Below are 42,960 nucleotides of genomic sequence, written 5' to 3' on the forward strand. Positions count from 1 at the left end.
GATTTCCTCAAGGCTGCCCTGCTGGATGATGAATTGCTCGTGACGGTCGAAGTCAAAGAGCGGCGCGCAGCCAGTATCCTGTTCGGTCAGGTCGTCCGGCGTCGCGACGGGACCCGCCTCATCGAGGCCGAAGTGCGCGTCGCCTGCGTCGATGTCGAGCGCATGGTGCCGGTACGGATACCGGACGACGCCATTCCCGGCCTGACCCCCTAGATTCCCATTCCCTGCGGAGAACTCCCCAAGCCATGAACGGTGGACTGAACATTTTCACGCTGGTCGCGGACGCGAGCTGGCCGGTCAAGTTCGTCATGCTGGTGCTGCTGGCGTTCTCCTTCATGTCCTGGGTGATCATCATCCGCAAGTACACGCAGATGAAGGCGGCCACCGAGAACGCCGAGGAGTTCGAGGAGCGTTTCTGGTCCGGCGGCGACCTGGCCGGCCTGTTCCGCGAGGTCAGCGGGCGCGGTGCCGACAACGGCGGCATGGAGACCATCTTCGAGTCCGGCTTCCGCGAGTTCGCCCGCCAGCGCCAGCGCAAGACCCACGACATGCGCGTGGTGATGGAAGGCACCGAGCGCGCGATGCGCGTGGCCGGCACCCGCGAGATCGGCCTGCTCGAGCGCAACCTGGAGTTCCTCGCCAACGTCGGCTCGATCGCTCCCTACGTCGGCCTGTTCGGCACGGTGTGGGGCATCATGGGCGCGTTCCAGGGCCTGGGCGAGATGAAGGACGTCACCATCGCCGCGGTGGCGCCGCACATTTCCGAGGCGCTGATCGCCACCGCGATGGGCCTGTTTGCGGCGATCCCGGCGGTGTGGGCGTACAACCGCTACGCCAACCGGGTCGAGCGCATCGCCTCGCGCTACGAGGTGTTCCAGGAGGAGTTCTCCTCGGTCCTGCAGCGCCAGATCCAGTCCGACGACGTCCGCTGAGGGACGCCCGCCATGCGCCCGACCCACCGCAAGCGGCACAAGCTCAAGTCCGAGATCAACGTCGTGCCTTACATCGACGTGATGCTGGTGCTGCTGATCATCTTCATGGTCACCACGCCGATGCTCAATGCGAACGTCGACGTGAACCTGCCGCAGGCCAACGCCCGCTCGCTGAAGGACAAGAAGGACCCGGTCATCATCTCCGTCGGGGCCGACGGCAAGCTGTTCCTCACCCTTGGCGATGCGAAGAAGGAGCCGATCGACGAGCAGGGCTTGAAGACCAAGGTCGGGGCCTTCGTCAAGGCGAACCCGGAGGTCAGCGTGCTGGTGGCCGGCGACCGCGACGGCAAGTACGACGGCGTTTACCAGGTGCTGGCCGATCTGCAGCAGGCCGGCGTGGCCAAGGTCGGCCTGATGAGCCAGCCGCAGCAAGGGACGAGCGCGTCCGATGGACGAAAGTAAGCGCACGCCCCTGGCCGTGGTGCTGGCGGCCCTGCTGCACCTCGGCATCCTGGCGTTCCTCTACCTGGCGATCCTGCCGTGCTCGACCTACGAGAGGTGGTTCGAGTTGCTGCACCTGCCCGCCGGGTGGAACCCGATCGCCTGCGCCAAGCCGCTGGAGCTGCCGGGCCAGCCGATCGAGGCGGTGTTGATCGGCCCCACCGGGGCGCCGCCGCCGAAACCGACCAAGGCACGCCCGGTCCCCGATTCGGTCCCGCCGCCCCCGGCCGTGCCGCCACCGACCCCGACGGTGCAGGCGCCGCAGGTCAAGACGCTGCCGCCGCCGCCGGAGCATCCGGACGTGGTCGACCAGGAAAAGGTCGTGGCCGAGGCGCTGCAGAAGGCAGAGGACGCCAAGAAGGAGCAGGAAGAGCGCCAGCGCCAGCGCCAGGCCGAACTGGACGCCCAGGCGGCCAGGAAGAAGCAAGAGGAAAAGAAGAAGATCGATGAGCTGTTCGCCAAGCTGGACAAGGCCTCGGCCGCCACGCGCCAGGCCGACAACCGCAAACGCCAGGCGGAACAGCAGCTCAAGGATCTGCAGAACACCAGGGACGACGGCCTGCCGGACGTGCCGGCGGCCGCCCAGCGGCAGACCGGCACCAACGGCAAGGACGACAGCCTGCTGGCCAAGTATCAAGCAGCGATTCAGAACGCGGTCACGCAGAACTGGCTGCGCCCGGATAACATGCCGAGCGCTCCGTGTGTCGTTCATATCACCCAGCTGCCCGGCGGCGACGTCATGAGCGCCAAGGTCGACAGCAGCTGCCCGTACGACGACGCCGGACGCCGATCGGTGGAAAACGCGGTACTTCGCGCGCAACCCCTGCCCTACAAGGGTTTCGAGAGCGTGTTCCAGCGTGATCTCACCTTCACCTTCAGGCCGCAATGATGAGGCTCATGCGTAAACACAATCTGCTGTTCGCCCTCGCTGCGCTGGTTCTTGCGACCCTGGTCGGTCCCCGGGCTTCCGCCCAGTCCCTCAACGTCGACATCGTCGGTGGCGTCAAGACCGCTACCCCGATCGCCGTGGTGCCGTTCGCCCAGGACGGTGGCACGCCGCTGCCGACCGACATCGCCGACGTGATGCGCAACGATTTCAACCGTTCGGGCAAGTTCCGGGCGCTGGCCAAGAGCGAGATCGTCGAATTCCCGTCCAAGGGTTCGGACATCCATTTCGCCACCTGGCGGCTGCTCAAGCAGGACTACATCACCGTCGGCCATATCAGCGACGCCGGCAGCGGCCTGGTCCGGGTCGACTACGAGCTGTGGGACGTGAACAAGCAGCAGAGCCTGCTCTCGCAGTCGATGACGGCACCGGTCGGCGACCTGCGTGGCGTCGCCCACCAGATCGCCGACCAGATCTACGAGAAGATCACCGGGGTGCGCGGTGCATTCTGGACCCGCATCGCCTACATCACCGCGGTCGGCCTCGGCAACCACACCACCTACTCGCTGATCGTGGCCGATTCGGACGGCTACAACCCGCAGGTGGTCGCCCGTTCGCGCGAATCCCTGCTGTCCCCCACCTGGTCGCCGGACGGCAAGAAGATCGCCTACGTCTCGTTCGAGAGCGGCAACTCCAACATCTATGTTCAGGACATCACCACCGGCGCCCGGCAGCTGGTCGAGGCGCACCGCAAGGGCATCAACGGTGCGCCGGCCTGGTCGCCGGACGGCACCAAGCTGGCGGTGTCGCTCTCCTATGTCGGCAACCCCGAGATCTTCGTGCTGGATCTGGCCACCCACAAGGAAACCCGGCTGACCAACAACCTGGCGATCGATACCGAGCCGAAGTGGTCGCCGGACGGTCAGTCCATCTATTTCACCTCCGACCGCTCCGGCCGCCCCCAGATCTACAAGATGGCGGCGACCGGCGGTGCACCCGAGCGCGTGACGTTCCAGGGGCAGTACAACGCCGAGGCGAACATCAGCTACGACGGCAAGCAGATCGCCATGGTGCAGGGCAACGGGAACGTGTATCGTATTGCTGTCATGGACAATAGTCTGGGCGGGCAAGTGCGCTTCCTGTCGCCGGGTCCCATCGACGAATCGCCCAGCTTTGCCCCCAATGCAAGCATGCTGCTTTATGCCGCGACCGAAGGTCCCCGTGGCGTGCTCTACGCCGTGTCGGCTGACGGCATGGTTCGGCAGCGACTGGTGCTGGCCGACGGCGATGTCCGTGAACCCGCCTGGGGCCCGTTCCGGCAGCGCTGAGATTCTCCAGGCGCGGCAGCTCATCGCCGCGCCGGCCGCCCAAGGAGTGGGCCCGCGAGGACGTCTGCGGGCGTCCTCTCGGTTTTTGGGTCGCCGGGTGTCTGACGGCAACCCGTGGTCGAGGAGGCGAGGCAACCCGCCATTTCGACTTCTGCTTTTAGTCAAAAGAACAGCCGGACCACCGGCGCATGCTGTCCCGAAACCGTAATCGTCATTGTCTGTCGGAAAACAACCCGTTTCTAAGGAACGTCACCATGAATAAGACCGTTCGCGTTGCCCTGGTCGCCCTGCTGTGCGTGGGTGCGGCCGCCTGCTCCAAGAAGCAGGAAGTGAAGCAGCCCGCTCCGCAGCCGGAGCCGGCCCCCGTGACCCAGCCGGCGCCGAGCGACGGCAAGTACACGCCGGCCGATCTCGACACCGACGCCTGCCTGCGTCAGCGCGTCGTGTACTTCGATTTCGACAAGAGCGAGATCAAGCCGGAGTTCCAGCAGATCATGGCGTGCCACGCCAAGTACCTGCAGGATCGTCCGGAAGCGCACGTGCGTCTCGAGGGCAACACCGACGAGCGCGGCACCCGCGAGTACAACCTGGGCCTGGGCGAGCGCCGCGGCAATGCCGTGTCCGACGCGCTGCAGGCGGCCGGTGGTTCGGCCAGCCAGATCGAGGTGATCTCGTACGGCAAGGAAAAGCCGGTGTGCCGTGAGCACAACGAGGACTGCTGGAGCAAGAATCGTCGCGTCGAGATCGTCTACACGGCGAAGTGATGAAGACGCGTCTGGCTCATCGTCTCGTAGCCAGCGTGGGCATGGCGGGCGCGTTTGCGTCCGCCATGCTGTTGGCTGGTCCCGCGTCCGCACAGGATTCCCGCCTCAGCCTCGCCGAGCGTGTCGCGCGGCTCGAGCAGCAGGCACAGAATCAGGACAAGGGTGGCATCGGGCTGGTCAACCAGGTCCAGGCGCTGCAATCGCAGTTGCAACAGCAGCAGGGTCAGATCGAGGAGCTGCAGCATCAGTTGCAGATGCTCGACGACAAGAGCAAGGCACAGTACGTCGATCTGGATTCCCGCCTCGGGCGCCTCGAGGGCGGAGCCGCCGCGGGGTCCAGGGCCGCTCCGGCCGCTGCTGGTTCTGCAGCGGGCGCAGCCGCGGGTGGGCCGGCTCAGGCCGCAGGCGGTGCGGCGGGCGCGTCCGGTACGGCAGCAGGTACCACCACGCCGGCACCGGCACCGGCCACGGCAGACGAGCAGTCGGCCTACGACACGGCTTTCAACGCGCTGCGCGGTGGCGACTATGCCGCGGCTTCGCGAGGGTTCCGCGATTTCATCCAGCAGCACCCGGACAGCGCCCTGGCGCCGAATGCCTGGTACTGGCTGGGCGAGTCCTATTACGTGACCACCAACTATTCGGTGGCGCTGGAAGCGTTCAAGCGTCTGCTGACGCAGTTTCCGCAGAGTGAAAAGGCGCCGGATGCGCTGCTCAAGGTCGGGTACACGCAGTACGAGCTCAAGCAGGTCGACGCCGCCAAGGCGACCCTGCAGGACGTTCTGAAGAAGTATCCCGGCAGCAAGGCGGCCAGCCTGGCGCAGGAGCGCCTGAACCGGATCCAGTTGCAGTCCGCGCAGTCGGCGAACTGAGGCCGGCCCGGTGAGCGAGAGCGATACGGGCGTGGCTGCGGTCCGCCCGGCAGGGCAGTCGAGCGACCGGCTGCGCATCACCGAGATCTTCCATTCGATCCAGGGCGAGGCCGATGCGATCGGCTGGCGCACGGTGTTCGTTCGCCTGACCGGATGTCCGCTGCGCTGCGTATGGTGCGACACCGAGTATTCGTTCCACGGCGGCGACTGGCACACGGTCGACGACATACTGGCCGAGGTGGCCAGCCACGGCGCGCGCCATGTCTGCGTGACCGGTGGAGAGCCGCTGGCGCAGAAGCGCTGCATCCCCCTGTTGGCACGCCTATGCGATGCCGGCTTCGAGGTGTCCCTTGAAACCTCCGGGGCACTGGATGTGTCGGCGGTCGATCCGCGCGTGCGCAAGGTAATGGACCTGAAGGCACCCGACTCCGGCGAGAGCGCCCGCAATCTATGGGCGAACCTGGCGCACCTGCTGCCGCACGACCAGGTGAAGATCGTCATCGCCAGCCGCGCCGACTACGAGTGGGCGCGCGGCGTGGTCGCCGAGCACGGCATCGACCGGCGCTGCATGGTGCTGTTCTCGCCTGTGCATGGTTCCGTGCAGCCGCGCGAGCTGGCCGAGTGGATCATCGCCGACCGCTTGCCCGTGCGTTTCCAGTTGCAGTTGCACAAGCTGCTGTGGAACGACGCGCCGGGCCACTGAGTCCGGACGGCATCGAAGCATCCGTGCGCCGGCCTGTGCTGCCGGTGGCGCGTCCCGACCGGTGACCGGTCGTCTGCAGGAAGGCAACACATGTCTGACAACACGCTTCCCCGGGCCGTCGTGCTCGTCTCTGGCGGCATGGATTCGGCTGTCACCATCGCCATTGCGCGCGAGCAGGGTTACCAGGTGCACGCGCTCAGCGTGGCCTACGGCCAGCGGCACGGTTCCGAACTCGAGGCGTCTGCGCGGGTCGCGCGGATGCTCGGCGCGGTCGAACACAAGACCGTGCACGTCGACCTGCGCAGCATCGGCGGTTCGGCGCTGACCGCCGATATCGACGTGCCACTGGACCAGGAGAGCACCGGCATCCCGGTGACCTACGTGCCGGCGCGCAACACCATCATGCTGTCGATCGCACTGGGCTGGGCCGAAGTGCTCGGCAGCCGGGACATCTGGTGTGGCGTGAATGCCGTGGACTATTCCGGTTATCCCGACTGCCGCCCGGCCTTCATCGAGGCCTTCGAAAAGCTTGCCAACGTGGCGACCAAGGCTGGCGTCGAGGGGCAGGGGCTGCGCGTCCATGCGCCACTGATGAGCATGAGCAAGGCCGACATCGCACGGGAGGGAGAGCGGCTTGGTGTGGACTTCGCCGAAACGGTGAGCTGCTACCAGGCCGATGCCCAGGGGCGTGCGTGCGGCCACTGCGACGCCTGCCGCCTGCGTGCCCAGGGATTCCGCGATGCCGGCCTGCCGGATCCGACACGTTACGTCTGAGCCGATTTGCTTGTGTGCCTGGTCAGCACTGCTTAAAATGAAGGGCTTGCGTGCCTGCACGCGAGTCCGCTTCACGGGCCGTTAGCTCAGTTGGTAGAGCAGTAGACTTTTAATCTATTGGTCCCGAGTTCGAGTCTCGGACGGCCCACCATCGATGAAACGCCCGGCCAGCACGGCCGGGCGTTTTTTTGTGCGGTCGTCATGGAACAATGGCCGCCCCGGCCATCACACCATTCCTCCCATGAGCCCATCGCCGCGCCCCCTCGATCTGGTGGTCTTCGACTGCGACGGCGTGCTGGTCGACAGCGAGGGCATCACCGGCCGGGTATTTGCAGGCATGCTGCGTGAGCTTGGCGCCGACGTCGACGAACACGAACTGGCCAGGCTCTGCATCGGCCGCAGCACCGCGGATTCCCTTGGCATGGCTGCCCGCCTTCTTGGACGCCCGCTGCCGTCGGACTTCGCGGAGCGGTACGGCGAGCGCAGTCGGGCGGCCCTGGCGAAGGAGGTCACGTTGATGCCCGGCGTGGCTGCGATGCTCGATGCGCTCGATCTTCCGTGCGCCATCGCCTCCAATGGGCTGAGGATGAAGATGGCGATCACCCTGCGGGTGACCGGCCTGCTTGAACGCTTCGAGGGCCGCTGGTTCGGCATCGATGATGTCGAACGTGGCAAGCCGTTCCCGGACCTCTATCTGCTGGCTGCGGGAACCCTCCGCGCGAGGCCCGCCCGCTGCGTCGTGGTGGAGGACTCGCCCACCGGTATCGCCGCCGGACGCGCGGCCGGGATGACCGTGCTCGGCTACGCGGGTGGCTTGCCATCGGAGCGACTCCTGGAAGCCGGCGCGCACTACGTGTTCGATGACATGGCCCATCTTCCGGCGTTGCTCGATGCGCTGCGCCGGGCCACCCCCGTTGCAATCGTTCCAGCCGGCTGAGGAGTCGACGTGACGCCGTTTCCCCCATTTACTCCGCAGCCAGGCCGGGTCGTGCTTCGTCCGCTGACCGATGCGGATGTCGACGCCCTGTTGTCCATCTTCGGCGACCCGGAGGTGGTGCGTTACTGGAGCGGGTCGCCCTGGTCGGGACCCGAGGATGCGCACCGGATGCTCGCCGCCGATCGCGCGGCATTCGATGCCGGCGGTGCGATCCGTGTCGGCGTGTCCCTGCGCGACGAGGACCGGGTGATCGGCACGGTTTCCCTGTTCAACCGCAGCGAGTCGAACCGGCGCGCGGAAATCGGCTACGCATTGGCGCGGTCCGCGTGGGGCCAGGGACTGATGCACGAGGCACTCGTGCAATGGCTGGACTGGGCTTTCGGCCCGCTCGGCCTGCATCGGCTGGAGGCCGACGTCGATCCGGAAAACGTGGCATCGAGGCGGAGCCTGGAGCGGCTGGGATTCCGTCAGGAGGGTTTGCTGCGCGAGCGCTGGATCGTTGGTGGCGAGGTGGCCGACACCGCCTTCTATGGCCTGCTGGCGCGGGAATGGCAGGCGCGGACGCAGCGCTGAGCTCAAGCTCGCCGCCGGTGCGGCTGCATCGCGATGCGCGCCAGGTAGACCACGATCACCACATTGCCGACGAGCACGCCCAGCTTGATCCAGCTGGCCTCCCGGAAGAGCTCGTACAGCTCCACCGGAATCAGCGAGCCGGTAGCGATCACGGTGAACCACTCGGCCCAGTGCTTGCGCAGCCACAGGCCGATGCCCTCGGTCATGAACAGTGCGGCGTAGGCCAGGGCGATCACGCCGATCGCCACGAATCGACCGGGGCCCAGTTGCGTGATGGCATCGATCAGGTGCTGGCGCAGGCCTGCCGTGTCGCCCATCGACAGGTGTTCCAGCCAGTCCAGCAGTTCGTCGATGGCGCGCTGCCGATGCAGCTGGAAGGCGCCGGCACCGGCCAGCACCAGCGCCAGCGCCTGCACGATCTTGTAGGTCGCGATCAGCCGCAGGCCGAAGCGATGCTTCGACTCGGGCGTGTCGTCGTCGGTGCGGTGGGGGTCGGTAAGCCGGGACATGGGGAGGCCGGGATGCGGCCGTCCATTGTCGCGGGCCGGCTCGTTGCGTGCTACCCGTCGAAAGTCGGGGGCGCGGGAAGAAAAAAAGGCCGCGCCGTTCCCGACGCAGCCCATGGGAGCAACCTGTCAGCAGGCGATCAGCAGCAGCGTCCGCCGGTGCCCTTGTAGCGGGCGGCTTGCCGCTCGCGGAAGAACTCCTCGTAGCTGGGGATCTTCCGTTCCGGGTGATGGCGCTTGAGGTGCTGTACGTAGACGTCGTAGTCCGGGACCCCACAGCACAGCCGTGCGGTCTGCACGGCCCATTTCCACACCGCCCGGCCGGCGGTGCGGAACGCATGGCGCGGAATGGCATGCGTGGCGATCATGACTGCGCCACGCTGCTCAGGGCGACATAGGGCTCCTCGTGCGCCGTCGGCCGATCCATCTGCATCGCCCGGGCGATGGCGCGCAGCGCGAACAGCGCCATGGCCACCACCAGCGCCATGAACAGGCCGGTCAACACCATGTCGACATGGTTGTTGCTGACGATGCGATGCATCGCCTCCATGTCCTTGGCCGGGGCGATCAGCCTGCCGTCGGCGATGCCCTGGGCGTACTTGTTGGCCGCGGCGGTGAAGCTGATCGGTCCCACCAGCTTCTCGTAGCCGGCGGTCAGCGTGCACACGATCAGCCAGATCGCCGGGATGCCCGGCGCCCACATGTAGCGCTGGCGCTTGAGCTTCACCACCACCACCGTGCACAGCATCAGGGCGATCGCCGCCAGCATCTGGTTGGCGATGCCGAACAGGGGCCACAACGTGTTGATGCCTCCCAGCGGATCGACCGCGCCCTGGTACAGGAAGTAGCCCCACAGCGCCACGCAGATCGCGGTGGCCAGCAGGTTGCCGGTCCACGACTCGGTCTGCTGCAGCGGCTTGTGGATCAGGCCGGCGATCTCCTGGATCATGAAGCGGCCGACGCGCGTACCGGCATCCACCGTGGTGAGGATGAACAGGGCCTCGAACAGGATCGCGTAGTGGTACCAGAAGCCCATCATGCCCTCGCCGGGGATGATGCCGTGCAGCAGCTGGGCCATGCCCACCGCAAGCGTCGGTGCGCCGCCGGCGCGGCTGAGGATCGAGTTCTCGCCGATGTCCTTCGCGGTCTGGGCGAGCTGGTCGGGTGTGACCACGAAGCCCCACTGGCTGATCGTGGTGGCCGCGTGCTCCACGGTGGTGCCGATCAGCGCGCTGGGCGAGTTCATCGCGAAGTACACGCCGGGGTGCAGCGAGGCGGCGGCCACCAGCGCCATGATCGCCACGAAGGCCTCCATCAGCATGCCGCCGTAGCCGACCAGCTGCGCCTGGCCCTCGTTGGCCAGCAGCTTCGGCGTGGTGCCGGAGGAGATGATCGAATGCCAGCCGGAGACCGCGCCGCAGGCGATGGTGATGAACAGGAACGGGAACAGGTTGCCGGCGAACACCGGACCGGTGCCGTCGATGTACTTGGTCACCGCCGGCAGCTGCAGCATCGGCGCGGCGAGGAAGATCGCCAGCGCCAGCAGGGCGATGGTGCCGATCTTCAGGAAGGTCGACAGGTAGTCACGCGGCGCCAGCAGCAGCCACACCGGCAGCACCGAGGCGAAGAAGCCGTAGCAGATCAGCATCCACGCCAGATGCCTGGCGTCGAAGTCGAACATCGGCCCCCACACCGGCGAGTCGTACACCGCCTTGCCCAGCCAGATCGAACCCAGCAGCAGCACCACGCCGATCAGCGACACCTCCAGGATGCGGCCCGGGCGGAACCAGCGCAGGTAGCCGCCCATCAGCAGCGCGATCGGAATCGTGCAGGCGACGGTGAAGGTGCCCCACGGGCTGTGCGTGAGCGCCTTGACCACCACCAGTGCCAGCACCGCCAGCACGATCATCATCAGTACCAGCACGCCGAACATCGCCACGATGCCGGGCAATGGCCCCAGTTCGTCGCGCAGCATGTTGCCGAGCGAGCGGCCGTCGCGTCGGATCGACAGGCCGAGGATCATGAAGTCCTGCACGGCACCGGCGAATACCACGCCGAACAGGATCCACAGCGTGCCGGGCAGGTAACCCATCTGCGCGGCCAATACCGGGCCCACCAGCGGGCCGGCACCGGCGATCGCGGCGAAGTGATGGCCGAAAACCACCCACTTGTCGGTGGGGACGTAGTCCAGTCCATCGTTGCGCAGCACCGCGGGTGTTGCGCGGCTGGGATCGAGCTGCAGCACCCTGTTGTTGATGAAAGTGCCGTAGAAGCGGTAGCCGATCACGAATACCGCGATGGCAGCGGCGACCAGCCAGATCGCGTTGATCGGCTCGCCCCGGCGAAGCGCGACGACGCCCAGGCAGAAGGCGCCCACGATGGCGATCGCTGCCCAGAGGATTTTTCCTGCGGGACTGGATGGAGATGACGCAGTGGCATTCATTCGGGGGTCCTCCGCTGGAGATACCCAAGGGTCCGCCGCCGGGCAGGGGTGGTCAATGCCCCGGAGCGTCCCGCTCCATTAGCCATTGGTCGAATGGTTGTCATGGCTGGCATGTGTGCCGGGACACCGGATTACACTGCGCGCATCGACGTCAAGCGGGAGCAACCCATGCGTGAAGTTTTCCGTCGCCACGCGCGCTGCGTGGCCCTCGCTGCATGCGTCCTGGCGCCCGGTCTCGCCGCGGCCGCAGGCCACAACCAGTTCAAGGATCTGCTCGACAAGGCGAAGCAGGCGGCCAGGGAGCAGGTGAATGGCAACGCGCAGGGCAGCCATCTGCCCGGCAGCGATATCGCGGCGGGACTCAAGGAGGCCCTGGCCAGGGGCACCACCAAGGCGATCAATTCGCTGGGTCGCGAAGGCGGGTTCTCGGACAACGCCAAGGTGCGCATCCCCTTGCCGGGCAAGCTGGAACAGGCGGGCAAGCTCGCCCGCGAGCTTGGCCAGGGGGCCAAGGTGGACGCTTTCGAACTCAGCCTCAATCGTGCGGCGGAGAAGGCCGTGCCGCAGGTGGCGGACATCTTCGGCAACGCGATCCGCAAGATGACCCTGCAGGACGCCCGCGGCATCCTCAGCGGCGGCGACCATGCGGCTACGGATTTTTTCCGTCGCGTGGCCGGTGACGATCTGGCCGCGCGGATCCGGCCGATCGTGGCCGAGGCGACCGACAAGGTCGGCGTGACCAGGAAGTACAAGGCGTTCATGTCCGGCAGCAGCGGCGGAGCCCTGGGCAACGCCCTCGGCTCGCTCGGTGCGCTGGGTGGCGGCAGCCACGACGGCAAGGCGGGCAGCTCGCTCGATCTCGATGACTACGTCACCCGCAAGACCATGGATGGCCTGTTCACGGAGATCGGCGACGAGGAACAGTCGATCCGGCAGAACCCGGCGGCGCGCACGACCGACCTGTTGCGCAAGGTATTCGGCGGCAGCTGAGCCGCCGGCGCAGCGCCCTTGAACCGGCGCCGTGCGGCCTCATCCCAACCGGATCCCCCTGACGAAGGAGAAACGGATGATCCGCGAGATCCTCAGGATGGGCGACGAGCGGTTGCTGCGCGTGGCGCCGCCCGTCCCCGACGCGATGATCGGCAGCGACGAGTTGGGTGCGCTGATCGCCGACATGTTCGAGACCATGCACGAGGCCGGTGGCGTCGGGCTGGCCGCGCCACAGATCGGCGTCGACCTGCAACTGGTGATCTTCGGCTTCGATCGCGCGGAACGGTATCCCGACGCGCCCGCGGTGCCACGCACGATCCTGCTCAACCCGATGATCACGCCGCTCTCGCAGGACATGGAAGAGGGCTGGGAGGGGTGTCTCTCGGTGCCCGGCATGCGCGGCGTGGTCAGCCGCTACAGCCTGATCCGGTACCAGGGCCTCGACCCGCAGGGGGCGCCGATCGACCGACGTGCCGAGGGTTTCCACGCACGCGTCGTGCAGCACGAGTGCGACCACCTGATCGGTCGCCTGTATCCCTCGCGTATTACCGACTTCAGCCGCTTCGGCTTCACCGACGTGCTGTTCCCCGGGCAGGACATGGGAGACGACTGAGATGCGCGCGATCTGGCAGGACACGGTGCTCGCCGAGAGCGACGACACCATCGTGGTCGAGGGCAACCACTATTTCCCGGCAACGGCGTTGCGGCGCGAGTATTTCCGCGACAGCGACCGGCACTCGGTGTGCCCGTGGAAGGGCACCGCCAGCTATTACGACGTGGCAGTGGGCGACCACCTGAATCCGGCGGCGGCCTGGTACTACCCGGAGCCGAAGGACGCCGCCCGCGCCGTCGCCGGGCGCGTCGCCTTCTGGAAGGGCGTGCAGGTCGTCGACTGAGCCGTCGCATCCGGGCACGGTGCGCCGTCGTATCGAGGCACGGGTATGCTGCCCGCTTCGTCCGCCGGGGATCTCCATGCACTCTCCTGACCGAACCGCGCCCCTGCGCGGCTTCCGCTACTACGACCTGCTGGTCGGCGGCATGGTCGCCGTACTGCTGTGTTCCAACCTGATCGGCCCGGCCAAGGTCTGTACGCTCACTTTGCCGGTGGTCGGCGCGCTGACCTTCGGTGCAGGCAACCTGTTTTTCCCGATCGGCTACATCTTCGGCGACGTGCTGACCGAGGTGTACGGCTACGCGCGCGCGCGGCGGGCGATCTGGGCCGGCTTCGGCGCGATGCTGTTCGCCACCTTCATGACCCAGGTGATCCTGCGCATGCCGGCCAGCCCGGCCGAGCCGTTCAACGCGCAGCTGCAGCCGGCGCTGGAGGTGGTGTTCGGCGGGACCTGGCGGATCGCGGCCGCCTCGTTGCTGGCCTACTGGATCGGCGATTTCGCCAACTCCTTCGTGATGGCCAAGATGAAGCTGGTCACGCGCGGACGCTGGCTGTGGACGCGCACCATCGGCTCGACCCTGGTCGGGCAGGGGGTGGACAGCCTCACGTTCTATCCGATCGCCTTCATCGGCATCTGGGAAGGCCAGACCATCGCCAAGGTGATCGTCTTCAACTGGCTGATGAAGGTCACGGTCGAAGTGGTGTTCACCCCGCTGACCTACGCCGTGGTGGGGTTCCTCAAGCGCCATGAAGGCGTGGACACTTTCGATGAAGACACGCACTTCAACCCCTTCAGCCTGAAGGACGAGGGCGAGCTGCGGCGTTACGGATGAGTGCGGCCGCGACGCGTCATCACGGCATCGATCGCCTTCGTGGCCTGGCGATCGTGCTGGTGGTGCTGCATCACATCGGGCTGCGCATCCCGTTGCGCGAGACCGTGCTGGCCGACTGGCTGCCCCGGCGTGTGCTCGATGCGCTCAACTACAACGGCTACGAAGCGGTATTCGTGTTCTTCGTGGTCAGCGGCTTCCTGATCGCCGGCAACGCGCTGGACCGCTGGGGCGACCTGGCGCGGATCGATCTGCGCGCGTTCTATGCGCGCCGCGCCTCGCGGATCCTCCCGCTGCTGTTCCTGCTGGTCGCGGTGCTGGCCCTGCTGCACGGATTGGGTGTTCCGGACTACGTGATCCATCGTCCGGGACAGTCCCTGGCCGGCGCGGTGGCTTCGGCACTGGGGCTGTACCTGAATTGGTACGAGGGGCACACCGGCTACCTCCCGGGCAACTGGGATGTGCTGTGGTCGTTGTCGATCGAGGAGGTGTTCTACCTCGGCTTCCCACTGGTCTGCCTGCTGACGCGCCGGCCGCGCGCGCTGGTTCCGTTGTTGCTGCTGCTCGCGGCATCGCTGCCATGGTCGCTGGCGGCGATCGATGGCAATGAGATCTGGAAGGAGAAGGCCTACCTGCCCGGCATGGCCGCGATCGCGATGGGCGTGCTCGGGGCGTTGTGGGTTCACGGTCGGCCGCCGCGGGCCTGGGTGGCGCGGCTCATGCGCTGGTCGGGAGCGGGGGTGCTCGCCCTCATCATGCTGGCGATGCCGTGGCTGTGGCGATGGCTGCACGACGGCGTGATGCTCTTGCTGGTTGCCGCGACGGGGGCGCTGCTGGTGGGAATGCGTGCCTCGCCGCATCCGTCGCACCCGGTCAGGGGCTGGCGCTGGCTGGAGCGCTGGGGCCGGCTGAGCTACGAGATCTATCTTTCGCACATGTTCGTGGTGTTCGCGACGGTGCGCCTGTGGCGGTTCGCCGGAGCGGATCCGCGCAGCGGGGTGATCTGGTATCTGCCGGCTTTGGCGGGCAGTCTGGCGCTCGGCTGGGGTGTGGCCAGGTTCTTTACCCAGCCGTGCGAACGCTGGTGGCGCAGGCGCCAGCTTTAGCGACGCCAGGAAAACGCTCAAGTTTCCCCGTGGGCGGTCGATATGCCCGGCATGAAGACGTGCAGGACCCGTCCGGATGCGCTTTCGTACGGGGCTATCCGTCATTTCCCGGTGCCGGATACCCGCTCCGGTGGTATGGCCCGTTCCCTGCATACCGGGTGCAACGCCAACGGTCGCGACGCGATCTTGACGCCCGCGGAGAGAACGTTGCGACCATGAATCATTTCGGCAAGCCACCATCGGGTCCTTCGGCCAACACGGTCGACTGGAGCGATCCCAAGCTCCAGTCGTTGCTGAGCAAGACCGAAGGATGGAGCCTGGACAACCGCGGCGTGTCCGACCCGATTCCCTGCGAGCTCCACGTGGGCTGGGGGGCGGGTACCGGGCGGCCGGGCAGTCTGGTTCATGAGCAGCCGGGCGTACTTGTCGTGGTGAGTCAGGCGATCATTCCCAAAGGCGAGCAGGTGCGGGTGGACCGGTTCCAGCACGGGGGGCTGCGGTCGACCTGGGGCGCGGTGGTCGACAGCCGCGAGGGCCGTCGCGAAGAGGATCGTTCCCGGGGGCTCCAGGTCTACTGGGTGCACACCCGCTGAAGCACGCCCCTGACCGTGACCGCCGCGGCAGCGTGTCCCTGCTGCCTGTGGCCTGTGGCCGGGTCAGGAACGGGCATGGCTCGATAGGCGCTTCACACTGGCCCCATGCGTGCGCCGATGGCACGGCCTTTTCGATCAGGCCGGCAACGGGAATTTGATCTGCATCGCACTTTCGCTACGTAATAAATTGCGTTTGATGCGAAATAAACGCGCTCTTTTATCAGGGTCGCAAAATATTGCGGTCGCACGATTTTGCAAGCCTCTGCGGCGGAACGCTTTTTATCCCGCCGAGGCTGTGGGTGGTCATGTAGATCACTGATATAAGGGAAAAAGTTCCCGTTGTGCGGGGGGTGTCATTCGATTAGTTTCCGCAGGCCTGGTTTTCCTGGGGAGGAAAACCAGGCCTGCGTCGCGAGGTTTTTTTGTCGCGCCGGAGTTTGTTTGCGTACCCGTGATGCGCTGCGTGCGCCAACACGTCTCAGTTCGCTTTCAACTCAATCAATGCGGGGAGAATTTATGTCCAGACTCAACAGTCGGTGGTTCGCTGTCGCGGCCGCCTCGGCGCTTCTTGGCCTCTCGGCCGGCGCGATCGCCGGCCCATCCCAGGACGACGGGATGAACCCCTATTCGCCAGCCTACGGTCACTCGTACCGCCATGGCGTGGTGGCCACCCGGGAAGCACACAGCCAGATGCGCGCCTGGGCGGCGCTGCATGCAGCCCGAACCGCGCGTACCAAGTCATCGGGCAAGGCGCTGAGCTACGGCGGAGGCGTCGACGGCATTGGCGTCACCAGCGGCACTCCGAAGGTCTACCTGGTCGTTTACGGCAGCCAGTGGGGCACCGCCGGGACCGATGCCAACGGCAACATGACCCTGTCGGGCGACTCCGTCGGCGCGGTGCCGTACCTCGAGAGCCTGTTCAAGGGACTGGGCACCGGCGGCGAATCGTGGTCGGGCACGATGACGCAGTACTGCGACGGTTCGCTGGTCTCCACGGGGGCGACCTCCTGTCCGTCGGGCGCTCCGCACATCGGCTATCCGACCGGCGGCGCCTTTGCCGGCATCTGGTACGACAACTCGGTGGCTTCGCCGTCGAGCGCCACCGGTGCCCAGTTGGCGCAGGAGGCGATCAAGGCAGCGCAGCATTTCGGCAACACCACGGCGGCGTCGAACCGTTACGTGCAGTACGTCATCCTGTCGCCGACCGGTACCCATCCGGATGGCTTCAACACCTCCAACGGCCAGTTCTGTGCGTGGCACGACTGGAATGGCGACTGGAGCGTGAGCTCGCCGGTGGGCGACGTGGCGTTCACCAACATGCCGTACGTGTACGACATGGGCACCAGCTGTGGCCAGAACTTCGTCAACAGCGGCGCCAGCGGCAAGCTGGACGGCTTCTCGATCGTGGAAGGCCACGAGTACGCCGAGACGGTGACCGACCAGAACCCGGCCGGTGGCTGGACCAATCGGAACCGCCGCAGCAGCAGCTACGGACAGGAGAACGGTGACGAGTGCGCCTGGATCTCGTCCGGCCAGGGCAAGTCGGCCGATGTGGTGATGGCCAATGGCACCTATGCCATGCAGAGCACCTGGTCGAACGACACCAACGAGTGCGACATCGCGCATCCGGTCGTGCAGTAAGACCTCCGGTACAGCTGCAAACAAAAGGGCCGCGGCGCAAGCCGCGGCCCTTTCCCTTTTGGCTGCCTGGCGGGATCGCCGCGATGGCGGAAGCGGTCGACGCCGTGTCCGGGCGATCAGTGGCGCAGCGCGTTGATGGTCTCGCGAAGCTCCTGCGCCGCCGCGCGCGCCGCCGAGGCAAAATCCTCACCGCTGCCGGCATACAGGATGCCGCGCGAGGAGTTGATCATCAGGCCGGTGCGATCGGCGGTAAGGCCGTGTTTCAGCACGGCAGCCACGTCGCCGCCCTGGGCTCCGATGCCCGGCACCAGCAGCGGCATGTCGCCGACGCGGGCGCGAACCTGGCCCAGTTCCTCCGGCCAGGTGGCGCCGCAGACCAGGGCGCAGTTGCCGTGGCCGTTCCAGTCGCGGGCGACGGTCTCGGCCACGCGCAGGTAGAGCGGCTGGCCGCCGCAGTCCAGTGCCTGGAAATCCGCGCCGCCCGGGTTGGAGGTGCGGCAAAGCAGGATCACGCCCTTGTCGGCGCGCTCCAGGAACGGCGCGATCGAGTCGCGCCCCATGTACGGATTGAGCGTCACTGCGTCGGCGCCGAAGCGCTCGAACGCCTCGGTGACGTAATGCTGCGCGGTGGAGCCGATGTCGCCGCGCTTGGCGTCGAGGATCACCGGCACGCCGGGGTGCTTCGCATGGATGTGCGCGATCAGCCGCTCCAGCGTGTCCTCGGCGCGCAGCGCAGCGAAGTGGGCGATCTGCGGCTTGAAGGCGCAGGCGAGGTCGGCGGTGGCGTCGACGATCGCGGTGCAGAACTCGAACACCGCGTCGGGCCGGTCCTGCAGGTGCGCCGGCAGCTTGCCGAGCTCGGGATCGAGGCCGACGCAGACCAGCGAGTCGTGGCGCTGCCAGGCGTCGGCGAGGGTCTGCATGAAGCTCATGATGGTTCCTCGGGCAGGGGGCGCGCCGTCAGTACGGCGTGCCGTCCTTGTGCAGGTAGGTCCAGCGCCCGTCGAGGGTGGTGCCCTTGAGATCGACGTCTGGGTAATCGACGGTCTCACCGGCGCAGCGCGCGCCGATCTCCAGGTAGAGCACTTCGGCGTCGCTGCGGTTCACCAGCGCGTGGCCGTCGCCGGTGCCGGCCTTGAAGCCGGCGCACATGCCCGGGCGCAGCGGTGTCTCGCCGGCATCGGTGAGCAGGGTCGGCGTGCCCTCGAGGATGTAGACGAACTCGTCCTCGAGCCGGTGCGCGTGGCGCAGCGCCGAGCGCGCACCGGGACCGAGACGGGCCAGATTGACGCCGAAACCGGTCAGGCCGAACACGTCGCCCAGCCGGCGGCGCGAGCGGTCACCCATCTGCGCGCCGAACGGCGCCGGATAGCCGGAGCCGGTGCGCTCGGGCGCGTCACCGGCATCGATCGCGACGGGGGTCTTGGCGTCGCTCATCGCGGTCAGGCCAGCTTCTTGTACTTCACGCGCTTGGGGCCGGCATCGTCGCCCAGGCGGCGCTTCTTGTCGGCCTCGTACTCGTTGTAGTTGCCGGGGAAGAACTCCACGTGCGAGTCGCCCTCGAAGGCGATGATGTGGGTGGCGATGCGATCCAGGAACCAGCGGTCATGCGAGATGACCACTGCGCAGCCGGGGAACTCCAGCAGTGCGTCTTCCAGCGCACGCAGGGTTTCCACGTCGAGGTCGTTGGACGGCTCGTCGAGCAGCAGCACGTTGCCGCCCTGCAGCAGGGTCTTGGCCATGTGCAGGCGGCCGCGCTCACCACCGGACAGGTTGCCGACGATCTTCTGCTGGTCGGTGCCCTTGAAGTTGAAGCGGCCGATGTAGGCGCGCGACTGGATCTCGAAGTTGCCGATGGTGAGGATGTCCGAACCGCCGGAGACTTCCTGCCACACGTTGTTCTTCGGGTCGAGCGCATCGCGCGACTGGTCGACGTAGGCCAGCTTCACCGTGTGGCCGAGCTTCACCTCGCCGGAGTCCGGCTGCTCCTTGCCCATGATCATCTTCATCAGCGTGGACTTGCCCGCGCCGTTCGGACCGATCACGCCGACGATGGCGCCGGCCGGGATGCGGAAGGAGAGATCCTCGATCAGCACGCGGTCGCCGAACGACTTGGTGACGTTCTTGAACTCGATCACCTCGTTGCCCAGGCGCTCGCCCGGCGGAATGAAGATCTCGTTGGTCTCGTTGCGGCGCTGGTACTCGACCGAGTTCAGCTCCTCGAAGCGGTTCAGGCGCGCCTTGCCCTTGGACTGGCGGCCCTTGGCGGCCGAACGCACCCACTCCAGCTCCTTGGCGATCGCCTTCTGGCGCGACTTCTCCTGCTGGGCTTCCTGCTTCAGGCGCGCGTCCTTCTGCTCCAGCCACTCGGTGTAGTTGCCCTTCCACGGGATGCCGCGGCCGCGGTCCAGCTCGAGGATCCACTCGGCGGCGTTGTCGAGGAAGTAGCGGTCATGGGTCACCGCCACCACGGTGCCGGGGTAGTCGTGCAGGAAGGTTTCCAGCCAGTCCACCGACTCGGCGTCCAGGTGGTTGGTCGGCTCGTCCAGCAGCAGCATGTCCGGCTTGGACAGCAGCAGGCGGCACAGCGCCACGCGGCGCTTCTCGCCGCCGGACAGCGGACCGATCTTGGCTTCCCACGGCGGCAGGCGCAGCGCATCGGCGGCCACTTCGAGCTGGCGCTCGAGCGCGTGGGCGTCGTTGGCGGCCAGGAGGTTCTCCAGCTTTTCCTGTTCCTTGGCCAGCGCGTCGAAGTCGGCGCCTTCCTCGGCGTAGGCGGCGTACACTTCTTCCAGCCGCTTCTGCGCGTCGAGCACCTCGGACACGCCTTCCTCGACCGCCTCGCGGACGGTCTTGTCCGGATCGAGCTCCGGCTCCTGTGCCAGGTAGCCGACCTTGATGCCCGGCTGCGGACGGGCTTCGCCCTGGAAGTCCTTGTCCACGCCGGCCATGATCCGGAGCACCGTCGACTTGCCCGCGCCGTTCAGGCCCAGCAGGCCGATCTTGGCGCCGGGGAAGAAGCTGAGCGAGATGTCCTTGATGATCTGGCGCTTCGGGGGAACGATCTTGCTCACCCCGTTCATGGTGTAGATGTACTGCATGCTGGCTCCCGAAAGGCGGTCCGCAAGCCGCGTTCGCGCGCGGCCCGGCAAGTGAGGAACAAAGGGGAAAAGGCCTCCGATTATCGCCGATCGGCCTTTGCACTGCCATGGCAAGGCCCACGAAGCCGCCCCGCGGCCCGTCACGCTGCGGGTTTTCCGCAGGGTGGACGACGATGGTCCCGAAGATGGAGGCGCCCGCGCGCCGGGCAAGGTCGCTGCGCGGCTGGCGGTGGCTCGACGTACAGCTGGCGCGGCGGGCGGCCCGTTCGGGCCGGGTGGCCGTGTTCGCCCACGAATTCCTGTGCTTCGGGCTGAAACAGGCCTCGGCCTGCCTGTTCGGCGGGCTGATGGTGGGCCTGCTGGTGGCCAGCTGGCGCTGGTATCCGGATCATGCGGCGCTGTCGCGCTACGACTTCCTGACCCTGTCGGCCGTGGCGATCCAGCTCGGCCTGCTGGCCAGCGGGCTGGAGAGCCGGGAGGAGGCCCGGGTGATCGTGCTGTTCCACGCGGTCGGCACGGCGATGGAGCTGTTCAAGACCGCGGTGGGCTCGTGGAGCTACCCGGGGCCGTCGCTGCTGCATATCGGCGGCGTGCCGCTTTTCACCGGCTTCATGTACGCCTCGGTAGGCAGCTACATCGCCCGGGCCTGGCGGCTGTTCGACTTCCGCTTTACCCGGCACCCGCCGTTCGGCGCCACCGTGGCGCTGGCGGTGGCGATCTACGTGAACTTTTTCAGTCACCACTTCCTGCCCGACCTCCGCTGGCTGCTGTTTGCCGCGCTGGCGGGGCTGTTCGGGCCGACCTGGGTGCATTTCCGCATCCGCCGCCGGCACCGGCGGATGCCGCTGCTGCTGGGCTTCGTGCTGGTGGCGCTGTTCATCTGGCTGGCCGAGAACGTGGGTACCTACACCCACGCCTGGCTGTATCCGGCGCAGCGGGCCGGCTGGCATCCGGTGCCGCTGGCCAAGCTGGGGTCCTGGCTGCTGCTGATGGTGATCAGCTACGTGATGGTCTCCGCGGTCCACCGCCGCGGGGCGGGCCGGTAGCTGCAAACCGGTGCCGGCGCTACACTTTCGGGTCTTGTCCACCCCTCCAACCCGCCGAGGCCCCCGCATGTTCCCGAAGGATTGCACGATCGCCGGTTACGACCCCGAACTGGCCCAGGCCATTGCCGACGAAGGCCGCCGCCAGGAGGATCACGTCGAGCTGATCGCCTCGGAGAACTACGCCAGCCCGCGCGTGATGGAGGCCCAGGGCTCCAAGCTCACCAACAAGTACGCCGAGGGCTACCCGGGCAAGCGCTACTACGGCGGCTGCGAATACGTGGACGTGGCCGAGCGCCTGGCGATCGACCGGGTGAAGCAGCTGTTCGGCGCCGACTATGCCAACGTGCAGCCGCACTCCGGCTCGCAGGCCAACCAGGCGGTGTACTTCGCCCTGCTGCAGCCGGGCGACAAGATCCTCGGCATGAGCCTGGCGCACGGCGGCCACCTGACCCACGGCGCCAAGGTCAACCTGTCCGGCAAGATCCTCGACGCCGTGCAGTACGGCGTGGACGCCAACGGCATCGTCGACATGGACGAGGTCGAGCGCCTCGCCGTCGAGCACCAGCCGAAGATGATCGTGGCCGGCTTCAGCGCCTACTCGCAGGTGCTCGACTGGGCGCGCTTCCGCGCCATCGCCGACAAGGTGGGTGCGTACCTGTTCGTGGACATGGCGCACATCGCCGGCCTGGTCGCCGCGGGCGTGTACCCCAGCCCGTTGCCGTACGCCCATGTGGTCACCTCCACCACCCACAAGACCCTGCGCGGTCCGCGCGGCGGCATCATCGTGGCCAGCAACCAGGGCATGGGCGAGGCGGCCGAGGAGATCACCAAGAAGCTGCAGTCGATCGTCTTCCCCGGCATCCAGGGTGGCCCGCTGATGCACGTGATCGCGGCCAAGGCGGTGGCCTTCAAGGAAGCGCTGGAGCCGGAGTTCAAGGCGTACCAGCAGCAGGTGGTGAAGAACGCGCAGGCGATGGCCAAGACCATCATCGCGCGCGGCTACAAGATCGTCTCCGGCGGCACCGAGAACCACCTGATGCTGATCGACATGATCGGCAAGGGCGTCACCGGCAAGGACGCGGAAGCGGCGCTGGGCAAGGCGCACATCACGGTCAACAAGAACGCCGTGCCGAACGACCCGCAGAAGCCCTTCGTCACCTCCGGCCTGCGCGTGGGTACGCCCGCTGTCACCACCCGCGGCTACCTAGAGGCGGATTGCGTGGACCTGGCGAACTGGATCTGCGACGTGCTCGATGCGCCGAACGACGAGGCGGTGATCGCCGCCGTGCGCGCCAAGGTCGAGGCGCAGTGCAAGAAGTTCCCAGTCTACGGTTGAGCAAGAAGCGAGTGAAGAGGAGTGAGAAGTGAGAGAAAGACCGGCTTGAGGATTTCCTCTCACTCCTCACTTCTCAACTCTCACTCCTGATCCCCTATGCATTGTCCTTTCTGCCAGCACGAAGACACCCGCGTGATCGACTCGCGGCTCACTGACGACGGTGCCACCGTGCGGCGCCGTCGCGAGTGCCCGCAGTGCGGCGAGCGCTTCAACACCTTCGAGACCGCCGAGCTGAAACTGCCGGCGATCGTGAAGAGCGGCGAGCGGCGCGAGGCATTCGACGAGCGCAAGCTGCGCACCAGCTTCGAGCGCGCGCTGCAGAAGCGGCCGGTGGCCAGCCACGACGTGGACAACTCGGTGCGCGAGATCATCAACGACCTGCGCCGCAGCGGTGAACGTGAAGTGCCCTCGCGCCACATCGGCGAGCTGGTGATGCGCGAGCTGGGCAAGCTCGACCAGGTCGCCTACGTCCGCTTCGCCTCGGTCTACCGCCGTTTCGAGGATGTGCAGGCGTTCCGCGAGGAGATCGAGAAGCTCGAGCGCGACCTGCCGGAGCTGGAAAAGCTGCAGCTGTCGCTGCTCGGCGACGGGGCGATCAAGCGCGGCAAGAAGAGCTGATCGGCGGCCGCCGGGCGAGGAGAGAGATGTTCGTCGCGATCTACCGTTGGCGTATCGACCCGGCCGGCGAGCACGACTTCGTCGCCAACTGGCATCGCATCACCCGGCGCGCTCTTGTCGCGGGCTCTGGTGGGTCGAGCCTGTTCAGGGACGCCGAGGGTTGCTGGGTCGCGATTGCTCGGTGGGAGTCGCGCCAGGCGCGCGATCGCTTCCTTCAATCACTGGCCAGCGACGCGGCCGACGCCGCGCAGAACGAGCGGGCACGGGCGGCGGTGCTGCAGCGCTTTCCGGACCAGGAGCTCGATGGCGTCCTGGACTGCTGGGCGCCGTTGCCGGCGAGTCGCGCCGCGGAAGACTGCTGATGGCATTCACCGCGACCGACCACCGACACATGGCGCATGCGCTCGCGCTCGCCGAGCGCGGGCTGTTCACCACCCAGCCGAATCCGCGCGTCGGCTGCGTGATCGCCCGCGGCGACGCCGTGGTGGGCGAGGGCTGGCACCAGCGGGCCGGCGGCCCGCACGCCGAGGTGTTCGCCCTGCGCGACGCCGGCGAACGGGCGCGCGGCGCCACCGCCTACGTCACGCTGGAGCCATGTGGCCTGCACGGCCGCACACCGCCGTGCGCGGATGCGCTGATCGCCGCCGGCGTCAATCGCGTGGTGGTCGCCGCCGAGGACACTTCGCAGGCCGAAGGCGCGGGTCTGGCCCGGCTGCGCGCGGCGGGCATCGCGGTGGAGTCCGGCCTGATGCGCGAACCGGCGCGCGCGCTTAACCCCGGGTTCTTCAGCCGTATCGAGCGCGGCCGGCCGTATGTGCGGGTGAAGCTGGCGATGAGCCTGGACGGACGCACCGGGCTGGCCAACGGCGCCTCGCAGTGGATCACCGGCGAGGCGGCGCGCGCCGACGGCCAGCGCTGGCGCGCGCGCAGCTCGGCGATCCTGGCCGGCAGCGGTACCGTGCTGGCCGACAATCCACGCCTGACCGTGCGCCTGCCCGCAGGCGAGGACTTCACCCCGCCGCTGCGCGTGCTGCTGGATCGCGACCTGCGCATCCCCGCGCGCTTCCACGTGATGGACGGCAGCGCGCCGACGCTGCTGCTGCATGACCGGGTGATCCCGTCGCCGGTGCCGGTACCCGAAGGCATCGAGCATGCCGGGGTGGCGGTCGACGGCAACGGGCGGCTGGCGCTGGACGAGATCCTCGCCCTGCTCGCAGGGCGCGGTGTCAACGAACTGCACGTCGAGGCCGGTCCGCGCCTCGGGGGCGCGCTGTTCGCCGCCGGTCTGGCCGACGAACTGCTGCTCTACGTCGCGCCGACCTTCCTCGGCGACCAGGGGCGCCCGCTGATGGAGTTGCCGCCGCTGACCGAGATGAGCGAGCGCTGGCAACTGCATGTCATCGACCAGCGCAGCATCGGCCCGGACTGGCGCCTGCGCCTGCGGAGCGCGGCATGAGCTCTCCGCCGCTGGACGCCGTGCGCTGGGGCGTCATCGGCTGCGGCAGCGTCACCGAGGTGAAGAGCGGTCCGGCCCTGCAGCGCGCTGCCCATTCCTCTCTCGTGGCGGTGATGCGCCGCGACGGCGCCAAGGCGCGCGACTACGCGCAGCGCCATGGCGTGCCGAGGTGGTACGACGACGCGCAGGCGCTGGTCGACGACCCGGCTGTCAACGCGGTCTACGTCGCCACGCCGCCGTCCACCCACAAGGCCCATGCGCTGATGGCGATCGCCGCCGGCAAGCCGGTCTACGTGGAAAAACCGATGGCGCTGGATGCGGCCGAATGCCAGGCGATCATCGATGCCGGCCGGGCGGCGGGGGTGCCGGTATTCGTGGCGTATTACCGCCGCGCGTTGCCGCGCTTCCGGCGGGTGCGCGAGCTGCTGGATGCCGGGGCGATCGGCACGCCGCGCTCGGTGCACGTGTCGCTGCACCAGCCGCTGCATCCGCGCTACACCGATCCGGCCGGTTCGCACTGGCACGTGCAGCCGATGATCTCCGGCGGCGGCCTGTTCATGGACCTGGGCTGCCACACGCTCAACCTGCTGGACTGGCTGTTCGGCCCCATCGCTACCGCGAAGGGGCTGGCCACCAACCAGCTCGGCGCCTATGCCGCCGAGGACAGCGTGGCGATGGGCTACGCCTTCGCCAGCGGCCTGGTCGGCACCGGCCTGTGGCAGTTCGGCAGCTTCCGCTACGAGGACCGCATCGAGATCACCGGCGACCGGGGGCGGCTCGCCTTCGCCACCTTCGGCGACGGCCCGATCGTGCACGAGACCGCGCAGGGCAGCGAAAGCTTCCACGAGGCCAACCCGCCGCACATCCAGCAACCGCTGATCGAGACCATCGTGGCCGAACTGCGCGGCGAGGCGGGTGCCTGCCCGTCCACTCCGGAGGCGGCCCTGCGCACCGCGTGGGCGATGGACCAGGTGCTGGCCGACTGGCGCACGGCGACCGGGCAGGCGATCGGCATATAGGGGCGCCGGCGGGTTGATCCGAGGACGCTGGCGCGTGCGGCGGTGGCGACGCGCTGTTCACCCGGATGGACGCTGCCGGGCGGGGCTGTGCGGGGCTTGGTGCTAGAATCCGCCGGCCGGTTCGCCGGCAAGACAATTCAGCGACGTCTTCAGGGCGGGGCGAAACTCCCCACCGGCGGTAGGTGCCTTCGGGCACGAGCCCGCGAGCGCTCGCGACGCCCGTCGCGAGGTCAGCAGATCCGGTCCAAGTCCGGAGCCGACGGTCACAGTCCGGATGAAAGAAGACGGCCAGTGCGGCGCCTCCCGTGGGCGCTGCGCCTGCCTCATGCCTTGGGGCGTTCTCGCTTGTGCCTTGAGGAGAACGTTTCATGTTTACCGGAATCATCCAGAGCGTGGGCCGCATCGTGCGGCTGGAGCCCCGTGGCGGTGACGTGCGGCTGCACGTGGATACTGCCGACCTCGACCTCGCCGACGTGCAGCTGGGCGACTCGATCGCCGTCTCCGGCGTGTGCCTCACCGCGGTGACGCTGGACGCGCGCGGCTTCAGCGCGGACGTGTCCAACGAGACGCTGTCGCGGACCACGCTCGGCCGGCACAAGGCCGGCGACCCGGTGAACCTGGAGAAGGCGCTGCGGCTGGCCGACCGGCTCGGTGGCCACCTGGTCTCCGGCCATGTCGACGGCGTCGGCAAGGTCGTGGCGATCACGCCGGACGGCCGCTCGCAGCGCTGGAGCTTCGAGGTGCCGCCGGCGCTGGCGCGCTACATCGCTGCCAAGGGCTCGGTGTGCATCGACGGCACCAGCCTCACCGTGAACGAGGTCGACGGCACCCGCTTCGGCGTGAACCTGATCCCGCACACGGTCGAGCACACCGCCTTCCACGCGCGCCGCGTCGGCGACGCAGTGAACATCGAGGTGGACGTGATCGCGCGCTACGTCGAGCGGCTGATCGGTGGCGGACAGGCGTCCGGCATCGACGTCGATTTCCTCAAGCAACACGGTTTCGCCTGAGGGCGAGGAGTGAGGAACGAGCAGTGAGAAATGAGAGAGGGCAAAGCCGGAGCGCACCCATGCTTTCTCTCACTTCTCACTCCTCTTCACTCACTTCTCGCTCGCCGCTCCTCGCTCATTTCCCCTTCCCAAGGTTCACCCCCATGAGCTTCAACACCATCCCCGAAATCCTCGACGACATCCGCGCCGGCCGCATGGTCGTGATCCTCGACGACGAGGACCGCGAGAACGAGGGCGACATCGTCATGGCCGCGCAGATGGTGCGGCCGGAGGACGTGAACTTCATGGTGCGCGAGGCGCGCGGCCTGCTTTGCCTGACGCTGACCGAGCAGCGCACGCGCCAGCTCGGCCTCAAGCCGATGGTCAGCGACAACACCTCGCCGTACCACACCAACTTCACCGTCTCGATCGAGGCGGCCGAGGGCGTCACCACCGGCATCTCGGCGCACGATCGCGCCCGCACCATCCAGGTGGCGGTGAAGTCCGACGCGAAGCCGCAGGACCTGTCCCAGCCGGGCCACGTGTTCCCGCTCACCGCGCAGCCGGGTGGCGTGCTGACCCGCGCCGGGCATACCGAAGCCGGCTGCGACCTCGCCGCGCTGGCCGGGCTGGAGCCGGCCTCGGTGCTGATCGAGATCCTGCACGAGGACGGCTCGATGGCGCGCCGCCCCGAGCTGGAAGTGTTCGCGAAGAAGCACGGCCTGAAGATCGGCACCATCGCCGACCTGATCCGCTACCGGCTGGAGACCGAGAAGACCGTCGAGCGCGTGCACGAAGAGGAGGTGCAGACCGAGTTCGGTCCGTTCCGCCTCGTCGCCTACCGCGACGCGATCCGCCGCGGCCTGCACTTCGCGCTGGTGCGCGGTACGGTGGACGACGGCGCCCCGGTGCTCAGCCGCGTGCACGTGCGCAACACCCTGTCCGACGTGCTGCACCTGACCCGCGACGACCTCGGCCTGACCGTCACCGCGGCGCTGCGCCGGATCGCCGACGAGGATCGCGGCGTGCTGCTGGTGCTGTCCGGCGAGGACACCGCGGAGGCCCTGCTGGCGCGGCTCAAGGGGCAGCCGGCGACGATCAGTGCGGAGGATGCGCAGCACAACCAATGGCGTCAGCTCGGTTTGGGCGCGCAGATCATGGCGGACCTGGGCGTACACCGGCTGCGGGTGATCGGCACGCCGCGCAAGCTGGTCGGCCTGGGCGGGTTCGGGCTGGAGGTGGTCGAGTACGTGTGAGCGAGAAGTGAGTGGAGAGGAGTGAGGAGTGAGAGAAGGCATTCAGTGCCGACCGGCAACCCATCGCCCGGTAGACCGCTGCCGGCCCTCTCCGTGACACTCCGCATCCACATGCTCCACTCTCACTTCTCACTCCTCTCCACTCACTCCTAAGCTTTCAACCCATGCCCCGCATCCGCCTGATCGCCCCCTCCGGTTACCCCGCCGACCCCGCCGCGATGACGCGCGGCGTGGCGCGCCTGCGCGCGGCCGGCTACGCGGTGGAGAACGAGGCGGTGCTGGGGCGGTCGATGCAGCGCTTTGCCGGCAGCGACGCCGAGCGCGCGGCCGACCTCAACGCGCTGGCCGACGCGGAAACGCTGCCGGATATCGCCCTGGTCACCCGCGGCGGCTACGGCGCAGCGCGGCTGCTGGAACACCTGCACTACGACGCACTTCGCGAGCGGCTGGCCGGCAGCGCGCTGGCGATGGTCGGTCACAGCGACTTCACCGCGGTGCAGATGGCCCTGCATGTGCGCAGCGGTTTGGCCACGCTCGCTGGCCCGTTGCTGGCCGACCTGGGTGCGGAGCCGGAAGACGGCGAGACCCTGTCGCAGTTCCGCCAGGTGCTGTCCGCGCCGTCCGCCGAGGTCACCTGGGCTTGCAACGGCGATGCCCGGCTGGATGTCGAGGGCACGCTGTGGGGCGGCAACCTCGCCGTGCTGTGCAGCCTGCTCGGCACGCCGTATTTCCCGCGGATCGACGACGGCATCCTGTTCGTCGAGGACGTCGGCGAGCCGCCGTTCCGTATCGAACGGCTGCTTTACCAGCTGCACCTGTCCGGCGTGCTCGGCCGCCAGCGGGCGCTGTTGCTGGGCCGTTTCAGCGATTGCCGGCCCGGTCCGCGCGACAACGGCTACACGCTGGAGGCGGCGTTCGAGCAACTGCGCGCGGTGGCCGGCATTCCGGTGATCGACGGCCTGCCGCACGGCCACGGCCCGGGCCAGCTGACCCTGCCGTTCGGTGCGCCGGCCCATCTGCGGGTCGAGGGCCCGACCGCCCGGCTGGCCTTCTCCGGCTATCCCCATCACGGCTGAGCCACCCCGCCGCGAGCGGGGGGCGCCGCAAACCCGTAAAATGCGCGGTCTGCCCCGGGCCGCGCGCCCACCGAGGACGACTGCATGAAAACCATCGAAGGCAACTTCGCCACGCCCAAGGGCCGCTTCGCCATCGTCGCGGGCCGCTTCAACGGCTTCGTGGTGGAGCCGCTGGTCGCCGGCGCGCGTGACGCGCTGGTGCGCCATGGCGTGAAGGACGACGACATCGAGCTGATCCGCGTGCCGGGCGCCTGGGAAATCCCGCTGGCCGCGCAGAAGGCGGCCGCCTCCGGCAAGTACGCTGCGGTGATCGCGCTGGGCGCGGTGATCCGTGGGGCCACCCCGCACTTCGACTACGTCGCCGGCGAATGCGCCAAGGGCCTGGCCAAGGCCGGCATGGATACCGGCGTACCGGTCGCCTTCGGCGTGCTGACCACCGACTCTATCGAGCAGGCCATCGAGCGCTCCGGCACCAAGGCCGGCAACAAGGGCGCCGATGCGGCGCTGGCCGCACTGGAGATGGTCAACCTGTACGGGCAGCTGTGATGGCGCCCCAGGGTTCGGGCATCGACGCCAACGCGCGCTCGCGTGCGCGCCGCCGCGCGCTGCAGGCGCTGTACGCCTGGCAGTTGTCGGGCAGCCACATGAACGCGGTGATCGAGCAGTTCCGCCACGAGCAGGACATGGAAGTGGCCGATCTCGAGTACTTCGAGGACCTGCTGCACGGAGTGGAAGCGAACGTCGAGCAGATCGACGCCAGCCTGCGCCCGCACCTGGATCGCGAGGTGGCCCAGGTCGATCCGATCGAGCGCGCCGCATTGCGCCTGGCGGCCTACGAGCTGGCGCATCGTCCGGACGTGCCGTACCGCGTGGTGATCAACGAGGCGATCGAGGTCACCAAACGCTTCGGTGCCGACCACGGCCACAGCTACGTCAACGGCGTGCTGGACAAGCTGGCCGCGCAGCTGCGCACGGTGGAGAAGCGCGGCTGATGCGCGGCGTGCTGGTGCTCGGCTCGGCTCCGTCGGCGCCGGTGCTCGAGACGGCGCGCCTGCGCCTGCGCCAGCACCGGATCGACGACCTGGAGGCGCTCCACGCGATCTGGTCCGATCCGATCGTCTACCGCTGCATCGGTGGCAAGCCGGCGACCCGGCAGGACGTCTGGTTCCGCCTGCTGCGTTACGGCGGCATGTGGCCGATGCTCGGCTACGGCTATTGGGCGATCGAGGACAAGGCGACCGGCCTGTTCGTCGGGGATCTCGGCTATGCCGACTTCCAGCGCGAGATCGAACCGCCGCTCGACGGCATGCCCGAACTCGGCTGGGCGGTGGCACCGGCCTTCCATGGTCGCGGTTACGCCAGCGAGGCGCTGGCGGCAGTCACCGCCTGGGGCGATGCGCACTTCGGTCCGCACCGCGATGTCTGCATCATCTCGCCGGACAACCCCGCCTCGATCCGTGTGGCGGAAAAGGGCGGCTTCCGGCACCGGTACGACACGATGTTCAACGACGCGCCGATCGGCGTGTACGCGCGCGACGTGCCGGCCCCGGGCGCGCGCTGATGGAATTCCGACTGATCGACCGCCTGCAGGCGCTGACCGCGCAGGCGCGCGACGACGTGCGGCTGGGCATTGGCGATGACGCGGCCCTGCTGGCCGTGCCGGCCGGCCAGGAGCTGGCGGTGGCGATCGACACGCTGGTCGAAGGCGTGCATTTCCCGCCCGGCACGGCGCCGGCCGACATCGGCTGGAAGGCGCTGGCGGTGAACCTGTCCGATCTGGCCGCGATGGGCGCCACGCCGGCCTGGGCGCTGCTCGCCCTGACCTTGCCGGCCCAGCCCGCCGACGCGCAGCAGGACCTTGTCGACGGGCTTGCCGAGGGATTCGCGCAGCTCGCGCGCATGCATCGCGTGGCGCTGGTCGGCGGGGATACCACGCGCGGGCCGTTCGCATTGTCGGTGGCGGTGCACGGCTTTGTGCCGCCGGGGCAGGCGTTGCGACGCGACGGCGCGCGCGCAGGCGACTTGGTGTTCGTCACCGGTACGCTGGGTGATGCAGCCGCTGGCCTGCAGCGGCTGGCACCGGTCACGGATTCCGACGAGGAAAAGCGCCGCGTCGGGCTGCGGACCCGGCTGAATCGCCCCGAGCCGCGGGTCGCCGCCGGCCTCGCCCTGCGTGGTCGGGCCAGTGCCTGCATCGATGTGTCCGATGGCCTGCTCGCCGACCTGGCTCATGTCTGTGCGGCCAGCGGCGTGGGTGCCGAGGTCGACGCGGCCCTGCTGCCGCTGTCCTCCGCCTTGCTGGGCTGCTGTGATGCGGCGGAAGCCTGCGATTTCGCCTTGTCCGGCGGGGACGACTACGAACTGTGTTTTGCCGTGCCGCCTGCGCGGGCCGGCGAGGTGCAGGCCGACCTGGCCCGGCTCGGCTGCGGTGCCACCCGCATCGGCCGCATCGTCGAAGGCGCCGGTGTGCGCGTGCGCGGCATCGATGGCCAGTGGCTGGTGCCCGCCCGTACCGGCTGGGACCATTTTCCGGACGAGACCGCCCACCCATGATCGCCATGGATCGCAAGACCCTCACGCCGGCGCAGCGCCGCGAGCTCATCGCCTCACCCGCCGGCTGGATCGCCTGCGGCTTCGGCTCCGGCCTGGTACCGAAGGCGCAGGGCACGGCCGGATCGTTGCTGGCGATCCTGCCGTGGCTGTGGATGCGGCAGTGGCCGCTTTCCGTCTACGCCTGGGTGGTCGTCGTCGTGTTCGTGGTGGGCATCTGGGCCTGCAACGTGGCCGGCCGCAAGCTGGGCGTGGACGACCACCGCGCACTGGTGATCGACGAGTTCGTCGGCCAGTGGATCGCGCTGGTACCGGCGATCCTCGCGCCATGGTGGATGGTGCTGGTCGGCTTCGTGCTGTTCCGCCTGTTCGACGTGGGCAAGCCGTGGCCGATCGGCTGGCTGGATCGCCGGCTCAAGGGGGGGCTCGGGGTGATGGTGGACGATGTGGTTGCCGGGCTCTTCGCCGCCGTCGCGCTGGGTTTGCTGGCGCGGACGATCGGCATGCCGCTGCCCTGGCGTTGACGTTGCCGGTGGCATCCTTCGCCGCCTGACCGCTTCACGGGAGACTTGCCATGCATTACCGCCGCATGGGCCGCACCGGCCTGAAACTTTCCGCCTTCTCGTTTGGCGCCTGGGTCACTTTCGGTCGCCAGGTCGGCCGCGCGCAGGCGCGCGAGCTGCTGGCGCTGGCTTACGACCGCGGGGTCAACTTCTTCGACAACGCCGAAACCTACAACGCCGGCGACGCCGAGGAGCTGATGGGCGACGTGCTGGCCGACCTGCGTTTCCCGCGCGACAGCTACTGCGTGTCGAGCAAGGTGTACTTCGGCGCGACAACGGACCCGAAGCCGACCCAGCGCGGGCTGTCGCGCAAGCATGTGATCGAGGCCTGCCACCAGGCGCTGGCGCGGCTGAAGGTCGACTACCTGGACCTGTACTTCTGCCACCGCCCGGACCCGGAGACGCCGATCGACGAGACCGTGGCGGCGATGGACCTGCTGGTGCGCCAGGGCAAGGTGCTGTACTGGGGCACCAGCGAGTGGCCGGCCGAGGCGATCGAACAGGCCCATCGCATCGCACGGGCGCAGCACATGGCCGAGCCGGTGGTCGAGCAGCCGCAGTACAACCTGCTGCATCGCGACCGGGTCGAGCAGGAATACGCCTCGCTGTACGAGAAGTACGGCATGGGCACCACGATCTGGTCGCCGCTGGCCTCTGGCCTGCTCACCGGCAAGTACCGCGACGGCGTGCCCGACGACGCCCGACTGAACCAGCCCGGCTACGAGTGGCTGCGTGACGAGCTGCTGGACAAGGGGCGCGGTCGCGTGGCGCGGGCGCAGCGGATCGAGCCGATCGCCCAGGAGCTGGGTGTGTCGATGGCCCAGCTGGCACTGGCCTGGTGCCTGGCCAACCCGCACGTGTCCACCGTGCTGCTGGGCGCCAGCAAGACCGCGCAGCTGGCGCACAACCTGGACACGCTGGACCTGCTGCCGAGCCTCGACGAGGAAACCCGGCGGCGGATCGAGGCGGCGATAGCCTGAGCGGCCGCCGGTCGCGGGTTCAGCCGCCCAGGGTCAGCGCCGTGCCCGCGTCGATCAGCGGGGCGGCGATCAGGATGCGGGCCACGATCAGCACCAGCATCACCACCATGGGCGAGAAATCGAGCGTGCCGGCGGTGAGCTTGCCGCGCAGCGGCCGCAGCAGCGGCTCGACGATGGCCGCGGCCATGCGCATCAGCGGCTGGTACGGATCGACCTGCAGCATGCTCAGCAGCGACCAGCCGAAGATCAGCACCAGGTAGAACAGCAGCACGAAGTCGATCAGGTCGGCGGCCCCCAGCAAAAGCAGGCCGGCGATGTGCGGCGCCACACCCATCAGGGCGAACAGGGTCGCGCGTTCCAGCACCATCACCAGCCACGCCAGCAGCAAGGCAGCGAGATTGATCCGTCGCCAGTTCGGAATGACTCGCCGCACCGGCGCCAGCACCGGGTTGGTCGCCTTGTACAGGAACTGGCTGAGCGGGTTGTGGAAGTCGGCACGGGACGCCTCGGCCAGCAGGCGCAGCACGAACAGCGTGGCCACCAGGCTGAAAACCAGCTGGAGGATCACCGAGAGGGCATTGAGCAGGTAGGTCACGTCGGTCGTTCCGGGCTCAGGTCTTGTCCAGTTCCGCCGCCAGTTCTCCGCCGCGACGGGTGGCGGCGGCCACGGCATGCGCCACGATACCGGCGAGATTGTCCCGCGCGAAGCTCTCCAGTGCCGCCTGGGTGGTGCCATTGGGCGAGGTGACCCGCCGTCGCAGCTCGGCCGGGGCCTCGCCGCTCTCGGTCAGCATGCGTCCGGCGCCCAGGCAGGTCTGCGCGGCCAGGGCGCGGGCGGTGTCGCGGTCCATGCCCTGGGCCACGGCGGCATCCTCCAGCGCCTCGACCATGGCGAAGAAATAGGCCGGGGCCGAGCCGGCGATGCCGGTCACCGTATCCATCAGCGCCTCGTCGTCGACCCAGCGGGTCAGGCCGGCGGCGTCCAGGATGTGCTGCGCCTGCGCGCGCTGCGGCGGGCTGACGCGGGCGTTGGCGCACAGGCCGGTGGCGCCGGCGCCGATCAGGGCGGGGGTGTTGGGCATGCAGCGCACGATCGGCAGGGCGCCGAACCAGCGCTCGAGCTGGTCGATCCGCACCCCGGCGGCGATCGAGATCAGCAGCGGGCGCTGGCGCTGGAAGACTTCGCGCAGCTCCTCGCGGATCGCCGGCATGATCTGCGGCTTGACCGCCAGCAGCACCACTTCGGCGTCGGCGGCGGCCTGCCGGTTCTCGGCGTAGGCCGCCACCCCGAACTCGCGCGACAGCGCCTGGCGCCCCTCGGCCTGCGGGTCGGAAACGGCGATCGAGGAGGCGGCCATGCCGGTCCGGATCAGGCCGCCGATGAGGCTGCGGGCCATGTTGCCGCCACCGATGAAGGCGATGCGTGTCATGTTCGCTCCTTTGCAGATCGTCAGCCGGTTACCTTAGCGCACCTGCCCGTGCATGCGTTGCAAAACCGCCGTCCAGGGCTGGTCGCGGCGGCACGGCGGCGAGTAGTATCGAGCCGTTGCGGAGGGGGGGAGTCCGGGTCGCTTCGGGTCGTCGGCGCTGCGCGGTCACTGGCCGCGGGAGCGGTCGGGGACCGGGTCCGACCGCATCGGCCACCCCGTGCTGCTGTCATTCCAGACGATCGGTTTTGAGGGGGAAGTACCCGATGGATATCGCCGAACTGCTCGCCTTCTCGGTGAAGAACAAGGCATCTGACCTGCACCTGTCGGCGGGACTGCCGCCGATGATCCGGGTCGACGGCGACGTGCGCCGCATCAACATACCGGCGCTCGAGCACAAGCAGGTGCACTCGCTGATCTACGACATCATGTCGGACAAGCAGCGCCGCGACTACGAAGAGTTCTACGAGACCGATTTCTCGTTCGAGATTCCCGGTCTGGCGCGCTTTCGCGTCAACGCGTTCAACCAGAACCGCGGTGCCGGCGCGGTGTTCCGCACCATTCCCTCCGAGGTGCTCACGCTGGAAGACCTCGGTGCGCCGAAGATCTTCCGCGAACTGATCGAGCAGCCGCAGGGCCTGATCCTGGTGACCGGACCGACCGGCTCGGGCAAGTCCACCACGCTGGCGGCGATGGTCGACCACATCAACAAGTCCGAGTACGGGCACATGCTCACGATCGAGGATCCGATCGAGTTCGTGCATACCTCGCAGAAGTGCCTGGTCAACCAGCGCGAGGTGCATCGCGACACCCATGGCTTCAACGAGGCGCTGCGCTCGGCGCTGCGCGAAGACCCGGACTACATCCTGGTGGGCGAGCTGCGCGATCTGGAGACCATCCGCCTGGCGCTGACCGCCGCGGAGACCGGACACCTGGTGTTCGGCACGTTGCACACCAGTTCGGCGGCCAAGACGGTGGACCGCATCATCGACGTGTTCCCGGCCGGCGAAAAGCCGATGGTGCGCTCGATGCTCTCCGAGTCGCTGCGCGCGGTGATTTCGCAGTCGCTGATGAAGAAAGTGGGCGGCGGCCGCATCGCGGCGCACGAGATCATGGTGGGCATCCCGGCCATCCGCAACCTGATCCGCGAAGACAAGGTCGCGCAGATGTACTCGTCGATCCAGACCGGCCAGCAGTACGGCATGCAGACGCTCGACCAGAATCTGCAGGATCTGGTCAAGCGCGGCCTGGTGGCGCGCCAGGAGGCGATGACCTACGCCAAGAACAAGGACATCTTCAAGTAAGCCGGCGACGGCCGGTCGGCGCCCGCCGCGCCGCCGCTGCCGCCCGTACCCGCGTCCGCACCGAGCCCTATCGTCTCCCGGAGGAGACCTGCCATGAGCGACTTCGATTTCACCTCGTTCCTCAAGCTGATGGTCCACAAGAAGGCCTCGGACCTGTTCATCACGGCCGGCGTGGCGCCCTCGATGAAGGTGCAGGGGCGTATCGTGCCGATCACCCAGAGTCCGCTCAGCCCGCAGCAGTCGCGCGACATGGTGCTGAACATCATGACGCCCTCGCAGCGCGAGGAGTTCGAGAAGTCCCACGAGTGCCAGTTCGCCATCTCGGCGCAGGGCGTGGGCCGTTTCCGCGTGTCGTGTTTCTACCAGCGCAACTGCGTGGGCATGGTGCTGCGCCGGATCGAGTCGAAGATCCCGACCATCGAGGAGCTGACGCTGCCGCCGGTGATCAAGCAGCTGGCGATGACCAAGCGCGGCATCATCATCTTCGTCGGCGGTACCGGTACCGGCAAGTCGACGTCGCTCGCATCGATGATCGGCTACCGCAACCAGAACTCGACCGGGCACATCATCACCATCGAGGACCCGATCGAGTACGTGCACAAGCACGAGGGCTGCATCATCACCCAGCGCGAGATCGGCATCGATACCGACAGCTGGGACAACGCGCTGAAGAACACCCTGCGCCAGGCGCCGGACGTGATCATGATCGGCGAGGTGCGTACCCGCGAGACGATGGAGCACGCGATCAACTTCTCCGAGACCGGCCACCTGTGCCTGTGCACGTTGCATGCGAACAATGCCAACCAGGCGATGGACCGCATCCTGCACTTCTTCCCGGAAGACCGCCGCCAGCAGCTGTTCATGGACCTGTCGCTGAACCTCAAGGGCATCGTCGCGCAGCAGCTGATCCCGACGCCGGACGGCAAGGCGCGCCGGGTGGCGGTGGAAGTGCTGCTGGGCACGCCGCTGGTGCAGGACTACATCCGCCAGGGCGAGGTGCACAAGCTCAAGGAAGTGATGAAGGAGTCCACCAACCTCGGCATGCGCACCTTCGACCAGAGCCTGGTCGAGCTGTACCACGCCGGCGAGATCTCCTACGAGGACGCGCTGCGCCACGCCGACAGTTCCAACGAGGTGCGTCTTCGCATCAAGCTGGCCCAGGGCGGCGATGCGCACACGCTGTCGCAGGGGCTGGAGGGTGTGGAGCTGGAGGAGTCGCGCGACCGTCAGCAGTTCGGCGGTGGATTGCTGCAGCGCTGACCGATTCACGCGGCTGGTAAAGAAAAAGGCGCCCGCAGGGCGCCTTTTTCATGGGCGGATGCCGCTCGGTCAGTCGTCGTGGCCGGTGATCTTCAGGCCGCTGGTGTCGACGCTCTTCACGCCCTTCACCTTCATCGCCACTTCCTTGGCGGCGGTGATCTCCGAGTCGCCGGAGACGGTGCCGCTCAGCGTGACGTGGCCGTGCTTGGTGGTGACCGAGATGTCGGTGGCGTCGACGCCCTTGGTGGTGGCGAACTCCGACTTCACCTTCGTCGTGATCCAGGTGTCGGACGTAGCACGCTCCATCTGGTGCATGTCGGACTTCATCTCGGTCTTGGCCGAGGTGTCCTGCGCGCTCACCTGCGCCACGGGCAGGGCGCCGAAAGCCGCGATCAGGGACAGGGCGATCAGGTTCTTGCGGATCAGGGAATGGCGCATGGGGACTCTCCTTCTGTCGTGATGGCTTGGCCCGGAGGCCACCGGATGCCCGGTTGGCGTCCGTGGAGCCATGGCAACAGCGGCGCCGTGAAGGCCTCGTCGCCCGCCCTCGCCGGCGTTCAGCGGACCATCAAGCATGCGAAGACGCCGGTCACGTCGTGTGCACGAAAAAACAGGGGCGCCCGAAGGCGCCCCTGCAGTGCGTTCCAGCGAGCCCGGAGTGTCGTTACTTCCACTCGGTCTGGCTGGTGATCACCAGGCCGTCGCCATCCACATGGGCTTCGGAAGAGATCGACTGGACGCGTGCCGCCTGCGCCTGCATCGCCGACAGCTGCGCATGGGTGCGCGCGGCGGCCTGCTGTCGTGCGGAGGCCGCGGCGGCGGCGTCCGCATCGTTGCCGCCGGCCTTGGCCATGGCCTCGCTCATCGCCGCCAGGCTGTCGGCCTTGTCCATCATCAGCTTCACCCAGGACTGGTACATCGCGCCGTCCAGGTGCAGTCGCATCATCTGCCCGGCATCGCCACCGGGCTGCTTGAGCGTGTCGGCCAGCTTGGCGTCCTCGCCGGTGCCGATGCCCAGCGCAAGCGCCTTCTCGCCCATCGCGATCCAGCCCGGCTGCGACAGGATGCGGGTCATGTCCGCCGGCAGGGCGACCGGCGTGCCATCGGGGCTCACCTTCAGCTGCGCCAGCGCGGGCGTCATCATCTGTCCCATCGCCAGCAGGCCGGTCGGGTTCTTGGTGCCGACCACGATGCGGCCAGTGAAGCTGGGCATGCCATGGCCATTGCCGGCATCCAGGCTGTCCAGCGCGATGCGCACGCCAAGCAGGTCGCCAAACGGCGGGATCGCGGCTTTCTGCATCGACGGTCCGAGCTTGGCGAACCCGTCGTTGAGGTCGGCCAGGGCCGGGCAGGTGAACGGCTTGGCCGCCACCGCATCGGCCTGCGCGCTCCAGAACGTGCGCAGTTCGGTCACCGGCAACGCGAAGCTGACGTCGAACGGCGCGCTGCCGTCGGCGCCGAGGCCGGGCAGGGCGACCTTCAGCCCGGAGAAGGCCTGGGTGATGTCGCTGGCCAGCGACAGGTCCATGCGCATGTCCTGGTGCTTGGCGTCCAGGCGGGTGTAGCCGAAGCTCAGCGACGGCACGCGCGCGGCGATGCGCCCGGCGTCCGTTTCGCACGAGGCCGGGATCTGCATCTGGTTGGCCACCGGCTCGCCGGTCTTGGCCGACTCGGTCTCGGCGTGCGCCTTGAACATGGCCATGAACAGCGGGTCCTTGCCACTGGCGATCAGCGGCAGCAGCCGGGTCAGGTCGACCAGGCCGACGGCCTGCTTGCCGTAACCCTTGGCCTTGGCCAGCGTGGCCAGGCGGCCGTCGTCCTGCAGGCTCTTGGCCGGGCGATCCAGCCCCAGCGCCTCTCGCAGCAGGTGGTCGGAAACGTCGGCCGGCAGCAGCGCGGCGACAGCCTGCTTGCCGACCACGGCGAGGATCAGCTCGGTGCCGGACTCCTTCGACACGTAGCGGCGGTAGCTGGTGCTGCCGACCTTGGCGACCTCGAGCTTCTTGCCGTAGGCGGCCTCCAGGCGACCGACGAACGCGTCGAAGGCGGCCGGGTCGCTCAACTGGAAGCGTGCCACCGGGGCCAGCCCGAGGCCGTAGAAGGCCGAGTAGCCCTTGGTGTCCAGTCCGGTGTTCTTGGCGAACTGCTCGATGGTCTTGCCGTCGAATTCGCTGGCAAAGGCGCGCAACAGATTGGCCGCATCCGGATCCTTGGCCTTCAGCTCGTCGGCCGCCGCCTTCATCTGGGCAACCTGGGCCGGCAGCTGGGCATTGGCCTGGGCGAACAGCGCCTCGCGCGTGCTGTCATCGAGCACGTCGAGGTTGGCGGCCACGTACGGCGTGTCGGCCGGCACGAACGCCAGCGGTGCATCCTTGTCCTTGTGGCTGCAGGCGGCCAGCAGGATGCCGGTCACGCCCAGCGCCAGTGCGCGCTTCATCGGTCGCATAGTCTTCCCCATTTGAGTGTGGTCTTGCGGCATCCATTATGCCGCCTCGTGGTTTGCCCTTCGTGTCTCAGCGTGCGAGCAGCTCGCTGAGCACCGCCATCCGCGTGAATACCCCGTTGCCGACCTGTTCCAGGATGCGCGACTGCGCGCCATCGGCCACTTCCGGGGCGATCTCGATGCCGCGGTTGATCGGCCCCGGGTGCATCACCAGGCAACCCTTGCGGGCCATGGCCAGGCGGCGGGTATCCAGCCCGAACTGACGGAAGTAGGCCGTCTCGTCGGGCAGCTCGGTCTGCGCCATGCGCTCCTTCTGCAGGCGCAGCATGATCACCGCATCGACGCCCTCGATCGCCTGGTCGAAATCGTCGAAGAAGCGGCACTGCGGGAATTCGTCGGTCTCCGGCATGAGTGCCGACGGGCCGCACAGGCGGATGTCGGGTACGCCCATGGCGGCCAGTGCGTGCACGTCCGAGCGCGCCACGCGCGAGTGCTTGACGTCGCCGCAGATGACGACGCTGAGGTTCTCGAAATCGGGGCGGTGCTGGCGGATGGTCAGCAGGTCCAGCAGGCCCTGGGTGGGGTGGGCACGGTTGCCGTCGCCGGCATTGATCACCGACACGCCGCTCATCGCGTGGCGCACCAGCTCGTCCGGGGTGCCGGACTCCTTGTGCCGCACCACGATCGCGTCCAGATGCATCGCCTCGAGCGTGTGCAGGGTGTCGTAGAGCTCCTCGCCCTTGTTGGCGGAGGAAAAGCCGATGTCGAAATTCACCACGTCGGCACCCAGCCGGCGCGCCGCCAGCTCGAACGAGGTGCGGGTGCGGGTGGATGGCTCGAAGAAAAGATTGAGTACGGTGCGGCCGGACAGCACGTCGATCTTGCGGGTGCCGTGCGCACAGGCGTCGCGCAGCGACACCGCGCGGTCCAGCAGACGCTCGATGGTAGGGCGCGACAGGTTTTCCAGCGTGGTGAGGTGGCGCAGGCGTGAGCTCATGGCGGTCCGGTCGGCGAGGTGGGAGGTCAGTGGGACGGGCCGGCCTCGGCCAGCCAGCGTTCGAGGATGACGGCGGCGGCCTCGGCGTCGATGCGCGCGCCGTCGCGCCGCTTGCGGAGTCCGGCGGCGCGGGCATCGGCAAAGCGCCGCGAGGCCTCGCGGGAGCTGTGGCGTTCGTCGACCAGGGTGACCGGCATGCCGTAGCGCGCACGCACGGCCTCGGCGAAGCGCCGCGCCAGTCGACTGGCCGGTTGCTCGCGGCCTTCCAGGTCCAGCGGCAGGCCGACGACCAGGGTATCCGGCGACCAGCCCTGCTGCAGGCGGTCCAGCGCGTCCCAGTCCGGGTGCCCGTCGCGCATGGGGACTGTATCGAGCGCACGCGCGCTGCCGGTGATGCGATTGCCGACGGCCACGCCGATCAGCTTGCTGCCGACGTCGAAGCCCAGCACGCAGCTCATCGGGTGGCGCTCACGCGTGTCCGGCGTAGCCGGGCAGCTGCAGCGGGTCCAGCCCCATCAGGCCGGCGGCCGCGCTCCAGCGCTCGTCCAGCGGGGTGTCGAAGATGATCCGGTCGTTCGCCTCGACGGTGAGCCAGGCGTTGTCCTTCAGCTCCTGCTCGAGCTGCCCGGCACCCCAGCCGGAGTAGCCCAGCGCGAGCAGTGCCTGGCGGGGCCCCTCGCCGGCGGCCATCGCCACCAGGATGTCGCGCGAGGTGGTGATCGACCAGGCCTCGTTGACGCGGAAGCTGGATTCCCAGTGGCCATGCTCCCGGTGCAGCACGAAGCCGCGCTCCTGCTGCATCGGGCCGCCGATCAGCACCGGCGCGTCGGCCAGGTCGAGATCGGTGCACTCCAGTTTCATCTGCGCCAGGATGTCGCCGAGGCGGTATTCGGACAGCTGGTTGATCAGCAGGCCCAGCGCTCCGTCCTCGTCGTGCTGGCACAGCAGCACCACGCCGCGCGCGAACGGGCCGTCGGTGAGGCTGGGCATGGCGATGAGGAAATGCCCGGCGAGCGAGGAGGGAGGCGAGAGCTGCATGGCCGCCATTGTAGTCGCCGGCGCGCCGCGCTGCCTGCCCGGCGGAAAAATCACTTGTTGCGCAGGACGTCGCCGGGCAGGAACTGCCAGGTGCGGGTGATGTAGAGCTCGTCCACGCCCTTGTCGCGCGGGATCGGCGGGAACGGCGCGGACAGCCGCACGATGCGCTGCGCGGCAGCATCCAGCAGCGGTGAGCCGGAACTCTGGATCACCTTGATGCTGATGACGCTGCCGTCGCGGTCCAGGCCGACGGTGAGGATCAGTTCGCCGTGCAACTGGCGGCGCCTGGCCTCTTCCGGGTAGTTCAGGTTGCCGACGCGCTCCACCCGGTCGGACCAGCCGCGGATGTAGCTGGCGTAGGCGTATTCGCGAGTATTGGCCGAGATGTACTTCTTGCGCGGCCGCTTGGCGTAGGCCTCGTTGCGGTTGCGCAGTTCGGCGGCGAGCTGGGCGATCTCCTGGCGGCGCTGCAGTTCCGCCGCGCGGTCGGCGGGGTTGCTGTCCATCGGTCGCCGCTCGCTGCCGGCATCCACGGTGAAGCGGCTGTCACCCCGGGTGGTGACCATGCGGTCCGGCCGTGGCGGCTGCGGCGCCGGGGTGGCGTCGTCCACTGGCGCCGGTGCCACGCCCGGGGTCGGCTTGGGCAGCGGCCCGCTGAAAGCGTTGGAGGGGCGTTCGGCACGATCGCTGGTGCCGCCGCCGCGATTGTTCGCCTGGGCCAGGAAGTCGGCCTTGTCCGGCGCTTCCCGGTTGGCCACATTCACCAGGGTCACGTCCAGCGTGGGCAGGCTCGGCTTGGGTTTGACGAAGTCGAACGTGATGCCGAGCAGCAGCACGCCGTGCAGCACCAGCGAAAAGAGCAGGGTGGCCCCGATCATGTCGGGGCCGGTGGCGCGTTGGGCGGGGCGACTCACTTAGACACGGCTTCCTGGGCTGTCTGTTCGATCGCGTCGAACAGGGTCCCGGCAATGTTAAGGCCGAACTGGGCGTCGAGCTCACGCACGCAGGTCGGCGATGTGACGTTGATCTCGGTCAGGTAGTCGCCGATCACGTCCAGGCCGACGAAACGCAGGCCACGGCGGCGCAGCTCCGGGCCGATCTCGGCGGCGATCCAGCGGTCACGGTCGGACAGCGGCACCCCCTCGCCGCGACCGCCGGCCGCCAGGTTGCCACGGAACTCGTTGCCCTGCGGAATCCGCGCCAGCGCGTACGGCACCGGCTCCCCCCCCACCC

General features: G+C 68.1%; 49 protein-coding genes, 1 tRNA gene, 1 pseudogene and 1 riboswitch (1 of these 52 cut by a window edge). Of the genes and pseudogenes, 36 read left to right on the forward strand and 15 right to left on the reverse strand.

Features of this window, described 5'->3' with window-relative positions; translation table 11 throughout:
• The 12 genes from ybgC to C693_RS0106840 form a co-directional block, all read left to right on the forward strand.
• Window positions 1-213 carry the 3' portion of a tol-pal system-associated acyl-CoA thioesterase gene (gene ybgC / locus C693_RS0106785; RefSeq protein ID WP_017461503.1) on the forward strand. The gene continues 189 nt to the left of window position 1, outside the view, so 213 of the gene's 402 nt are visible here — the last part of the coding sequence; its start codon lies off the left edge, out of view; it ends in the stop codon at window positions 211-213.
• A 32-nt stretch (window positions 214-245) separates the two neighbouring features.
• Entirely contained in the window at window positions 246-932 is a 687-nt protein-coding gene (tolQ, locus tag C693_RS0106790) for a protein TolQ (protein ID WP_017461504.1), read from the forward strand.
• A 12-nt stretch (window positions 933-944) separates the two neighbouring features.
• Window positions 945-1,394, forward strand: a complete 450-nt coding sequence (gene tolR, locus C693_RS0106795; RefSeq protein ID WP_017461505.1) for a protein TolR — start codon at window positions 945-947, stop codon at window positions 1,392-1,394.
• Window positions 1,381-2,322, forward strand: coding sequence for a cell envelope integrity protein TolA (gene tolA / locus C693_RS0106800; protein WP_017461506.1), 942 nt, complete (start codon window positions 1,381-1,383; stop codon window positions 2,320-2,322). Before tolR ends, tolA begins: the two co-directional genes overlap by 14 nt.
• Before the next feature lie 8 nt (window positions 2,323-2,330).
• On the forward strand, window positions 2,331-3,647 hold the full coding sequence (gene tolB / locus C693_RS0106805; protein ID WP_017461507.1) for a Tol-Pal system beta propeller repeat protein TolB: 1,317 nt from the start codon (window positions 2,331-2,333) through the stop codon (window positions 3,645-3,647).
• Window positions 3,648-3,901: 254 nt separating this feature from the next.
• Window positions 3,902-4,411, forward strand: coding sequence for a peptidoglycan-associated lipoprotein Pal (pal, locus tag C693_RS0106810; RefSeq protein WP_017461508.1), 510 nt, complete (start codon window positions 3,902-3,904; stop codon window positions 4,409-4,411).
• Window positions 4,411-5,280, forward strand: a complete 870-nt coding sequence (gene ybgF / locus C693_RS0106815; protein WP_017461509.1) for a tol-pal system protein YbgF — start codon at window positions 4,411-4,413, stop codon at window positions 5,278-5,280. The genes pal and ybgF overlap by 1 nt, the downstream gene beginning before the upstream one ends.
• A 31-nt stretch (window positions 5,281-5,311) precedes the next feature.
• Entirely contained in the window at window positions 5,312-5,983 is a 672-nt protein-coding gene (gene queE, locus C693_RS0106820; protein WP_026107237.1) for a 7-carboxy-7-deazaguanine synthase QueE, read from the forward strand.
• A 90-nt stretch (window positions 5,984-6,073) separates the two neighbouring features.
• Window positions 6,074-6,757 (forward strand): 7-cyano-7-deazaguanine synthase QueC, encoded by a 684-nt coding sequence (gene queC / locus C693_RS0106825; RefSeq protein ID WP_017461511.1) that lies wholly within the window; start codon window positions 6,074-6,076, stop codon window positions 6,755-6,757.
• 75 nt (window positions 6,758-6,832) lie between these two features.
• Window positions 6,833-6,908, forward strand: a tRNA-Lys gene (locus C693_RS0106830).
• Between the two features lie 3 nt (window positions 6,909-6,911).
• Window positions 6,912-7,694 (forward strand): HAD family hydrolase, encoded by a 783-nt coding sequence (locus C693_RS21285; protein ID WP_198506845.1) that lies wholly within the window; start codon window positions 6,912-6,914, stop codon window positions 7,692-7,694.
• Window positions 7,695-7,745: 51 nt separating this feature from the next.
• Window positions 7,746-8,267, forward strand: a complete 522-nt coding sequence (locus C693_RS0106840; RefSeq protein ID WP_017461513.1) for a GNAT family N-acetyltransferase — start codon at window positions 7,746-7,748, stop codon at window positions 8,265-8,267.
• 2 nt (window positions 8,268-8,269) lie between these two features.
• Here C693_RS0106840 and C693_RS0106845 read toward each other — a convergent pair whose 3' ends face one another.
• From C693_RS0106845 to C693_RS0106855, 3 genes are all read right to left on the reverse strand, one after another.
• Window positions 8,270-8,776, reverse strand: a complete 507-nt coding sequence (locus C693_RS0106845) for a DUF2127 domain-containing protein (RefSeq protein WP_017461514.1) — start codon at window positions 8,774-8,776, stop codon at window positions 8,270-8,272.
• A 137-nt stretch (window positions 8,777-8,913) separates the two neighbouring features.
• Window positions 8,914-9,141: a YbdD/YjiX family protein gene (locus tag C693_RS0106850; protein WP_017461515.1), complete on the reverse strand. Its 228-nt coding sequence runs from the start codon at window positions 9,139-9,141 to the stop codon at window positions 8,914-8,916.
• A complete protein-coding gene (locus tag C693_RS0106855) occupies window positions 9,138-11,216 on the reverse strand; it encodes a carbon starvation CstA family protein (RefSeq protein ID WP_026107240.1) in 2,079 nt (692 codons plus the stop codon). Before C693_RS0106855 ends, C693_RS0106850 begins: the two co-directional genes overlap by 4 nt.
• Before the next feature lie 168 nt (window positions 11,217-11,384).
• Here C693_RS0106855 and C693_RS0106860 point away from each other — a divergent pair, with 168 nt between their 5' ends.
• The 7 genes from C693_RS0106860 to C693_RS0106890 all read left to right on the forward strand — a co-directional run bounded on the left by C693_RS0106860 (window position 11,385) and on the right by C693_RS0106890 (window position 17,268).
• Window positions 11,385-12,206, forward strand: a complete 822-nt coding sequence (locus C693_RS0106860; protein ID WP_017461517.1) for a DUF4197 domain-containing protein — start codon at window positions 11,385-11,387, stop codon at window positions 12,204-12,206.
• 76 nt (window positions 12,207-12,282) lie between these two features.
• Entirely contained in the window at window positions 12,283-12,819 is a 537-nt protein-coding gene (gene def, locus C693_RS0106865; protein WP_017461518.1) for a peptide deformylase, read from the forward strand.
• A 1-nt stretch (window position 12,820) separates the two neighbouring features.
• On the forward strand, window positions 12,821-13,102 hold the full coding sequence (locus C693_RS0106870) for a DUF427 domain-containing protein (RefSeq protein WP_017461519.1): 282 nt from the start codon (window positions 12,821-12,823) through the stop codon (window positions 13,100-13,102).
• Window positions 13,103-13,178: 76 nt separating this feature from the next.
• Window positions 13,179-13,931 (forward strand): queuosine precursor transporter, encoded by a 753-nt coding sequence (locus tag C693_RS0106875; protein ID WP_017461520.1) that lies wholly within the window; start codon window positions 13,179-13,181, stop codon window positions 13,929-13,931.
• Window positions 13,928-15,034: an acyltransferase family protein gene (locus C693_RS21290; RefSeq protein ID WP_017461521.1), complete on the forward strand. Its 1,107-nt coding sequence runs from the start codon at window positions 13,928-13,930 to the stop codon at window positions 15,032-15,034. The genes C693_RS0106875 and C693_RS21290 overlap by 4 nt, the downstream gene beginning before the upstream one ends.
• A 215-nt stretch (window positions 15,035-15,249) precedes the next feature.
• Window positions 15,250-15,627 (forward strand): hypothetical protein, encoded by a 378-nt coding sequence (locus tag C693_RS0106885; protein WP_017461522.1) that lies wholly within the window; start codon window positions 15,250-15,252, stop codon window positions 15,625-15,627.
• Between the two features lie 516 nt (window positions 15,628-16,143).
• Complete coding sequence (locus C693_RS0106890; RefSeq protein ID WP_026107241.1) at window positions 16,144-17,268, forward strand: hypothetical protein; 1,125 nt, start codon at window positions 16,144-16,146, stop codon at window positions 17,266-17,268.
• 116 nt (window positions 17,269-17,384) lie between these two features.
• On the opposite strand, the gene pyrF is transcribed toward C693_RS0106890, so the two are convergent.
• The 3 genes from pyrF to ettA are packed head-to-tail and all read right to left on the reverse strand — an operon-like array spanning window position 17,385 to window position 20,369.
• Window positions 17,385-18,200, reverse strand: coding sequence for an orotidine-5'-phosphate decarboxylase (gene pyrF, locus C693_RS0106895; RefSeq protein ID WP_017461524.1), 816 nt, complete (start codon window positions 18,198-18,200; stop codon window positions 17,385-17,387).
• A 28-nt stretch (window positions 18,201-18,228) separates the two neighbouring features.
• On the reverse strand, window positions 18,229-18,705 hold the full coding sequence (locus C693_RS0106900) for a cupin domain-containing protein (RefSeq protein WP_017461525.1): 477 nt from the start codon (window positions 18,703-18,705) through the stop codon (window positions 18,229-18,231).
• A gap of 5 nt (window positions 18,706-18,710) precedes the next feature.
• Complete coding sequence (ettA, locus tag C693_RS0106905) at window positions 18,711-20,369, reverse strand: energy-dependent translational throttle protein EttA (RefSeq protein ID WP_017461526.1); 1,659 nt, start codon at window positions 20,367-20,369, stop codon at window positions 18,711-18,713.
• A gap of 173 nt (window positions 20,370-20,542) precedes the next feature.
• Between ettA and C693_RS0106910 the strand changes: the two genes are divergently transcribed.
• The 15 genes from C693_RS0106910 (at window position 20,543) to C693_RS0106980 (ending at window position 33,258) form a co-directional block, all read left to right on the forward strand.
• Complete coding sequence (locus C693_RS0106910; protein ID WP_017461527.1) at window positions 20,543-21,415, forward strand: DUF817 domain-containing protein; 873 nt, start codon at window positions 20,543-20,545, stop codon at window positions 21,413-21,415.
• Between the two features lie 67 nt (window positions 21,416-21,482).
• The gene (gene glyA, locus C693_RS0106915) at window positions 21,483-22,751 is read left to right on the forward strand and encodes a serine hydroxymethyltransferase (protein ID WP_017461528.1); all 1,269 of its coding nucleotides are present in this window, start codon (window positions 21,483-21,485) and stop codon (window positions 22,749-22,751) included.
• Between the two features lie 96 nt (window positions 22,752-22,847).
• Complete coding sequence (gene nrdR / locus C693_RS0106920) at window positions 22,848-23,369, forward strand: transcriptional regulator NrdR (protein ID WP_026107242.1); 522 nt, start codon at window positions 22,848-22,850, stop codon at window positions 23,367-23,369.
• A 26-nt stretch (window positions 23,370-23,395) separates the two neighbouring features.
• Window positions 23,396-23,731, forward strand: coding sequence for an antibiotic biosynthesis monooxygenase (locus tag C693_RS21295; protein ID WP_017461530.1), 336 nt, complete (start codon window positions 23,396-23,398; stop codon window positions 23,729-23,731).
• Entirely contained in the window at window positions 23,731-24,825 is a 1,095-nt protein-coding gene (ribD, locus tag C693_RS0106930) for a bifunctional diaminohydroxyphosphoribosylaminopyrimidine deaminase/5-amino-6-(5-phosphoribosylamino)uracil reductase RibD (RefSeq protein ID WP_017461531.1), read from the forward strand. Before C693_RS21295 ends, ribD begins: the two co-directional genes overlap by 1 nt.
• Complete coding sequence (locus C693_RS0106935; protein ID WP_017461532.1) at window positions 24,822-25,844, forward strand: Gfo/Idh/MocA family protein; 1,023 nt, start codon at window positions 24,822-24,824, stop codon at window positions 25,842-25,844. Before ribD ends, C693_RS0106935 begins: the two co-directional genes overlap by 4 nt.
• 141 nt (window positions 25,845-25,985) lie before the next feature.
• Window positions 25,986-26,134, forward strand: a riboswitch (FMN riboswitch).
• Between the two features lie 78 nt (window positions 26,135-26,212).
• A complete protein-coding gene (locus C693_RS0106940; protein WP_017461533.1) occupies window positions 26,213-26,854 on the forward strand; it encodes a riboflavin synthase in 642 nt (213 codons plus the stop codon).
• 143 nt (window positions 26,855-26,997) lie between these two features.
• Window positions 26,998-28,089 carry a bifunctional 3,4-dihydroxy-2-butanone-4-phosphate synthase/GTP cyclohydrolase II gene (gene ribBA, locus C693_RS0106945; protein ID WP_017461534.1) on the forward strand — a complete coding sequence of 364 codons (1,092 nt, stop codon included), beginning with the start codon at window positions 26,998-27,000 and terminating at the stop codon, window positions 28,087-28,089.
• Window positions 28,090-28,253: 164 nt separating this feature from the next.
• The gene (locus C693_RS0106950; protein WP_026107243.1) at window positions 28,254-29,165 is read left to right on the forward strand and encodes an LD-carboxypeptidase; all 912 of its coding nucleotides are present in this window, start codon (window positions 28,254-28,256) and stop codon (window positions 29,163-29,165) included.
• A gap of 84 nt (window positions 29,166-29,249) precedes the next feature.
• Window positions 29,250-29,711 (forward strand): 6,7-dimethyl-8-ribityllumazine synthase, encoded by a 462-nt coding sequence (gene ribH / locus C693_RS0106955; protein ID WP_017461536.1) that lies wholly within the window; start codon window positions 29,250-29,252, stop codon window positions 29,709-29,711.
• Window positions 29,711-30,157, forward strand: a complete 447-nt coding sequence (gene nusB / locus C693_RS0106960; RefSeq protein ID WP_017461537.1) for a transcription antitermination factor NusB — start codon at window positions 29,711-29,713, stop codon at window positions 30,155-30,157. Before ribH ends, nusB begins: the two co-directional genes overlap by 1 nt.
• Window positions 30,157-30,726, forward strand: a complete 570-nt coding sequence (locus C693_RS0106965) for a GNAT family N-acetyltransferase (RefSeq protein ID WP_017461538.1) — start codon at window positions 30,157-30,159, stop codon at window positions 30,724-30,726. The genes nusB and C693_RS0106965 overlap by 1 nt, the downstream gene beginning before the upstream one ends.
• Window positions 30,726-31,718, forward strand: a complete 993-nt coding sequence (gene thiL / locus C693_RS0106970; protein ID WP_017461539.1) for a thiamine-phosphate kinase — start codon at window positions 30,726-30,728, stop codon at window positions 31,716-31,718. Before C693_RS0106965 ends, thiL begins: the two co-directional genes overlap by 1 nt.
• Window positions 31,715-32,239: a phosphatidylglycerophosphatase A family protein gene (locus C693_RS0106975; protein WP_017461540.1), complete on the forward strand. Its 525-nt coding sequence runs from the start codon at window positions 31,715-31,717 to the stop codon at window positions 32,237-32,239. The genes thiL and C693_RS0106975 overlap by 4 nt, the downstream gene beginning before the upstream one ends.
• 50 nt (window positions 32,240-32,289) lie before the next feature.
• The gene (locus C693_RS0106980; RefSeq protein ID WP_017461541.1) at window positions 32,290-33,258 is read left to right on the forward strand and encodes a potassium channel beta subunit family protein; all 969 of its coding nucleotides are present in this window, start codon (window positions 32,290-32,292) and stop codon (window positions 33,256-33,258) included.
• Window positions 33,259-33,277: 19 nt separating this feature from the next.
• Here the strand turns inward: C693_RS0106980 and C693_RS0106985 are convergent, their stop codons facing one another.
• Together C693_RS0106985 and proC are read right to left on the reverse strand one after the other, a co-directional pair.
• Complete coding sequence (locus C693_RS0106985) at window positions 33,278-33,853, reverse strand: YggT family protein (protein WP_017461542.1); 576 nt, start codon at window positions 33,851-33,853, stop codon at window positions 33,278-33,280.
• Window positions 33,854-33,869: 16 nt separating this feature from the next.
• Window positions 33,870-34,688 carry a pyrroline-5-carboxylate reductase gene (proC, locus tag C693_RS0106990; RefSeq protein WP_017461543.1) on the reverse strand — a complete coding sequence of 273 codons (819 nt, stop codon included), beginning with the start codon at window positions 34,686-34,688 and terminating at the stop codon, window positions 33,870-33,872.
• Between the two features lie 263 nt (window positions 34,689-34,951).
• Here proC and C693_RS0106995 point away from each other — a divergent pair, with 263 nt between their 5' ends.
• A complete protein-coding gene (locus C693_RS0106995; protein ID WP_017461544.1) occupies window positions 34,952-35,989 on the forward strand; it encodes a type IV pilus twitching motility protein PilT in 1,038 nt (345 codons plus the stop codon).
• A gap of 93 nt (window positions 35,990-36,082) precedes the next feature.
• Window positions 36,083-37,249 carry a PilT/PilU family type 4a pilus ATPase gene (locus C693_RS0107000; protein WP_017461545.1) on the forward strand — a complete coding sequence of 389 codons (1,167 nt, stop codon included), beginning with the start codon at window positions 36,083-36,085 and terminating at the stop codon, window positions 37,247-37,249.
• A 69-nt stretch (window positions 37,250-37,318) separates the two neighbouring features.
• Here the strand turns inward: C693_RS0107000 and C693_RS0107005 are convergent, their stop codons facing one another.
• The 7 genes and pseudogenes from C693_RS0107005 to C693_RS0107035 all read right to left on the reverse strand — a co-directional run.
• Window positions 37,319-37,687, reverse strand: a complete 369-nt coding sequence (locus C693_RS0107005) for a BON domain-containing protein (protein ID WP_017461546.1) — start codon at window positions 37,685-37,687, stop codon at window positions 37,319-37,321.
• 226 nt (window positions 37,688-37,913) lie between these two features.
• Window positions 37,914-39,695, reverse strand: a complete 1,782-nt coding sequence (locus C693_RS0107010; RefSeq protein WP_017461547.1) for a hypothetical protein — start codon at window positions 39,693-39,695, stop codon at window positions 37,914-37,916.
• A 67-nt stretch (window positions 39,696-39,762) separates the two neighbouring features.
• Window positions 39,763-40,689 (reverse strand): aspartate carbamoyltransferase catalytic subunit, encoded by a 927-nt coding sequence (locus C693_RS0107015; protein WP_017461548.1) that lies wholly within the window; start codon window positions 40,687-40,689, stop codon window positions 39,763-39,765.
• Between the two features lie 26 nt (window positions 40,690-40,715).
• Window positions 40,716-41,147 (reverse strand): Holliday junction resolvase RuvX, encoded by a 432-nt coding sequence (ruvX, locus tag C693_RS0107020; RefSeq protein WP_017461549.1) that lies wholly within the window; start codon window positions 41,145-41,147, stop codon window positions 40,716-40,718.
• A 10-nt stretch (window positions 41,148-41,157) separates the two neighbouring features.
• Window positions 41,158-41,736, reverse strand: a complete 579-nt coding sequence (locus C693_RS0107025) for a YqgE/AlgH family protein (protein ID WP_017461550.1) — start codon at window positions 41,734-41,736, stop codon at window positions 41,158-41,160.
• 41 nt (window positions 41,737-41,777) lie between these two features.
• Window positions 41,778-42,641 (reverse strand): TonB family protein, encoded by an 864-nt coding sequence (locus tag C693_RS0107030; protein ID WP_017461551.1) that lies wholly within the window; start codon window positions 42,639-42,641, stop codon window positions 41,778-41,780.
• Window positions 42,638-42,960 (reverse strand): annotated as a pseudogene (locus tag C693_RS0107035) (glutathione synthase); the annotation flags it as partial. The pseudogene C693_RS0107035 and the gene C693_RS0107030, both read right to left, overlap by 4 nt.

Origin of the sequence: Dyella ginsengisoli LA-4, from assembly GCF_000334915.1 — a bacterium.
GTDB classification, from domain to species: domain Bacteria; phylum Pseudomonadota; class Gammaproteobacteria; order Xanthomonadales; family Rhodanobacteraceae; genus Dyella_A; species Dyella_A ginsengisoli_A.

What these genes read in the sequence shown, in the direction of transcription:
- C693_RS0106860 (WP_017461517.1), top strand. Translation starts at nt 11,385, where the DNA reads ATGCGTGAAGTTTTCCGTCGCCACGCGCGCTGCGTGGCCCTCGCTGCA.
- C693_RS0107025 (WP_017461550.1), bottom strand. Translation starts at nt 41,736, where the DNA reads ATGGCGGCCATGCAGCTCTCGCCTCCCTCCTCGCTCGCCGGGCATTTC.
- C693_RS21290 (WP_017461521.1), top strand. Translation starts at nt 13,928, where the DNA reads ATGAGTGCGGCCGCGACGCGTCATCACGGCATCGATCGCCTTCGTGGC.
- C693_RS0106965 (WP_017461538.1), top strand. Translation starts at nt 30,157, where the DNA reads ATGCGCGGCGTGCTGGTGCTCGGCTCGGCTCCGTCGGCGCCGGTGCTC.
- C693_RS0106850 (WP_017461515.1), bottom strand. Translation starts at nt 9,141, where the DNA reads ATGATCGCCACGCATGCCATTCCGCGCCATGCGTTCCGCACCGCCGGC.
- pal (WP_017461508.1), top strand. Translation starts at nt 3,902, where the DNA reads ATGAATAAGACCGTTCGCGTTGCCCTGGTCGCCCTGCTGTGCGTGGGT.
- thiL (WP_017461539.1), top strand. Translation starts at nt 30,726, where the DNA reads ATGGAATTCCGACTGATCGACCGCCTGCAGGCGCTGACCGCGCAGGCG.
- C693_RS0106845 (WP_017461514.1), bottom strand. Translation starts at nt 8,776, where the DNA reads ATGTCCCGGCTTACCGACCCCCACCGCACCGACGACGACACGCCCGAG.
- ribBA (WP_017461534.1), top strand. Translation starts at nt 26,998, where the DNA reads ATGAGCTTCAACACCATCCCCGAAATCCTCGACGACATCCGCGCCGGC.
- nusB (WP_017461537.1), top strand. Translation starts at nt 29,711, where the DNA reads ATGGCGCCCCAGGGTTCGGGCATCGACGCCAACGCGCGCTCGCGTGCG.
- C693_RS0107000 (WP_017461545.1), top strand. Translation starts at nt 36,083, where the DNA reads ATGAGCGACTTCGATTTCACCTCGTTCCTCAAGCTGATGGTCCACAAG.
- C693_RS0106900 (WP_017461525.1), bottom strand. Translation starts at nt 18,705, where the DNA reads ATGAGCGACGCCAAGACCCCCGTCGCGATCGATGCCGGTGACGCGCCC.
- ettA (WP_017461526.1), bottom strand. Translation starts at nt 20,369, where the DNA reads ATGCAGTACATCTACACCATGAACGGGGTGAGCAAGATCGTTCCCCCG.
- C693_RS0107010 (WP_017461547.1), bottom strand. Translation starts at nt 39,695, where the DNA reads ATGCGACCGATGAAGCGCGCACTGGCGCTGGGCGTGACCGGCATCCTG.
- C693_RS0106935 (WP_017461532.1), top strand. Translation starts at nt 24,822, where the DNA reads ATGAGCTCTCCGCCGCTGGACGCCGTGCGCTGGGGCGTCATCGGCTGC.
- C693_RS21295 (WP_017461530.1), top strand. Translation starts at nt 23,396, where the DNA reads ATGTTCGTCGCGATCTACCGTTGGCGTATCGACCCGGCCGGCGAGCAC.
- C693_RS0106975 (WP_017461540.1), top strand. Translation starts at nt 31,715, where the DNA reads ATGATCGCCATGGATCGCAAGACCCTCACGCCGGCGCAGCGCCGCGAG.
- C693_RS0107005 (WP_017461546.1), bottom strand. Translation starts at nt 37,687, where the DNA reads ATGCGCCATTCCCTGATCCGCAAGAACCTGATCGCCCTGTCCCTGATC.
- C693_RS0106875 (WP_017461520.1), top strand. Translation starts at nt 13,179, where the DNA reads ATGCACTCTCCTGACCGAACCGCGCCCCTGCGCGGCTTCCGCTACTAC.
- tolA (WP_017461506.1), top strand. Translation starts at nt 1,381, where the DNA reads ATGGACGAAAGTAAGCGCACGCCCCTGGCCGTGGTGCTGGCGGCCCTG.
- queC (WP_017461511.1), top strand. Translation starts at nt 6,074, where the DNA reads ATGTCTGACAACACGCTTCCCCGGGCCGTCGTGCTCGTCTCTGGCGGC.
- tolQ (WP_017461504.1), top strand. Translation starts at nt 246, where the DNA reads ATGAACGGTGGACTGAACATTTTCACGCTGGTCGCGGACGCGAGCTGG.
- pyrF (WP_017461524.1), bottom strand. Translation starts at nt 18,200, where the DNA reads ATGAGCTTCATGCAGACCCTCGCCGACGCCTGGCAGCGCCACGACTCG.
- C693_RS0106940 (WP_017461533.1), top strand. Translation starts at nt 26,213, where the DNA reads ATGTTTACCGGAATCATCCAGAGCGTGGGCCGCATCGTGCGGCTGGAG.
- C693_RS0106890 (WP_026107241.1), top strand. Translation starts at nt 16,144, where the DNA reads ATGTCCAGACTCAACAGTCGGTGGTTCGCTGTCGCGGCCGCCTCGGCG.
- C693_RS21285 (WP_198506845.1), top strand. Translation starts at nt 6,912, where the DNA reads ATGAAACGCCCGGCCAGCACGGCCGGGCGTTTTTTTGTGCGGTCGTCA.
- C693_RS0106910 (WP_017461527.1), top strand. Translation starts at nt 20,543, where the DNA reads ATGGTCCCGAAGATGGAGGCGCCCGCGCGCCGGGCAAGGTCGCTGCGC.
- C693_RS0106950 (WP_026107243.1), top strand. Translation starts at nt 28,254, where the DNA reads ATGCCCCGCATCCGCCTGATCGCCCCCTCCGGTTACCCCGCCGACCCC.
- tolB (WP_017461507.1), top strand. Translation starts at nt 2,331, where the DNA reads ATGCGTAAACACAATCTGCTGTTCGCCCTCGCTGCGCTGGTTCTTGCG.
- nrdR (WP_026107242.1), top strand. Translation starts at nt 22,848, where the DNA reads ATGCATTGTCCTTTCTGCCAGCACGAAGACACCCGCGTGATCGACTCG.
- C693_RS0106885 (WP_017461522.1), top strand. Translation starts at nt 15,250, where the DNA reads ATGAATCATTTCGGCAAGCCACCATCGGGTCCTTCGGCCAACACGGTC.
- tolR (WP_017461505.1), top strand. Translation starts at nt 945, where the DNA reads ATGCGCCCGACCCACCGCAAGCGGCACAAGCTCAAGTCCGAGATCAAC.
- glyA (WP_017461528.1), top strand. Translation starts at nt 21,483, where the DNA reads ATGTTCCCGAAGGATTGCACGATCGCCGGTTACGACCCCGAACTGGCC.
- C693_RS0106980 (WP_017461541.1), top strand. Translation starts at nt 32,290, where the DNA reads ATGCATTACCGCCGCATGGGCCGCACCGGCCTGAAACTTTCCGCCTTC.
- def (WP_017461518.1), top strand. Translation starts at nt 12,283, where the DNA reads ATGATCCGCGAGATCCTCAGGATGGGCGACGAGCGGTTGCTGCGCGTG.
- ribH (WP_017461536.1), top strand. Translation starts at nt 29,250, where the DNA reads ATGAAAACCATCGAAGGCAACTTCGCCACGCCCAAGGGCCGCTTCGCC.
- proC (WP_017461543.1), bottom strand. Translation starts at nt 34,688, where the DNA reads ATGACACGCATCGCCTTCATCGGTGGCGGCAACATGGCCCGCAGCCTC.
- ribD (WP_017461531.1), top strand. Translation starts at nt 23,731, where the DNA reads ATGGCATTCACCGCGACCGACCACCGACACATGGCGCATGCGCTCGCG.
- ruvX (WP_017461549.1), bottom strand. Translation starts at nt 41,147, where the DNA reads ATGAGCTGCGTGCTGGGCTTCGACGTCGGCAGCAAGCTGATCGGCGTG.
- C693_RS0106870 (WP_017461519.1), top strand. Translation starts at nt 12,821, where the DNA reads ATGCGCGCGATCTGGCAGGACACGGTGCTCGCCGAGAGCGACGACACC.
- C693_RS0106855 (WP_026107240.1), bottom strand. Translation starts at nt 11,216, where the DNA reads ATGAATGCCACTGCGTCATCTCCATCCAGTCCCGCAGGAAAAATCCTC.
- C693_RS0106995 (WP_017461544.1), top strand. Translation starts at nt 34,952, where the DNA reads ATGGATATCGCCGAACTGCTCGCCTTCTCGGTGAAGAACAAGGCATCT.
- ybgF (WP_017461509.1), top strand. Translation starts at nt 4,411, where the DNA reads ATGAAGACGCGTCTGGCTCATCGTCTCGTAGCCAGCGTGGGCATGGCG.
- C693_RS0107015 (WP_017461548.1), bottom strand. Translation starts at nt 40,689, where the DNA reads ATGAGCTCACGCCTGCGCCACCTCACCACGCTGGAAAACCTGTCGCGC.